A 57,165-nucleotide genomic window follows, 5' to 3' on the forward strand; every position below is an offset into this window, starting at 1 on the left:
CCCTGGAGTTCGTCCTGTTCGACGGCGGCTTCGGCACCCAGTACGCCGAGGACGCCGTCGCGCAGTACAAGAAGGCGTTCCCCAAGGCCGAGGTGAAGTTCTCGGCCACCCAGAAGATCCAGAGCGTCCTCCAGCCCCGCTTCAACCAGGGCACCCCGCCGGACCTCATCGACAACTCCGGCGCCGAGCAGATGGACATGGGCGTCCTGTCCAGCAAGAACCAGCTCACGGACCTCACCCCGCTGCTCGACGCGCCGTCCTACGACGACCCGAAGAAGAAGGTCCGCGACACCCTGCGCCCCGGCATCGTCGAGATGGGGCAGCTCGACGGGGCACCGGTGTGGATCATGTACTACGCCTACACCGTCTACGGCGTCTGGTACTCCCAGAAGGCGCTGGACGCCCTCGACTCGGCGTACCCCGAGACCTGGGACCAGATGCTCGCGGTCTGCGAGAAGGCCAAGAAGAAGGGCATCGCGGGCTGGACGTACGCGGGCAAGTACCCGTACTACCTGCCCTTCTCGCTCTACCCGATGATCGGCAAGGTCGGCGGCCGGGAGGTCCTCGACGCGATCGACAACCTGGAGCCGAACGCCTGGAAGCACCCCGCGGTCAAGGCGTGTTTCGAGGCGTACTACGAGCTCTACAAGAAGGGCTACGTCCTCAAGGGCACCCCTGGTCTGGACCACATCCAGTCGCAGACCGCGTGGGCCCAGGGCAAGGCGCTGTTCATCCCGAACGGCTCCTGGGTCGAGAACGAGTCGGCCAACGTCATCCCGGCCGACTTCAACCTCGCGGTCTCGGCGCCGACCGGCATCGACTCCTCCGACAAGATGCCGTTCGGCACGATCTGGGCCTCCGGCGGCGAGCCGTTCATCGTCCCCTCGAAGGCGGCCAACGCCCTCGGCGGCATGGAGCAGCTGCGGATCATGCTGAGCGAGGCGTCGTCGCGGAACTTCACCGCGAAGGTCAAGTCGCTGAGCGCCTTCAACGGCGGCACCGACGGCATCACCCTCACCCCCGGGCTCAAGTCGGGCGTCGCCGCGCTGGAGAAGGCCGGCGCGAACGTCCTGAACCCGCGGCTCCAGGACTGGTACGTCAAGCTCCAGAAGGAGCAGATCGGGGTCTCCGGGCTCGGCGAGATGATGGCGGGCCGGCTCACCCCGGTCGAGGCGATCAACAAGATCCAGGGATACGCCGACGCCGCCGCGAAGGACACGTCCATCAAGCACTACAAGCACCATTGAGTCCTCCCTTTCCCTAAAGGGAGGGGATTCCTGGCTCACGTTGGCTTCGGACCGGCGGTCCGGCAGCTCTTGCACGATCAGCACCAGCCGGGTCGAGACCAGCCCGGACGAGCATCACGCGGGCGGAGTTCTTGTCTCTGGGAGAGACGGCTCCGCACGCGGTGCAGGCGTAGGTTCGTTCTGAGAGAGGGAGTGCGTGCTTGGTTCTCGCTCCGCACTGTGCGCAGTCCATCGTGGTGTGCGCGGGGTGTACGAGGTGCAGCTCGCGGCCGTGTTTGCGGGCCATGTGGATGAGGGCCTGCTTGGTCGCGCCGATCGCGGCGTCCGCGGCCTTGCGGGCCATGGTGGACTGGGCGAGGAACTTCGGGCGGAAGTCTTCTACGGCGAGACGGTCGTGGTCGGTCACGACTTTCTTCGCCCACTTGCGGCCGGTGTCCTCACGCTGCCGGGCGACCTTCTTGTGGAGCTTCGCGGTCTGCCGCTTCGCTTCGAGGTAGCCCTTCGATCCTGGCTGTCCGCGACTGGGCTTGCGGCGGCTCATCCTCCGCTGGTGGTCGGCGAGGCGTTGTGCGGCATTCTTACCGTGCTGCGCGTGGGGCAGGTCATGGGCGTCGGACGTGGTGGTCGCGGTCTCCTTGACGCCCCAGTCGATGCCGATGTCCCGCCCGGTGGCGGGCAGCGCCTGGGTGGTGGCCGCCACGACGAACGAGGCATACCAGTGGCCGAGGCTGTCCCTGTGTATCCGCACAGAAGACGGCGGCTCGGGCAGGTCCCGCGACCACACCACGCTCAGCACGATCCCACCCGCGAGGTGCAGGCGGCCGTCCTTGAGGCGGAACCCGCACCGTGTGTAGTTCAGACTCGGGTCGGCGGCATGCTTCTTCTTGTACTTGGGCATCCCCGCCCGCTGCCGCTGTGGAAGCCTGGCTTTGACGTCCTTCAGGGCTTTCGCGCGGGACTTGGCGAAGTCGCGAATGATCTGTTGCTGCGGTACCGAACTGCCCTCGCGCAGCCACGCGTTCATGGTGCGGGCCTCGGTCAGCATCTTGTCCAGCCGGGCCGGGCCGCACTTCTCTTCCTCGGCATGCGCCTTCTTCGAGCGGGCGCAGCACTCGTTCCAGATCCACCGGCACCGCGCCCACTCCGCGAGGAGTGCCGTGCGGGCGGTCGACGACACGCGCAGCCGGTAGGTGTACCGGAGGTATCCGGCTCCCTTTAGGGGCGTCATGCCACCACATTACCACTATCATAGGGTCATGGATGAAGAAAAAAAGATCACCCTCAGGCTCCCCGCGGACCTCCACCAGTGGCTCACCACTCAGGCCAGGTCCGCCCACAGGTCCCTCAACTCCGAGATCGTCCACCGGCTGGAGGGGGAGCGTGCCTCCGCTGAAGCGGACACCGAAGCGCCCTGACGGCGATTCGGCTTCGCCTGCCCGGGGCATCCTCGGAGGAGCCCAGGTGAAGGCAGCGGTGGAGCGATGAGGCACGGCCAGTACCGGTTCATCGCGGGGTTTCTCGCCCTGCCACTGGGGTTGTACGCCCTGTTCGTCCTGTGGCCGTTCGTCCAGTCGATCTACTACTCGTTCACCGACTGGACCGGCCTGAGCCCCGAATTCAAGATGGTCGGATTCGCCAATTACCGGCGGATGTTCCACGACGACGTCTTCTGGAAATCGTTGCAGCACAGCCTGCTCTTCGCGGTCGTGCTGCCGCTGGTGACCATCGGACTCGCCCTCTTCCTCTCTTTCATGATCAATGTGGGCGGGGGAAGAGGGAAGGGGAGAAAGGGCGGCCCCGTGATCAGGGGCGTCCGGGGATCGTCGTTCTACAAGATCGTCTATTTCTTTCCGCAGGTCCTGTCGATCGCCATCGTCGCGCTGCTGTTCGCCTTCGCCTACAACCCGGACAGCGGCGCGATCAACTCGATCCTGCGGGGGGTGGGCCTCGGTGACGTGCAGCCCCTGTGGCTGGGAGACCCGGATCTCGCGCTGTGGTGCGTGATGGCCGTGCTCGTCTGGTCCACCGTCGGGTTCTTCGTCGTGCTGTTCTCCGCCGGCATGGCGTCGATCCCGGCGGACCTGTACGAGGCGGCGCTGCTCGACGGCGCCGGCCGGGCCGCGACGTTCTTCCGCATCACCCTGCCGCTGCTGTGGGACACCGTGCAGTCCGGCTGGGTCTACATGGGCATCCTCGCCCTCGGCGCCGAGTCCTTCGCCGTCGTCCAGATCATGACCGTCGGCCCCGGCGGGCCCGACTACTCGACGACGGTCATGACGCTGTACGTGTACCAGACGGCGTTCCGGGACGGCCAGGCCGCCTACGCCACCACCATCGGGGTCGCCCTGCTCGTCGTCACGCTCGCGTTCGCCGCGGTCGTGATGCGGCTCGGGCGGCGGGAGCGGCTGGAGTACTGATGAAGACGACCGAGGCTCCCCCCGAGGTGAAGGCCGCGGGGCCGGCCGCTCCCGAGGCCCCGGAGAAGCGCGACCGGGGCGTGCTCAACGTGTTCTCGCACGGTGTGCTGATCGTGTGGGCGATCATGGTCGTGCTCCCGCTGGTCTGGGCGGTGATGACGTCGTTCAAGACCGACTCGGCGATCTTCAACTCGCCCTGGGCGCTGCCCGACGGACTCCACTTCGACAACTGGGGACGCGCCTGGACCCAGGCCCACATGGGCGACTACTTCTTCAACACCCTCGTGGTGGTGGGGGGTTCGCTCGTCGGGACGCTGGTCCTCGGCTCCATGGCGGCCTATGTGCTGGCCCGCTTCGAGTTCCCGGGCAACCGGTTCATCTACTACCTGTTCATCGGCGGCATGAGCTTCCCGGTGATCCTCGCCCTGGTCCCGCTGTTCTACGTCGTCAACAACATGGGCCTCCTCAACACCATCCACGGCCTGATCCTGGTCTACATCGCCTACTCGCTGCCGTTCACCGTCTTCTTCCTGACGGCGTTCTTCCGCTCCCTGCCGACGTCGGTCGCGGAGGCCGCGTTCGTCGACGGCGCCTCGCACAGCCGGACCTTCTTCCAGATCATGCTGCCGATGGCCCGGCCCGCCCTGGTCAGCGTCGGCATCTTCAACTTCCTCGGCCAGTGGAACCAGTACCTGCTGCCCACGGTCCTCAACACCGACCCCGACAAACGCGTCCTCACCCAGGGCCTCGTCCAGCTCGCCGTCAGCCAGGGCTACAAGGGTGACTGGTCCGGCCTCTTCGCGGGCCTGGTCATGGCGATGCTCCCGGTCCTCGCGGCGTACATCGTCTTCCAGCGCCAGGTCGTCGCCGGCCTCACCGCGGGCGCCCTGAAATGAGACAGGCGGGACGTTTCCGCGTCCCGCACCCTCACCGCCGTACACCTGATGAAAGCGGCAGAAAACGCTTCCACAACGGGGTGCCCCGCCCCACACCGTGCATCTCCCCGGAAACTGTTCAACCTCTTGACGGGAGGCGACCGGAACGGCTCAGCTTAGAGTTCACTAGTTGGACATAGTCGGGGCCTCGCAGACGCGGCCTCGCACGCGGGAGGTCGTCGTGGAGACTCCGGGGTCGCAGTCGTCACTGCACCGAGCCAACCTGGAGCGGGTCGTACGCGCCGTGCGGATGGCCGGATCGCTCACCCAGGCGGAGATCGCCCGTACGACCGGCCTGTCCGCCGCGACCGTCTCCAACATCGTCCGGGAGTTGAAGGAAGGCGGGACCGTCGAGGTCACGCCGACTTCGGCGGGTGGACGCAGGGCGCGCAGCGTCAGCCTCAGCGGGGACGCCGGCATCGTCATAGGGGTGGACTTCGGTCATACGCACCTGCGGGTCGCCGTCGGCAACCTCGCGCACCAGGTCCTCGCCGAGGAGGCCGAGCCGCTCGACGTCGATGCCTCCTCCGCGCAGGGCTTCGACCGGGCGGAACAGCTGGTCAGCCGTCTGATCGAGGCGACCGGCGTGGACCGCTCGAAGATCGCCGGGGTCGGCCTCGGCGTCCCCGGGCCGATCGACCTGGAGTCCGGGACGCTCGGCTCCTCCGCGATCCTGCCCGGCTGGATCGGCACCCGCCCCGCCGAGGAGCTGCGCGGCAGACTCGGCGTCCCGGTCCACGTCGACAACGACGCCAACCTCGGCGCGCTCGGCGAGATGGTCTGGGGGAGCGGCCGGGGCGTTCGTGATCTTGCTTACATCAAGGTCGCCAGCGGGGTCGGCGCGGGCCTCGTCATCAACGGGCGGATCTACCGGGGTCCGGGCGGCACGGCGGGCGAGATCGGGCACATCACGCTCGACGAGTCGGGGCCCGTCTGCCGGTGCGGGAACCGCGGCTGCCTGGAGACCTTCACCGCCGCGCGGTACGTCCTGCCACTCCTTCGGCCCAGTCACGGCCCGGAACTCACGATGGAGGGCGTCGTACGGCTCGCGAGGGACGGAGATCCCGGCTGCCGCAGGGTGATCGCCGATGTGGGGCGGCACATCGGCAGCGGTGTCGCCAACCTCTGCAACCTCCTCAACCCCAGCAGAGTGGTGCTCGGCGGGGATCTCGCGGAGGCCGGAGAACTGGTACTGGGGCCGATCCGGGAGTCCGTCGGGCGGTACGCCATCCCCAGCGCGGCCCGTCAACTGACTGTGCTCCCGGGGGCCTTGGGAGGCCGTGCGGAGGTCCTCGGGGCGCTCGCGCTGGCCCTCAGCGAGATGGGCGATTCGACCCTTTTGGACGGAACGCTGACCGCTGCGGCACCCGCGTTCACTTAGAGAACGCATAGCGCCGTTGCCATCTCGTTAAGTATTTACTTCTTGACGCCGAACGTACGGCCGAGTTGACTTCCAGCCACCTCGGCCGCAGCGTTGCGGCCCTGTCAGGGAGGCAACCCCAATGAACGCAACGATGCGTAGAGTCGCCATCGGCGCCACCGCCGTCACCATGGCGCTCGCCGTGGCCGCGTGCGGCAAGGCCGGCGACGACAAGGACAGCGGCAGCGACGCGTCCTCGGCCGGCACCACCACCGGTGGCGGCGGCAAGTCCATCGGACTGCTCCTTCCCGACACCGTCACCGCGCGGTACGAGAAGTTCGACAAGCCGTACTTCGAGGAGAAGGTCAAGGCGCTCTGTGCCGACTGCAAGGTCGAGTACGCGAACGCCGCGGCCAGCGCGACCACGCAGGCGCAGCAGGTCAGCACCATGATCACCAAGGGTGTCAAGGTGATCGTGATCTCCGCGCAGGACTCCGCCGCGATCAAGTCCTCGATCCAGGCCGCGGTCGACAAGGGCGTCAAGGTCGTCGCGTACGACCGCCTCGCCCAGGGTCCGGTCTCCGGCTACGTCTCCTTCGACAACGTCAAGGTCGGCGAGCTCCAGGGCCAGGCCCTGCTCTCCGCGCTCGGCGCGAAGGCCACCAAGGCGTCGAAGATCGTCATGATCAACGGTGACGACGCCGACCCGAACGCCGCCGAGTTCAAGAAGGGCGCGCACCAGGCCCTCGACGGCAAGGTCACCATCGCCTACGAGCAGTCGGGCCTGTGGAAGGACACCGTCGCCGCGGAGAAGGTGTCCGCCGCGATCACGCAGCTCGGCGCGAAGAACATCGCCGCCGTCTACGCCGCGAACGACGGCATGGCCGGCGGTATCGCCAACACCCTCAAGGGCGCGGGCATCAGCGGTATCCCGCTGACCGGCCAGGACGCGGAGCTCGCGGGTATCCAGCGCATCGTCGCCGGCACCCAGTCCTCCACCGTCTACAAGGCGTTCCGCCCCGAGGCCGACGCCGCCGCGATCATGGCGGTCGACCTGCTGAACGGCAAGGACATCGCCTCCCTCGCCACCACCACCCTGACCAGCGGTTCCGGCAACAAGGTCCCGTCCCAGCTGCTGACCCCGGTCTCCGTGACCAAGGCCAACATCAAGGACACGGTCATCAAGGACGGCCTCTACACCGCCGCCCAGATCTGCACGGGCGAGTTCGCGGCCCCCTGCAAGGCCGCCGGCCTCCAGTAGGGCGACGCGGTGACGGGCCCGGCACTCCGGGCCCACGGGTGACCCGAGGACGAGCGGGTTTCGGGGGAGCGGGCAGATCCGGCGGACCGGCACGACCGGCCACCGGACTCCTCGCTCCTCCGTGGCCTGCCCGGCACCGGAACCGGCCCCCGGCCGTACGGCGTGCGCACCCCGTACCCGTACGACCCGGGAGCCGGCCCACCCCGTCACCCCCGCCCCCCGAAACTCGTCCGGCGTCCGTCCCACCTCTACGTCCCGCTACCGGGACGGACGCCGGACGTACCGGGGCGCGCCGCCGTTGCCAAGAGCGACCCACGCGCGCATGTTCATCCTGTAAAGCCCGGTACGCGGGAGCCGTCACGACGACGGCCGCGTACGACCCTCCGCGCCTGCTGAAGCCAGCGCGGTACCCCGCCGGTCAGGCGGCGAAGGAGATGGTTCACGTGTCCGCTACGCCCGTGCTGGCGTTGCGCGGAGTCTCCAAGCGATTCGGTGCGGTCCAGGCCCTCACCGACGTCGATCTGGAGGTCCACGCCGGAGAAGTGGTCGCCCTGGTCGGCGACAACGGCGCAGGAAAGTCCACGCTGGTCAAGACGATCGCGGGGGTCCACCCGATCGACGAGGGCGTCATCGAGTGGGAGGGTCAGGCGGTCAGCATCAACAAGCCGCACGACGCCCAGGGCCTCGGTGTCGCGACCGTCTACCAGGACCTCGCGCTCTGCGACAACCTCGATGTCGTCGGCAACCTCTACCTCGGCCGTGAGCTGCTGCGCCGCGGCATCATCGACGAGGTCACGATGGAGAAGAACTCGCGCGAGCTGCTCTCGACGCTCTCCATCCGCATCCCGAGCGTCCGTATCCCGATCGCGAGTCTGTCCGGCGGCCAGCGCCAGGTCGTCGCGATCGCCCGCGCCCTCATCGGCGACCCCAAGGTCGTCATCCTCGACGAGCCCACCGCGGCCCTCGGCGTCGAGCAGACCGCGCAGGTCCTCGACCTCGTCGAGCGGCTGCGCGAGCGCGGCCTCGGCGTCATCCTCATCAGCCACAACATGGCGGACGTGAAGGCGGTCGCCGACACCGTCCACGTGCTGCGCCTGGGCAAGAACAACGGCTCCTTCCCGGTGAAGGACACCAGCCACGAAGAGATCATCGCCGCGATCACCGGAGCCACGGACAACGCCGTGACCCGTCGTGCGGGACGTCGCACCACGGAGGCTGCGAAGTGAGCGAGACCCCGAAGGCAGAGAAGGCGGAGCAGACCGCCAAGGCCGAGCAGAGCGCGGCCGAGAAGACCGCGAAGACCGAGGTCACCAAGGCCGCCACCGCCCAGGACACCGTGGCCCCCGCCGCCGACCCGACGGCCGCGCCGGTCGCCGTCGTCGACCCCCGCCTCCTGGTCCGCGAGGAGGGCTTCAAGGGCTACTGGACGGAGTTCGTCCGCAAGGTCAAGGGAGGCGAGCTGGGCTCCCTGCCCGTCGTCCTCGGCCTGATCGTCATCTGGACGATCTTCCAGGTGAAGAACGACCGCTTCCTGAGCGCCGACAACCTCTCCAACATCAGCTACTTCCTCTCGGCCACCGGCATGCTCGCCATCGGCCTGGTGTTCGTGCTGCTGCTCGGTGAGATCGACCTGTCCGTCGGCTCGGTCAGCGGCCTCGCCTCGACACTGTTCGCGGTGTTCGTGGTGAACCACACCATGAACCCCTGGTTCTCGCTGTTCCTGACGGTCCTCACGGGCGCCGCGATCGGCGCGCTGCACGGCTTCTTCTTCGCGAAGATCGGCGTGCCCGCGTTCGTCGTCACCCTGGCCGGCTTCCTCGGCTGGAACGGCCTGATGCTGTGGCTGCTCGGCTCCTCCGGCACCATCAACATCCCCTCGGACTCCGGCCCGGTGAAACTCCTCGGCCAGAGCTCGTTCTTCATGGACCAGCAGATCATCGGCGCCTACCTGCTGGCCGGCCTCGCGGTCGTCCTCTCGCTGGTCGGCAACTTCGGTGAGCAGCGCCGTCGCCGGGAGGCGGGCGTCCCGTTCCGTCCGACCGTCGAGATCCTGATCCGCGTCGGCCTGCTGGCCATCGCCGCGTTCGTCGCCGCGGCCGTCCTGAACAGCGCGAAGGGTGTCTCCAACGCGCTGGTGATCTTCCTCGCGTCCCTGGTGATCGTGGACTTCGTGCTGCGTCGTACGACGTACGGCCGCAAGATCTTCGCGGTCGGCGGCGGCATCGAGGCGGCCCGCCGTGCCGGTATCAGCGTGCCCATGATCCGCATCACCGTCTTCGCCATCTCCGGCGGTTTCGCGGCGGTCGGCGGCATGTTCTTCGCCGGCCAGACGGCCTCCGCGACGCTGAACGCGGGCGGCGGCAACACCCTGATGCTGGCGATCGCCGCGGCGGTCATCGGCGGTACGTCGCTCTTCGGCGGCCGGGGCACGGTCTGGTCCGCGCTCCTCGGCATGTTGGTCATCCAGTCCATCCAGACCGGCCTGTACCTGCTCAACATGGACACGTCGATCCAGTACATGATCACCGGCGGCGTGCTCCTGGGCGCCGTGGTCATCGACTCGGTGTCCCGCAAGAGCCAGAAGGCGTCCGGCCGCGGCTGACCTCGACCTGTCCGGCCCGACGGTGCCCGGCGCTCGAATACGAGTGCCGGGCACCGTCATGTCATAGGTTCAGCGGATGATGGGTACGGCCGAACGCGTGACGTACGACGCATGGGCCGGACTCCGGCCACCGGGACGGAACATTAGACTCGACAAGCCCGGCAACAGCTCGAACAGCTCTACTGCAAGGAGGCACGGGTGCCGCTGCTGACCCGCATCACGGGACCGCGCGATCTGGACCGGCTCAGCCTGGAGGAGCTCGACCAGTTGGCCGGGGAGATCCGGACCTTCCTCGTCGAGGCCGTCTCCAAGACCGGCGGTCACCTCGGACCGAACCTCGGCGTGGTCGAGCTGACCATCGCCCTGCACCGCGTGTTCGAGTCCCCCCGGGACAAGGTGCTGTGGGACACCGGCCACCAGTCCTACGTCCACAAGCTCCTCACGGGCCGCCAGGACTTCTCGAAACTCAAACAGAAGGGCGGCCTCTCCGGCTACCCCTCGCAGGGCGAGTCCGAGCACGACGTCATCGAGAACAGCCACGCCTCCACGGTCCTCGGCTGGGCCGACGGCATCGCCAAGGGCAACGAGATCCTGAACCGCGACAGCCACGTCGTCGCGGTCATCGGCGACGGCGCCCTCACCGGCGGCATGGCCTGGGAGGCGCTCAACAACATCGCCGACGCCAAGGACCGCCCGCTCGTCATCGTCGTCAACGACAACGAGCGCTCCTACGCGCCGACGATCGGCGGCCTCGCCAACCACCTCGCGACGCTGCGCACGACCGACGGCTACGAACGCTTCCTGGCCCGCGGCAAGGACCTCCTGGAGCGCACCCCGGTCGTCGGCAAGCCCCTCTTCGACACGCTGCACGGCGCGAAGAAGGGCCTCAAGGACTTCATCGCCCCCCAGGGCATGTTCGAGGACCTCGGCCTGAAGTACCTCGGCCCGATCGACGGCCACGACATCGAGGCCCTGGAGTCGGCCCTGTCGCGCGCCAAGCGCTTCGGCGGCCCGGTCATCGTCCACTGCATCACCGAGAAGGGCCGCGGCTACCAGCCCGCCCTCCAGGACGAGGCCGACCGCTTCCACGGCATCGGCCCCATCCACCCCGACACCGGCCTGCCGGTCAAGGCGTCCGGCGCCGACTGGACGTCCGTCTTCGGCGACGAGATGGCCGCGCTCGGCAAGGAGCGCGAGGACATCGTCGCGATCACCGCCGCGATGCTCCAGCCGGTCGGCCTGAAGCGGTTCGCGGAGGAGTTCCCCGACCGCATCTACGACGTCGGCATCGCCGAGCAGCACGGCGCCGTCTCCGCGGCCGGTCTCGCGCACGCGGGCGTGCACCCCGTCTTCGCCGTGTACGCGACGTTCCTGAACCGCGCCTTCGACCAGGTCCTCATGGACGTCGCCCTGCACAAGTGCGGGGTCACGTTCGTCCTGGACCGCGCGGGCGTCACCGGCACCGACGGCGCCTCCCACAACGGCATGTGGGACATGTCGATCCTCCAGGTCGTCCCGGGCCTGCGGCTGGCCGCCCCGCGCGACGCCGAGCAGGTCCGCGCGCAGCTCCGCGAGGCCGTCGAGGTCGACGACGCGCCGACCGTCGTCCGCTTCTCCAAGGGCGCCGTGGGGCCCGCCGTACCGGCCGTGGGGCGCGTCGGGGGCATGGACGTGCTGCGGGAGCCGGGGACGGACTCGCCGGACGTCCTGCTGGTCTCCGTGGGCGCGCTGGCGCCGATGTGCCTGGAGATCGCGAACCTCCTCGACAAGCAGGGCATCACCACCACCGTCGTCGACCCGCGCTGGGTCAAGCCGGTCGACGAGGCGATGGCCCCGCTCGCGGAGCGCCACCGCGTGGTCGTCACCGTCGAGGACAACTCGCGGGTCGGCGGCGTCGGCTCGGCCGTCGCGCAGGCCCTGCGGGACGCGGGCGTCGATGTGCCTCTGCGTGACTTCGGTATCCCGCCGCGCTTCCTCGACCACGCCTCCCGCGCGGAGGTCATGGCGGAGATCGGCCTGACCGCGCCGGACATCGCGCGCCAGGTCACCGGCCTGGTCGCCAAGATCGACGGTAAGTTCGGCAGCGCCGTGGAGGCCGTGGAGCCCGCCCGCGACTGACCCCGCGACACGCCTGGATGGGCCGGATTCTTCACTACTTAGGGTGACGAGTTCGGCCCATTCGCGTTAACGGAGTGACTCCCGGGCATACGACCTGTGCCCCCTCTTGATCAGGCGTGGGAGGTCACACCCGTGAGCAGCAGCGTCTTCCGTACGAAGCAGGTCGAACAGTCCATCCAGGACACCGAGGAGCCGGAGCACGCCCTCAAGAAGTCCCTGTCGGCCCTGGACCTGACGGTCTTCGGCGTCGGGGTCATCATCGGCACCGGCATCTTCGTCCTGACCGGCACGGTCGCGAAGAACAACGCGGGCCCGGCCACCGCCCTCGCCTTCGTCGTCGCCGGGGTCGTCTGCGCGCTCGCCGCGCTCTGCTACGCCGAGTTCGCGTCCACGGTCCCGGTCGCGGGCTCCGCGTACACGTTCAGCTACGCCTCGCTCGGTGAGCTGCCGGCCTGGATCATCGGCTGGGACCTGGTCCTGGAGTTCGCGCTCGGCACGGCGGTGGTGGCCGTCGGCTGGTCGGGGTACATCGCCTCGCTGCTGGACAACGCGGGCTGGCATCTGCCGGCCGCGCTGAGCGGCCGGGACGGGGCGGACGGCTTCGGTTTCGACATCCTCGCGGCGGCGCTGGTCCTGGTCCTCACGGGCATCCTCGTCCTCGGTACGAAGCTCTCCGCGCGCGTGACGTCCGTGGTCGTCGCGATCAAGGTGACCGTCGTCCTCGTCGTCATCATCGCGGGCGCCTTCTTCATCAAGGGCGACAACTACGACCCGTTCATCCCGAAGTCCCAGACCGTCGCGGCGGGCGGCGACCTCCAGTCCCCGCTGGTCCAGCTCATGTTCGGCTGGGCCCCCTCGAACTTCGGCGTCATGGGCATCTTCACGGCCGCCTCCGTCGTCTTCTTCGCCTTCATCGGCTTCGACGTCGTCGCGACGGCCGCCGAGGAGACGAAGAACCCCCAGCGCGACATGCCCCGCGGCATCCTCGGCTCACTCCTGATCTGTACGACGCTGTACGTCGCCGTCTCGATCGTGGTGACCGGCATGCAGCACTACACGGACCTCTCGGTCACCGCCCCCCTCGCGGACGCCTTCAAGGCGACCGGGCACCCCTGGTTCGCGGGCTTCATCAGCTTCGGCGCGGCGGTCGGCCTGACGACGGTCTGCATGATCCTCCTGCTGGGCCAGACCCGGGTCTTCTTCGCGATGAGCCGCGACGGCCTCCTGCCGACGTTCTTCTCGCACGTCCACCCCCGCTACCGCACCCCCCACCGCCCGACGATCCTCCTCGGCGTGGTCATCGCGATCGTCGCCGGCTTCACCCCGCTCAGCGAACTCGCCGAACTCGTCAACATCGGCACCCTGTTCGCGTTCGTGGTCGTCGCCATCGGCGTCGTCCTCCTGCGCCGCTCCCGCCCCGACCTGCCCCGCGCCTTCCGCACCCCGTGGGTCCCGGCCATCCCGATCCTCTCGGTCGCCGCCTCCCTGTGGCTGATGCTGAACCTCCCGGCGGAGACGTGGCTCAGGTTCGGGATCTGGATGGCGATCGGGTTCGCGGTGTACTTCCTGTACGGCAGGAAGAACAGCAAGCTGGGGCAGTCGGAGCTCCAGAAGTAGGAAGAGGGCCCCCGCGTCCCGCGGAGGCCCTCCCTACGTACTGGGTGTTGACTACGCCGGTACCGACGCCACCCCGGCCGCCAGGAACTTCTTCCCGTTGACCTTCTCGGAGACGCCCTCACGGTCCAGGTACGGCGTGACGCCGCCCAGGTGGAAGGGCCAGCCCGCGCCGGTGATGAGGCAGAGGTCGATGTCCTGGGCCTCGGCGACGACACCCTCGTCGAGCATGAGCCCGATCTCCTGCGCGACGGCCTCCAGGACCCGCGCCCGCACCTGCTCCTCGGTGAGGGCCTCGGAGCCCTGCTTGAGGAGCGCGGCCACCTCGGGGTCCAGCTCCGGCTTGAAGCCGTTCTCCGCGCGGTAGACGTAGAACCCGCGCTTACCGGCCTCGACGACCGCCTTGAGGTTGGGGGAGACGGTGAAGCGGTCCGGGAACGCCCGGTTCAGCGTCTCGGAGACGTGCAGACCGATGGCGGGGCCGACCAGTTCCAGCAGGACGAGCGGCGACATCGGCAGCCCGAGCGGCTCGACGGCCTTCTCGGCGACCTCGACGGACGTCCCCTCGTCGATGACGTTCTGCACCTCGCCCATGAAGCGGGTGAGGATGCGGTTGACGACGAACGCGGGCGCGTCCTTGACCAGGACGGCCGTCTTCTTCAGCTTCTTGGCGACACCGAACGCCGTGGCCAGCGCGGCGTCGTCCGTCTGCTCGCCGCGCACGATCTCCAGGAGCGGCAGCACGGCGACGGGGTTGAAGAAGTGGAAGCCGACGACCCGCTCGGGGTGCTTCAGCTTCGACGCCATCTCGGTGACCGACAGCGAGGAGGTGTTGGTCGCGAGGATCGCGTGCGCCGGGGCGACCGCCTCGACCTCGGCGAACACCTGCTGCTTGACGCCGATCTCCTCGAACACGGCCTCGATGACGAAGTCCGCGTCGGAGAAGCCCTCGGCCTTGTCCAGCACGCCGCTGACCAGGGCCTTGAGACGGTTCGCCTTGTCCTGGTTGACGCGGCCCTTGCCGAGCAGCTTGTCGATCTCGGCGTGGACGTAGCCCACACCCTTGTCGACGCGCTCCTGGTCGATGTCGGTCAGCACGACCGGCACCTCAAGACGGCGCAGGAACAGCAGCGCGAGCTGCGAGGCCATCAGACCGGCGCCGACGACACCGACCTTGGTGACCGGACGCGCGAGCGACTTGTCCGGCGCCCCGGCGGGCCGCTTGCCGCGCTTCTGCACGAGGTTGAACGCGTAGATCCCGGCGCGCAGCTCCCCGCCCATGATGAGGTCGGCGAGCGCCTTGTCCTCGGCGTCGAACCCGGCCTGGAGGTCGCCGTCCTTGGCGGCGGCGACGATGTCCAGCGCCCGGTAGGCGGCGGGGGCGGCGCCGTGCACCTTGGAGTCGGCGACGGCCCGGCCCTTGGCGACGGCCTGGTCCCACGCCTCGCCGCGGTCCACGGCGGGCCGCTCGACCTTGACGTCACCCTTGAGTACCTGAGCCGTCCAGATCAGCGACTGCTCCAGGAAGTCCGCGCCCTCGAAGAGCGCGTCGGCGATCCCGAGGTCGAAGACCTGCTGGCCCTTGAGCTGCTTGTTCTGGTTGAGGCTGTTCTCGATGATCACCGAGACGGCCTTCTCGGCGCCGATCAGGTTCGGCAGCAGCGTGCAGCCGCCCCAGCCGGGGACGAGGCCGAGGAAGACCTCGGGCAGCGAGAACGCGGGGATCGCCTTGGAGACCGTGCGGTACTCGCAGTGCAGGCCGACCTCGACGCCACCGCCCATCGCGGCGCCGTTGTAGTACGCGAACGTCGGGACGGCGAGGCCCGCGATCCGCTTGAAGACGTCGTGGCCGCCCTTGCCGATGGCGTGGGCGTGGTCCCACTCCTTCAGCAGCTCGACGCCCTTGAGGTCGGCGCCGACCGCGAAGATGAACGGCTTGCCGGTGACGCCGACGCCGACGATCCCGCCGGCCGCGGCCTCCGCCTCGACCTGGTCCAGCGCGGCGTCCAGCTTCGCGAGGGACGCCGGGCCGAAGGTGGTCGGCTTGGTGTGGTCCAGGCCGTTGTCCAGCGTGATCAGCGCGAAGCGGCCCGCGCCGAAGGGGAGGTCGAGGTGGCGGACGTGCGCCGACGTGACGACCTCGTCGGGGAACAGCTCGGCCGCGCCCTTCAACAGCTCGGTGGTGGTGCTCACTTGTCCCCCTCGAAGTGCGGGTTCTCCCAGATGACCGTCGCGCCCATGCCGAAGCCGACGCACATCGTGGTCAGGCCGTAGCGGACGTGCGGCTGGTCCTCGAACTGCCGGGCGAGCTGCGTCATCAGACGCACGCCGGAGGAGGCCAGCGGGTGACCGAAGGCGATCGCGCCGCCGTACTGGTTGACGCGCTCGTCGTCGTCCGCGATGCCGTAGTGGTCGAGGAAGGCGAGCACCTGGACGGCGAACGCCTCGTTGATCTCGAACAGGCCGATGTCCTCGATGGACAGGCCCGCCTGCGCGAGGGCCTTCTCGGTGGCCGGGATCGGGCCGTAGCCCATGACCTCCGGCTCGACACCCGCGAAGGAGTAGGCGACGAGGCGCATCTTGACCGGGAGGTTGTTCTCCCGGGCGAAGTCCTCGGAGGCGATGAGGGAGGCGGTCGCGCCGTCGTTCAGACCGGCCGCGTTGCCCGCGGTGACCCGGCCGTGCACACGGAACGGGGTCTTGAGGCCGGAGAGGTTCTCCAGCGTCGTCCCCGGGCGCATCGGCTCGTCGGCGGTGACCAGGCCCCAGCCCGTCTCGCCCGCCTCGGGGTTGGTACGGCGTACGGAGATCGGGACCAGGTCGGCCTGGATCTTGCCGTCGGCGTACGCCTTGGCGGCCTTCTCCTGGGAGCGCACCGCGTACTCGTCCGCGCGCAGCTTGGTGATCTGCGGGTAGCGGTCGTGGAGGTTCTCGGCGGTCATGCCCATGAACAGCGCGGACTCGTCGACGAGCTTCTCGCTGACGAACCGCGGGTTCGGGTCGACGCCCTCGCCCATGGGGTGGCGGCCCATGTGCTCGACGCCGCCGGCGACGGCGATGTCGTAGGCGCCGAACGCGACGGAGCCGGCGACCGTGGTGACGGCCGTCAGGGCGCCCGCGCACATGCGGTCGATGGAGTAGCCCGGCACGGACTGGGGGAGGCCCGCGAGGATGCCGGCCGTGCGGCCGATGGTCAGGCCCTGGTCGCCGATCTGCGTGGTCGCCGCGATCGCGACCTCGTCGATCTTCGCGGGGTCCAGACCGGGGTTGCGGCGCAGCAGCTCCCGGATCGCCTTGACGACCAGGTCGTCGGCCCGGGTCTCGTGGTAGATGCCCTTCGGGCCCGCCTTGCCGAACGGGGTACGGACGCCGTCGACGAAGACGACATCCCTGACGGTACGAGGCACGATGGCTCCTCCAGGGTGCGGGATGGCACAGCTGCGACGCGCCGCCCCACACAGTCGCTGAGCGGGCGCTCAGCCCCCATGCTACTTATCAGTAACGTGACTGCCCAGTCCCGGGGGGAGGAGCGGCGAAGGTCACACCGGTGGGGCGGGTCACCGAGGCGGCGCGGTGGAACCCCGAGGCGCCAGCACCGGAGTGGCGACCGGATGCGACTGCGCCCCTTCCCCGAGGATCACCCCGAACAGCGTCCGCGCCACCTCCGCCCCGAACCCGTGCACATCATGGCTCATCGCCGACAGCGTCGGATGCGTCAGCCGGCACAGCTGCGAGTCGTCCCAGGCCAGCAGCGACACGTCGTCCGGCACCCGCACGCCCATCTCCTGGGCCACCGACAGCCCGGCGACGGCCATGATGTCGTTGTCGTAGACGATCGCCGTCGGCCGGTCGGCGGCCGTCAGCATGGACCGCGTCGCCCGCGCCCCCGCCTCCCCGGAGTAGTCGGTGGCCACCTGCCACGCCCCGGCGAGCCCCAGCTCCCGCGCCGCCGCGTCGAACGCCTCCCCCCGCGTCGCCGTGTGCCCCAGCTCCGCCGCGCCCCCCACCCGCGCGATCCGCCGGTGCCCGAGCGCCGCCAGATACCGCACCGCCTCCCGCATCGCCGCCGCGTCGTCCGTCCACACGGCCGTCAGCGACCCGGCCAGCGAGGGATGCCCGACCGCCACCACCGGCAGCCCCAGCCGCTCGGCGACGGCGACCCGCGGATCGTCCGCCCGGAAGTCGACGAGGATCGACCCCCCGATCTGCCGTCCCCGCCACCACTCCGTCAGCAGCCCCGCCTCCTCCTGCGGCGACTTCACGAGCCGCAGCAGCAGCGAACAGGAGTGCTCGATCAGCACGCTCTCCACCCCGGACACGAACTCCATGTAGAACGGTTCGAGCCCCAGCATCCGCGCGGGCCGGCAGATCGCCAGCCCCACGACGTCCACCCGCGCCCCCGCCAGCGACCTCGCCGCCGGGCTCGGCGCCCACCCCAGCTCCCGCGCGGCGGCGAAGATCCGGTCCCGGGTCGCCTCGGACAGCCCCGGCTTGTGGTTGAACGCGAGCGACACCGCCCCCTTCGACACACCCGCGCGCGCGGCGACGTCCTTGATCGTGACGCGGGGACTGGTACTCGTCATCGAGCGGGCTCCTGGCAGTACAGCGCGGCACGCGCGGCGGCGGCGTCGGGACGCTCCCAGCCGCTCACCCCCATCGTCACCCGCTCCCCGGGCAACAGCGTCACCAGCCCCCGGTCCGTACGGACTTGAGGCCCCAGCCGGTCCGCCTGGAACAGCAGATCCCGGACCAGGGTCCGCGCGGTCACGGTCACCGAACCCGGCGCGACCTCCACCTCGAACTCCGGCCGGGGATAAGGGATTTCACGGTCGGCGGCCGGGAACCACAGCGCCCGCAGCCCGTCCAGGTCGGCGACCAGGAACTCCTTCGCCCCGTCCGGCACCAACTCCCGCTCCACCGCGACCTCTTCGACCGCCCGCCGCGCCACCTCGAACGGCACCTCCGCCTGCGCCACCACCACCCCGTCCACCGTCATCCGCCGCAGCGACACCACCCCGCCCCACTCCCCGGCCCCCTGGTTCACGCACGCCAGCACGAGCCTTCCACCCCGGAGTTGGAACGTCGGCAACCGGTCCGCGTACAGCCGCCGCAGCTCGTGGTAGAGCGGCTTCTCCCGCCCGTCCCCGTCCACCGCCGCCCAACTCGTCACCGGCCAGCAGTCGTTGAGCTGCCACACGATCGCCCCCGCGCACACCGGCCAGTGCGACCGCCAGTGCTCGACCCCGGTCGCCACCGCCCGCGCCTGGTTGACCTGCGTCAGATAGTGCCACCGGTCGAAGTCCCCGCCGGGCAGCGCGAAATGGTGCGCGAGCCCCCGCTCCAGCTTGCCGTTCCCGTCGTCCGCCTTCTGGTGGTGCAGCACCCCCGGCGAGTCCGGCGCCAGCTCCTCACCCGGCAGCGCCCGCCGCAGCGTCGCGTACGCGGGCGGCGCCTGCCAGCCGAACTCCGCGACGAAACGCGGGACTTCGGCGAGGTACGCGGAGTAGTCCAGCCGGTTCCACACCTCCCACGAGTGGTGCGTGCCGTGCGCCGGATCGTTCGGATGCCGCTCCCACGAACCCGACCAGGGGCTGCCCGCCGTGTAGGGCCGCGTCGGGTCCAGCTCCGCGACGACCCGCGGCAGCAGGCCCAGGTAGTACCCCTCGCCCCAGGAGTCCCCGCCGAGCGGCTCCTCCCAGCCCCAGTCCCGGAACCCCCACAGGTTTTCGTTGTTGCCGTTCCACAGCACCAGCGACGGGTGCGGCATCAGCCGGACGACGTTCTCCCGCGCCTCCGCCTCCACCTCTCCCCGCAGCGGCTGCTCCTCCGGATAGGCGGCGCACGCGAACGGGAAGTCCTGCCAGACCAGCAGCCCCAACTCGTCGCAGGTGTCGTAGAATTCGGCGCTCTCGTAGATCCCGCCGCCCCAGATCCTGACGAGGTCCACGCCCGCCCCGGCGGCCTGCGCGAGGCGTTCGCGGTACCGCTCCCGGGTCACCCGGGACGGGAACACGTCGTCCGGAATCCAGTTCACGCCGCGCACGAAGAGCCGTTCGCCGTTCACGGCCAGCGTGAACCCGGTGCCCCGGTCGTCCGGGGAGGTGTCCAGCTCGACGGTGCGGAAACCGACCCGGCGCCGCCACGCGTCCAGCGGCTCCGTGCCGTGCAGCAACGTCAACTCCACGTCGTGCAGCGGCTGTTCGCCGTAGCCGCGCGGCCACCACAGGGCCGCGTCCGGGACCCGCAGGCGGACCGTGCCGCTCGTGCCGTCGAGCGCGGCGCGCACCCGGACGCCGGCCACCTCCGCCTCGACGAAGAGGGCGGCCTCGACCCGGGCGCGCTCCACCTCGACGTGCAACTCGACGACGCCCGCGCCCTGTTCGACGCTCACCAGCGGCCGGACCCGGGAGATCCGGGCCGTCGCCCACCGCTCCAGCCGGACCGGGCGCCAGATCCCCGCGGTGACCAGCGTCGGCCCCCAGTCCCAGCCGAAGGAGCAGGCCATCTTGCGGATGTACTGGTACGGCTCGGCGTACGCGGCCGGCCGCTCGCCCACCTTCCCCCGCACGGCCGCCGCCTCCGCGTACGCGGACGCGAACCGGACGGTCAGCCGGCCGCTCAGCCCGGTCACGTCGAAACGGTACGAGCGGTGCATGTTCCGTACCCGGCCCAGGAGTTGGCCGTCCACCAGGATCTCGGCGGCCGTGTCGAGGCCCTCGAAGACGAGGTCGGTCTGCTCGTGCCCGTTCGGCTCCGCCACGAGGTCCCGCTCGTAGGTCCACTCCCGCCGCCCGACCCACGCGACCTCGGTCTCGTTCCGCCCGAGGAAGGGGTCCGGGATTACCCCGGCGGCCAGCAGATCGGTGTGCACGCACCCCGGCACGGCCGCCGGGAGCACCTCGCCGTCGTGCCGCAGGGTCCAGCCGTCGTGCAGCGGTGCGACCTGAAGCATGCGCTCTCCCTAAACCGGTCCACCTCAGGGGAGGACGACGAGTTTCACATCCTTGGCGGGAATGGGACTTTACCGGTTGAGGGGAGCGCTGCCAGAGTGCCGAATCAGCCAACCCGCACGTGCTCATCCGTCCCACCGAACGGAGTCGATGCACATGAACCGCCGTACCGTCCTGGCCGTCGCAGTGGGAGCCGCCCTCCTCGCCGCCGGCTGCACCTCCACCGGAGGCACCTCGAAAGGCGCCGACGCCGAGGCCCCCGCCGACCCGGCGAAGGTCTCCGGCACCATCACCGTCCTCACCCAGCGCACGGACCTGGTGCAGAACGGGAAGATGAAGGAGTACGCCGCGGCCTTCAACAAGACCTATCCGAAGGTGAAGGTCGAGTTCCAGGCGCTCACCAACTACGAGTCCGAAGTCAAGATCCGCATGAACACGGAGAACTACGGCGACGTCCTGATGATCCCCGCGGTCATCAAGAAGTCCGACTACCCGAAGTTCTTCGCCTCCCTCGGCACCGTCCAGGAGCGGGCCAAGAAGTTCCGCTTCACCGGCTTCACCGCCGTCGACGGCAAGGTCTACGGACAGACCCCCATCGGCGTGATGCCCGGCTTCGTCTACAACAAGCGGATCTGGCGCGAGGCCGGCGTCACCGACTGGCCCACCACCCCCGAGGCGTTCCTCACCGCCCTCAAGGCGATCAAGGACAAGACCGACGCGACGCCGTACTACACGAACTTCGCCGCCCAGTGGACCCTCACCTCCTGGACCTACGTCGACGGCGCCGTCCACTGCGACCCCAGGGCCACCGAGAAACTCGCCTCGGGCGACCCCTGGGCCGAGGGCTCCGACCTGCGCGTCGGCGACACCCTGCTCTACGACATCGTCAAGCAGGGCCTCGCCGAGAAGGACCCGACCACCACCAACTGGGAGCTGTCCAAACCCCAGTTGGCCAAGGGCCAGATCGCCACCCAGTGGCTCGGCACCTGGGCCATCGTCCAGTTCCAGGACGCCGCCAGGCAGGCGAAGGTGAACCCCGACGACATCGGCTTCATGCCCTTCCCGTCCCAGACCGGCGGAAAGTTCTGCTCCACCGTCAGCCCCGACTACAACCAGGCCGTCAACGTCCACTCCAAGAACAAGGAAGCCGCCCGCGCCTGGGTCGACTGGTTCACCGAGAAGTCCGGCTACGACAAGGACAACCTCGCGATCTCCCCGCTCCAGAACGCCCCCCTGCCCGCCGTCCTCAAGCCCTACGAGGACGCCGGCGTCAAACTCATCGAGCTCGACGACACCCAGGGCGCCAGGGTCAAACTCGTCGACAACGAGTCCGAGGTCGGCATCTACGCCCCCGACTACCGCCTCGACCTCGTCGACCTCGCGCGCGGCGCCCGCAAGGGCAGCCTGGACGACTTCCTCGGTGACCTGAGCAAGAAGTGGACCGCCGCCCAGAAGAACGTGGGGTCCTGATGGCGGACACCGCGCAACAGGAGGCGGCGCCGACCGGACGGGGGACGAGGACCGCGGCCCCCGTACCGGCGCCGCCCCCGCGCCGCGCCCGCCTCCTGCGCGGGCTCACCCCCTGGCTGTTCCTCCTCGCGCCGCTCGCCCTGCTGATCACCTTCACGTACGTCCCGATCGTCAACATGGTCGGCTACAGCTTCACCGACTGGGACGGCGTCAGCCCCGAACTGCACTACACGGGCACCGACAACTACCGCGAACTCGCCACCCGGCCCGACCTGTTCGAGGTGTTCTTCGTCAGCGGCTACTACCTCGCCGCGTCCGTCGTGCAGATCGTCGCCGCGCTCTACTTCGCGACCGTCCTCAGCTTCGACGTGCGGTTCCGGAACTTCTTCAAGGGCGTGCTCTTCTTCCCGTACCTCATCAACGGGGTCGCCATCGGGTTCGTCTTCCTGTACTTCTTCCAGGACGGCGGCACCCTCGACTCCGTCCTCGCCCTCCTCGGCGTCCACACCGACCACGCCTGGCTCGGTACGCCGGTCTCCGCGAACGTCTCCCTCGCGGGCGTCTCCGTCTGGCGCTACCTCGGGCTGAACTTCGTGCTGTTCCTCGGGGCGATCCAGTCGATCCCGGGCGAGCTGTACGAGGCGTCCGAGCTGGACGGCGCCAACCGCTGGCACCAGTTCCGGCACATCATCGCCCCCGGCATCAAGCCGGTGCTGACGCTGACGGTCATCCTCTCCGTCTCCGGGTCCCTCGCGGCGTTCGAGATCCCGTACATCATGACCGGCGGGGCGACGGGCACGGAGACGTTCGTCATCCAGACCGTCAAGCTGGCCTTCCAGTTCAACAAGACCGGCCTCGCCTCGGCCTGCGCGGTGGTCCTCCTGCTGATCGTCCTCGCCGTCACCTGGCTCCAGCGCAGGCTCGTCCCCGACGACAGGGTGGACCTCACATGACCCGCCGCGCGGTCGCCCGCACCCTCGTGTACGTCACCCTCGTCCTCGCGACGCTGGTGGTCCTGCTGCCGCTCGCCGTCGTCTTCCTCACGTCCCTGAAGACGGACGACGAACTGGCCCGCGGCGACCAGGCGCTCGCCCTCCCGGACGACTTCCTCAACTTCCACAACTACGTCACCGCGTTCCAGGACGGCCACATGCTGTCCGCCTTCGGCAACACGGCGGTCATCCTGCTCTTCTCCATCGCCGGGACCGTCCTGATCGGCTCGATGACGGCCTACGCGATCGACCGCTTCACCTTCCGGCTACGGAAACTGGTCGTGGCGCTCTTCCTGCTGGCCGCCCTCGTCCCCGGCGTCACCACCCAGGTCGCGACCTTCCAGATCGTCAACGGCTTCGGCATGTTCGACACCCTCTGGGCGCCGATCGCCCTCTACATGGGCACCGACATCGTCTCCATCTACATCTTCCTGCAATTCGTCCGCTCGATCCCCATCTCCCTGGACGAATCGGCCCGCCTCGACGGCGCCAACGCCTTCACGATCTACCGCCGCATCATCTTCCCCCTGCTGAAACCGGCGATAGCGACCGTCGTCATCGTCAAGGGCATCACCGTCTACAACGACTTCTACATCCCGTTCCTCTACATGCCGTCCCAGGACCTGGGCGTCATCTCGACCTCGTTGTTCCGCTTCAAGGGCCCGTTCAGCGCCCACTGGGAGACGATCTCGGCAGGCGCGATCCTGGTGATCCTGCCGACGCTGATCGTCTTCCTGGCGCTACAGAAGTTCATCTACAACGGCTTCACGAGGGGCGCGACAAGATGAGAGCGCCCCGAGGGGCGCTCTCTCACGGGCCGGACACCGGTGGCGGCTAGGCGGCTTCGACCCCCAGCGCCTCCACCAGTACCGGCGTCACCAGCTCCACCTGCCACGGCCGGGCCCCGAGCGCGACCAGCACCTCCGCGACCCCCTCCGCGTCGGCGGCGGCCGGCGGCTCCCAGCACACCCTGCGCACCGTGTCCGGGGTGATCAGGTTCTCCTGAGGCATGTTCACCTGCTCGGCCAGCGTGGAGATCCGCGCGCGGGCGGCGCTCAGCCGGGCCGCGGCGGCGGGGTCCTTGTCGGCCCACGCGCGCGGCGGGGGCGGCCCGGTGACGGGCTGCCCCGGCATCGGCAACTGCGCCTCGCCCAGCGCCCGCGCCCGGTCGACGGCGGCCTGCCACTGGTCGAGCTGGCGCCGCCCCATCCGGTGCCCGAACCCGTTCAGCGCGGCGAGGGCGTGCACGGTCACCGGAACGGCCAGCGCCGCCTCGACGATCGCGGCGTCCGCCAGCACCTTCCCGGGCGACACGTCGCGCCGCTGTGCGATCCGGTCGCGCGTCTGCCACAGCTCCCGCACGACCGCGAGCTGGCGGCGCCGGCGCACCTTGTGCATCCCGGACGTCCGCCGCCAGGGGTCCTTGCGGGGCTCGGCGGGCGGCGCCGCCGCGATCGCGGCGAACTCCTGCCGCGCCCACTCCAGCTTCCCCTGCCGGTCGAGCTCCTTCTCCAGCGAGTCCCGCAGATCGACGAGCAGCTCCACGTCGAGCGCGGCGTAGCGCAGCCACGGCTCGGGCAGCGGCCGGGTCGACCAGTCGACGGCGGAGTGCCCCTTCTCCAGGACGTACCCGAGGACGCTCTCGACCATCGCGCCGAGCCCGACCCGGGGGAACCCGGCGAGCCGGCCCGCCAGCTCGGTGTCGAACAGCCGGGTGGGCACCATGCCTATTTCGCGCAGGCACGGCAGGTCCTGGGTCGCGGCGTGCAGCACCCACTCGGTGTCGGCGAGCGCGTCCCCGAGCGCGGAGAGGTCGGGACAGGCGACGGGGTCGATGAGCGCGGTCCCGGCCCCGGCCCGGCGCAACTGGACGAGATAGGCCCGCTGTCCGTAGCGGTAACCGGAGGCCCGCTCCGCGTCGACGGCGACCGGCCCGCTGCCGGCGGCGAAGGCGGCGACCACCTCCGCGAGCGTCTCCTCGTCGGCTACCACGGGCGGAATTCCCTCGCGGGGTTCCAGCAGGGGCGTCGGCGCCCCCGGAGCAGTGGACTCGCCGTTGTCCGGAGGAGCGCCTCCGGTGGTTCGCAGTGAACTGGCTGCTGCGGTTTCTTGGGCGTCGGTCACCTGTCAAGGGTATCCGTGCAAGACAGCCGCCCGCCGACGGAACGTTCCGTCGACGGGCGGGGGAGGGGCGTAAACCGGTCACCCGTGCGACCCGTGCGGGGCGCGGTGACGACGACCGGCAGAAACGGTTCCTACGGTGGTGCGGACGGCCGTACGCACGGTGACCGCCGGGTTGGGACGGGCCGTGGACGGACGGTTGCGAGGGGGTGTCCGGAGGGTTTGCCTCCGCCTGAATTCTTTGTGTGAAACCAGCCGGAATCCCTTGTTCCGCATGGATCGCGGGGGGATCGGGCACGCTCGCGGGTGATCAGAGACGGTGGTCGGGGGTCAGTGGATGATTCCGGTCCGCAGCGCCACCGCGACCATTCCGGCGCGGTCGCCGGTGCCGAGCTTGCGGGCGATACGGGCGAGGTGGCTCTTGACGGTCAGGGCCGACAGGCCCATCGAGACGCCGATCGCCTTGTTCGACTGGCCTTCCGCGACCAGCCGCAGCACCTCCACCTCGCGGCCGGATAGCTCGCGGTAGCCGCCCGGGTGGCCCGGGGCCCCCGGAGGGCGGCGGTGCATGCGCGCGGCCGAGGCGCCGATGGGGGCGGCGCCGGGCCGGCCGGGCAGGCCGACGCCGGCCCGGGTGCCGGTGACGACGTACCCCTTGACGCCGCCGGCGAGAGCGTTGCGGACGGCGCCGATGTCGTCGGCGGCGGACAGGGCGAGCCCGTTGGGCCAGCCCGCGGCGCGGGTCTCGGAGAGCAGGGTGAGACCGGAACCGTCAGGGAGGTGGACGTCGGCGACGCAGATGTCGCGGGGGTTGCCGATGCGGGGACGAGCCTCCGCGATGGACGAGGCTTCGATCACGTCGCGGACACCGAGGGCCCAGAGGTGACGGGTGACGGTGGAGCGGACGCGCGGGTCGGCCACGACCACCATCGCGGTGGGCTTGTTCGGGCGGTAGGCGACCAGGCTTGCGGGTTGCTCAAGGAGAACGGACACCGGGCCTCCTGGGAGTGGCGGGGCCGGTCCGTCCGGGGCTCGTGGGGACGAAGCCGGGACGAACCGTGCTTTTCAAGGTCACAGTCGTCTTCGGCAGCGAACCCGGGGTCCTTTAGAAAATGATCACGATCTAGTGAGCAAGAATCCGTGCAATTCGGACACGCGATCGATCATCCGAAGATCGAGTCGGTTCACTCGCGTGCGCTTGGGTGATGGAAAGTGGCCGTATCGACAAAAGGATGACCAAGATGCGCCCGTTCGGGGGAGACGCGGCTGGATCAGCGTGACTCGGGTCCGCGACGCTGGGGCAGCGTGACGACGGAGGCGTCCCCGGGACCGGCCGGCGGGAGCCCCGCCACCTGTGCCAGGAGGTCGCACCAGGACGCCAGGTGCGCCGCCGCGTCCGGCACTCCGCCGAGGCCCGTGCGCGGCGTCCAGGAGGCCCGGATCTCGATCTGCGACGTCGCCGGCCGCTCCGACAGCCCCCCGAAGTAGTGCGACCCCGCGCGCGTGACGGTCCCGCTCGCCTCGCCGTACGTCAGCCCGCGCCCCTGGAGCGCACCCGTCAGCCACGACCAGCACACGTCCGGCAGCAGCGGATCGACCGCCATCTCCGGCTCCAGCTCCGCCCGCACCAGCGTCACCAGCCGGAACGCCCCGCGCCACGCGTCGTGCCCGTCCGGGTCGTGCAGCAGGACCAGCCGCCCGTCCGCCAGATCCTGGTCGCCGTCCACGACGGTCGCCTCCAGCGCGTACGCGTACGGCGCGAGCCGCTGCGGCGCCGGCGTCGGCTCCATCTCGATCTGCGGACGCACCCGGGCCGCCCGCAGTGCCTCCACGGCAGCCCTGAAGGCCGCCGGAGCCTCCCGCTCACCCCCGTTCGCGTCGTCCATCCCCGCGCCGTCCGACAGTCGTCCCTGAGCCGCAGCCATGCGGGGAAGAGTAAGGGGAACGGGCCCTTCGCGCAGGGCAAGACACCCGAGCGCCCGGCCACGCGCGCGTGCGCCCCCGGCGAACAGGCGGCGACGGGACCGTCACGGCGGCGTGCGAGACTTGCCGTCGTGAGTGCGAACGAGAGCCCCGCGGGCCGCCCGCCGACAGCGACGTACGACAGCCCCTTCCTGAAGGCGTGCAGGCGCGAACCCGTGCCGCACACCCCGGTGTGGTTCATGCGGCAGGCCGGCCGTTCGCTCCCCGAGTACCGCAAGGTGCGCCAGGGCATCCCCATGCTGGAGTCCTGCACCCGCCCCGAGCTGGTCACGGAGATCACCCTCCAGCCGGTCCGCCGGCACAATGTGGACGCGGCGATCTACTACAGCGACATCGTCGTCCCCCTCAAGGCCATCGGCGTCGACCTCGACATCAAGCCCGGCGTCGGCCCGGTCGTCGAGAACCCGATCCGCACCCGCGCCGACCTCGCCCAGCTCCGGGACCTCACCCCCGAGGACGTTCCGTACGTCACCGAGGCGATCGGCCTGCTCACCGCCGAACTCGGCGCGACCCCCCTGATCGGCTTCGCGGGCGCCCCCTTCACGCTCGCCAGCTACCTCGTCGAGGGCGGCCCCTCGCGCACGTACGAGAACGCCAAGGCGATGATGTACGGCGACCCCGAGCTCTGGGCCGACCTGCTGGACCGGCTCGCAGAGATCACCGCCGCGTTCCTGAAGGTGCAGATCGAGGCGGGCGCCTCCGCCGTGCAGCTCTTCGACTCCTGGGCCGGCGCGCTCTCCCCGGCCGACTACCGGCGCTCGGTCATGCCGGCCTCGGCGAAGGTCTTCGACGCGGTCGCCGGGTACGGCGTCCCGCGCATCCACTTCGGCGTCGGCACCGGCGAACTCCTCGGCCTCATGAGCGAGGCCGGGGCGGACGTGATGGGCGTCGACTGGCGCGTCCCGCTCGACGAGGCGGTCCGCCGCGTCGGCCCCGGCAAGGCCCTCCAGGGCAACTTCGACCCGACGGCCCTGTTCGCGGGCCCCGAGGTCGTCGAGGCCAAGGCGCGCGAGGTCCTCGACTCGGCGGCCGGCCTGGAGGGGCACGTCTTCAACCTGGGGCACGGCGTGATGCCGGCCACCGACCCGGAGGCGCTCACCCGGCTCGTGGAGTACGTCCACACGCAGACGGCGCGCTGAGAGGCCGTCAGGAGCTGTGCCGGGTCCGCGCGCGCCTGCCGAACAGCAGGCCGCGCGGCTCCGGGGGCGGGATCGTGTTCCGCTTCAGCGGCCAGGCCAGCAGCATGCCGGCCACGAACCCGACGACGTGCGCCTCGTAGGCGACCGTCCCCGCCGACGACACGCCCTCGCCGGCAGAGTAGAACGCCTGGAGCCCGAACCAGAAGCCCAGCACCAGCCAGGCCGGCAGGCGCAGCGGCAGGAACACCAGGAACGGCACCAGCACCCACACCCGGACCCTCGGGTACAGCACCAGATAGGCGCCCAGCACCCCCGCGATCGCCCCGGAGGCGCCGATCAGGGGGTCCGTGGACTCCGCGTTCAGGACGGCGAAGCCGTAGGACGCCGCGTACCCGCAGATCACGTAGAACAGCGCGAACCTGACGTGCCCCATGCGGTCCTCGATGTTGTTCCCGAAGATCAGCAGGAACAGCATGTTGCCCAGCAGGTGCAGCCACCCGCCGTGCAGGAACATCGCCGTGAACACGCTCAGCACCGGCGACTTGGTGTAGTCCGGCGGACCGGCCAGACAGGCGCCCGCGCGCACGTCGCCGGTCGCCACCAGCGTCGGCAGCTGCTGGTGGATCATCTCGCGCGGGACGGCCGCCCACTGTTCGAGGAAGGCGTGCAGATGGCACGTCTGCACCAGCGTGCTGTCGCCCTTCACCGAGCCGGCCAGACCCGGCATCCACAGGAAGACGAGCACGTTCGCGGCGATCAGCGCGTACGTCACCACAGGGGTGCGGCGCACCGGGTTCACGTCATGGACGGGGATGACCACGAGGAACTACTTCCCGCGATGAGCCCGGCGAACCGGTGAACGCCGCTCCGCACGCGCGCGTATGAACCGGCAACCGCCCGCGGCGCGGGGAAGGCGCTTCGCGGGGACGACGTGAGGAACAGACGATGAACGACCGAGTCACCCCGATGCACGCCCTGCCCGACGGCGAGGCCGAACTCTCTCTCGTGATCCGTCTCCCCTGGGAGGACGTGGCCCGGCTCGGCCAGGAGGCGGGCCGGCTGGCCGCGCAGACGGGCCGTCCGGTGACCCTCGACGAGGCGGTGGGCCACCGGCTGCGCACCCGTCAGGCGGTCCCCACCCACGCCAAGCCCGTGGTGGAGCAGGCGGCGGCGGTCTCCGCCCTCCCGAGGCTCACCGGCACGGCCTAACCACCCAGCTTCCGGGCCGCCTTGCGCGCCGCCACCAGCACCGGGTCCCACACCGGGCTGAACGGCGGCGCGTAGCCCAGGTCCAGGGTCGTCATCCGATGCACCGTCATGGCCGCTGTGAGCGCCACAGCGGCGATGTCGACCCGTTTGGCGGCTCCCTCCCCACCGACGATCTGAACGCCCAGCAGACGGCCGCTCAGGCGTTCCGCGAGCATCTTGACCGTCATGAGCGCCGCCCCCGGGTAGTAGCCCGCCCGGGACGTCGACTCGACCGTGACCGTCTCGTACGACAGCCCCGCGCGCGTGGCGTCCTTCTCGCGCAGCCCGGTCCGGGCGATCTCCAGCCCGCAGACCTTGCTGACGGCCGTCCCGACGACCCCCGGGAACACCGCGTCCCCACCGGTGACGTTCGTCCCGATGATCTGCCCGTGCTTGTTGGCGTGCGTGCCCAGCGGGACGTACCGCTCCCGCCCGGAGACCAGGTCCAGCACCTCCACGCAGTCCCCGCCCGCGTAGATGCCGTCGTGCCCGCGCACGCGCATCCGGTCGTCCGTCAGCAGCCCGCCGTGCCCGCCCAGCGGCAGCCCCGCCGCGCGCGCGAGGGACGTCTGCGGGCGCACCCCGATCCCCAGGACGACGACGTCCGCCGGGAACTCCCGCTCCCCGGCGACGACCGCGCTCACCCGGCCCTCGGCGTCCGTGCGCAGGGCGGTCACCTCGGCGTCGTCGGCCATCGTGATGCCGAGGCCCTCCATCGCCCGGTGCACCAGGCGCCCCATGTCCGGGTCGAGCGTCGACATCGGCTCGCTGCCCCGGTTCACGACCGTCACCTCGAAACCCCGGTTGACCAGCGCCTCCGCCATCTCCACGCCGATGTACCCGGCGCCGACGACCACCGCCCGGCGCCCCCGCGCGCGGGCCAGCGTGTCGATCAGGGCCTGGCCGTCGTCCAGGGTCTGCACGCCGTGCACCCCGCGCGCGCCGATCCCCGGGATGTCCGGCCGCACCGGGCGCGCGCCGGTCGCGATCACGAGCCGGTCGTACGGCGTCCAGGACTCGGCGCCGGAATCGACGTCCCGCGCGCGCACGCGCCTGCCGGGGACGTCGATCCCGGTGACCTCCGTGCGCAGCCGCAGATCGATGTCCCGGGCGCGGTGCTCCTCGGGGGTGCGGGCGATCAGGGAGTCGCGGTCCGGGACGTCGCCGCCGACCCAATAAGGGATGCCGCACGCCGAGTACGACGTGAACCGGCCGCGTTCGAAGGCGACGATCTCCAGTTCACCGGGGGACTTCGCCCGCCGGGCCTGGGACGCCGCGGACATGCCCGCGGCGTCCCCGCCGATCACGACCAGCCGTTCCCGCGCGCTGTTGCTCATGCCCCCAACGCTACGGCCGGGACTCCCCGTCGCTCTCCGGGTGCGCCGGCAGCGGCGCCGGACGGGCCGCCGGGGTGCTCGACGCCGCCGGCAGCAGCGGGCGCAGGACACGCCGCCACAGGGCCACCAGGAGGGCGCCCAGGGCCAGGAACGGCAGCGCCGCCGCGAGGACGACCACGATCCACCGCAGCACCGACACGAAGGCGTGCCAGCCCCCGGAGAGCGCGTCCAGGACACCCGGGTCGTCGTCCTCCGCGGGCGCCTTCGGGGGCGTCTGCGTCAGTGTCAGGGTGATCGTCGCGAGGCTCGTGCGGTCCTTCAGGGACGCCTGCTGGGCCAGCAGCGACTCCAGGTCGGCCTGACGGCGGCTCAGTTCGCCCTCCAGGCTGACGACGTCGCTCAGGGACGTCGCCCGGTCCATCAGCTCCCGCACCCGCGCCACGCTCGCCCGCTGCGACTGGACGCGGCTCGCGACGTCCACGACCTGGTCCGTGACGTCCTCGGCCTTCGAGGTGCGGTTCAGGAGCTTGCCGGCGCCCTGGAGCGCGCTCAGGACGTCGTCGTAGCGCTCCACGGGGACGCGCAGGACGACCTCCGTGTGCTCGGCGTCGTCCTCGTCGCGGGTGGTGGTCTCGTCGCCGACGTAGCCGCCCGCGTCCTCGGCGGCCGTCCGGGCGGCGGCCAGGGCCTTGGAGACGTCCTTGACCTGGACGCCGATGGCGGCGGTGCGGATGATGCTGCTGACGGCGGCCTTCGGCGGCGTGGACGCCCGTACGCCGGACGGGCCCGAACCGGTGCCCCCGCGCGCGGAGTCCTCCTTCGCGGCGGCCTTGTCCTGCCCGGCCGACCCCGAGTCGCCGCCGGCGCTGCACCCGGCGAGGGCGAGGGCGACGGCGGCGAGGAACGCGGCCAGGGCGTGTGCGGATCTGCGTGCGGGCATGTGGAGATCCCCCCGAGAGGTGTGAAGACGCGTCGCGTCGACGGACGTTCCTTCGACGCGCGGACCTGCTTCGACGTTGGCGGACGCGGGTTCCGAAGAGGTCACGTTCGGGACGCACCCCGGCCACACCGCGCACGCGGCGTTGTCGGTGGGGTCTGAGAGGCTGGTTCCATGAGCGCAGCACGTACGGGCGGTACAGGGCGGGTCGTCGTCATCGGGGCCGGGATCGCGGGGCTGGCCGCGGCCCACCGGCTGCTGGAGCGCGGGGCGCGGGTGACCGTGCTCGACGCGGCGGACAGAGTCGGCGGGAAGCTGCTGCCCGGCGAGATCGCGGGCGTCCGCACCGACCTCGGCGCCGAGTCCATGCTCGCCCGCCGCCCCGAGGGCGTCGCCCTCGCCCGCGAGGCCGGCCTCGGAGACCGCCTCCAGCCGCCCGCCACGGCCACCGCCTCGATCTGGACCCGGGGCGCCCTGCGCCCGATGCCCAAGGGGCACGTGATGGGCGTCCCCGGCGCCGCCGAGGCCCTCGCCGGAGTCCTCTCCGAGGAGGGCCTCGCCCGCATCGGGCGGGACGCCGACCTGCCGCGCACGGAGGTCGGGGACGACGTCGCGGTCGGCGAGTACGTCGCCGAGCGGCTCGGCCGCGAGGTCGTCGACCGGCTCGTCGAACCCATGCTCGGCGGGGTGTACGCGGGCGACGCGTACCGCATCTCGATGCGCGCGGCCGTCCCCCAGCTCTTCCAGATCGCCCGCGCGCACACCTCGCTCACCGAAGGCGTCCGCGAACTCCAGGCGAAGATGGCGGCCAGTCAGCAGACCGGGCCCGTGTTCACCGGCATCGAGGGCGGCATCGGGACCCTCCCGCTCGCCGTCGCCGACGCCGTCCGCGCGCGTGGCGGCGAGATCCTCACCGGCACGCCCGCGCGGGAGCTGCGCCGGGACACCGAGGGGTGGCGGGTCGTCGCCGGGGACCGTGAACTGCGCGCGGACGCCGTCGTCGTAGCCGTACCCGCCCCCGTGGCCGCCGGACTCCTAGCCGACGAATCCCCCGGGGCCGCCGCCGAACTGCGCGCCATCGAGTACGCGTCGATGGCCCTCGTCACCCTCGCCTACCGCCGCGCGGACGCCGGACTCCCGGCCGGCAGCGGCTTCCTCGTCCCCCCGGTCGACGGGCACTCCATCAAGGCGTCCACGTTCTCCTCCCAGAAATGGTCCTGGGTCGCCGACCAGGACCCGGACGTCCTGGTCCTGCGCACCTCGCTCGGCCGCCACGGCGAGACGGAGATCCTCCAGCGCGACGACACCGCGCTCACCGACCTCTCCCGCCACGACCTCCGCGAGGCCACCGGCCTCGACGCCACGCCCCTGGAGACCCGAGTCGTCCGCTGGACCGACGGCCTGCCCCAGTACCCCGTCGGCCACCACGCGCGCGTGGCCCGCATCCGCGACCACGTCGCCAAGCTCCCCGGCCTCGCCGTCTGCGGCGCCCAGTACGACGGCGTCGGCATCCCCGCCTGCATCGCGAGCGCCGACGCGGCCGTCGACCAGATCGACGGCGACCTCAGAGCCCTCCGGGAGCTGGCGGCGAACCCGGTGCAGAGCCTCCACGGCGGAGCGGGAGAATGACAGGCATGAGCGAGAACGCCCCCACCCCCGAAGCCGGCCGAATCCCCAACAAGGGCAAGCTGGCCAAGGACCTCAACGAGGTCATCCGCTACACCCTCTGGTCCGTCTTCAAGCTGAAGGACGTCCTCCCCGAGGACCGCGCGGGCTACGCCGACGAGGTCCAGGAGCTGTTCGACCAGCTCGCCGCCAAGGACGTCACCGTCCGCGGCACCTACGACGTCTCGGGCCTGCGCGCCGACGCCGACCTCATGATCTGGTGGCACGCGGAGACCAGCGACCAGCTCCAGGAGGCGTACAACCTCTTCCGGCGCACGAAGCTCGGCCGCGCCCTGGAGCCGGTCTGGTCGAACATGGCGCTGCACCGCCCCGCCGAGTTCAACCGCTCGCACATCCCCGCGTTCCTGGCCGACGAGACGGCCCGCGACTACGTCAGCGTGTACCCCTTCGTGCGCTCCTACGACTGGTACCTGCTGCCCGACGAGGACCGCCGCCGCATGCTCGCCGACCACGGCAAGATGGCCCGCGGCTACCCGGACGTCCGCGCCAACACGGTCGCCTCGTTCTCCCTCGGCGACTACGAGTGGATTCTCGCCTTCGAGGCCGACGAGCTGTACCGCATCGTCGACCTCATGCGTCACCTGCGCGCCTCCGAGGCGCGGATGCACGTCCGCGAGGAGGTCCCGTTCTACACGGGCCGCCGCAAGGAGATCAGCGAGCTGGTCGCGGGCCTCGCCTAAAAGCCTCGCCCGAGAGCCTCAGCGCAGCCGGCGGGCCGCCTCCCGTACGCGGTCCGTCGGCCTCGGCTCCGCGTGCGGCGCGCAGGACGCGCGGCGCCCCGGGAGCCGGCCCGCCAGCAGATACGCCTCCAGATACCGGTTGACGCACGCGTTCGACGCCCCGCCGATGCCATGGCTGCCCGCGTCCCGCTCGGTCACCAGCACCGCCCCGGCGAGTCGGCGCCGCAGCTCCAGCGCCCCCTCGTACGGCGTCGCCGCGTCCCGCTCGGCCGCCAGGATCAGCGTCGGCGGCAGCTCGCCCGGCGCGGTCCGCACGTCCAGCGGGCGCTGCCGGGGCGCCGTCCAGAACGCGCACGGCAGGTTCGACCAGGCGTTGTCCCACGTCTCGAACGGCGCGACCCGCGCGATCCGCGTGTTGTCCCGGTCCCAGACCCGCCAACTCGTCGGCCAGGGCGCGTCGTTGCACTCCACGGCCGTGTACACGGCGTGCGCGTTCTCCGCCTCCGCCGCGAACTCCCGCACCGGCCCCGCCTGCGCGATCAGCTGCTCAGGCTTCCCCTTCAGGTACTCCGACAGCGCCCGCGCGCGGTGCGGCCAGTAGTCGTCGTAGTACGCGGCCTGGAGGAACGTCCGCTGCAACTGCCCCGGGCCGACGATCCCGCCCGCCGGCTGCTCCGCGAGCTGCGCGCGGGCCCGCTCGTAGCTGCGCAGGACGGCCTCCGCGGTGGCGCCGAGGCCGTACACGTCGTCGTGCTTCGCGATCCACTCGCGGACGTCCGTCCAGCGGCTCTCGAACGCCAGGGACTGGGTGAGGTTGCTGCGGTACCAGATCTGGGCGGGGTCGGGGTTGACGACCGAGTCGAAGACCATGCGGCGGACGTGGCCGGGGAACATCGAGGCGTACAGGGCCCCGAAGTAGGTGCCGTACGAGGCCCCCATGAACGTCAGCTTCTTCTCGCCGAGGGCCGCGCGGATCACGTCCAGGTCGCGGGCGTTGTTCAGCGAGTGGTAGTGGCGCAGGGCGTCCCCGGAGCGGTCGGCGCACCCGCGCGCGTACGCGCGTGCCTGGGCGATCCGTTCGCGCTTGTACGACTCCGAGGGGTGCGTCGGGGAGATCGACGGGGCCTTGATGTGGTGCGCGGGGTCCTGGCAGGACAGGGGGGCGGACCGGCCCACCCCGCGCGGGTCGTAGCCGACGAGGTCGTAGGCGGCGGCGATCCGCTTCCACTCCGGGACCAGGCCGATCAGCGGGAAGTACAGGCCCGAGCCGCCGGGGCCGCCCGGGTTGTAGAGCAGGGCGCCCTGCCGGGGGACACGGCGCTTGCTGTTGCCGGGGTCGCGGTGGGTGGCCTCGACCCGGCTGACCGTCAGCGGGATCTGCGTGCCGTCGGGGCGGGCGTAGTCGAGCGGGACCTCGACGGTCGCGCACGTCATCGAGCCGGGGAAGTCGCCCGCGTCCGGGCAGGCGCCGAAGTCGAGGCCCTTCGCGGCGGCGCGGGCGGCGGCGAGGGTCGTGCCGCGCGCCTCGGGGACGGCGGGCGCGCTCTGTGTCGGGGAGGCGACGAGGGTGGTCAGGAGCAGGGCTCCTGCGGCCGAGTGGAGGGCGGCGGCTCTCATCGGGGTCCCTTCGGTGCAAGGCGGCTCGGTGCGCGTCCTGGACAAAAGGGATGTTTGGGTTCGGGTGCGGGGGAAGGCAAGCACCGCCGGGCGGGTGTCGGGGGCAATGCTCCGATGCGCCCCCCGCCGGGTCAGTCGCGCCGGGGGTACGGCGTGCGGGCGAACGCCGCTCTCAGGTTCGGTTCGTCCAGGGCGCGGATGCCGTGCACGGCGACCGAGGTGAGGTACGTGCGGTCCTGGGCCAGCGACTCCAGCAGCCGCAGGCCCGCCGGGGAGGCCCAGCGGGTGTACGGGGGGATCTCCACGCGGGCCATCGCCAGGCAGCTCAGGGTCAGCGCCAGGGGCAGCGCGAACCAGAGGGCGACCAGGGCGTGCGGGACGTTCGGGGCGGGCAGCAGGAGCGCCAGGGTGCCCAGCAGGAGGACGGCCGTCGCCGCGGTGCGCACCTCGCGGATGCCCGCCGCCACCGTCGTACGCGCCCCGTCGGGCATCGCGAGACCCGCGCTCACCAGCCGGTCGGCGAGGCCCCGGACCGCGTCGCCGGTCGCCGTGCTCGCCCGCACCGGGGCGATCGGGGACTGCCCCTCCGGGCCGATCGCGCCCAGCACCGAGCGCTCCATCTCGTCCCGGCCCCGCGGGTCGACGACGGTCGCCCAGCCGGTGTGCGCGAGGAGGAGGCGGTGGTCGCTCGCCATCGACACCAGGGTGAGGTCGGCGACCCGCGCGGGGCCGCCGGAGAGGAACGCCGCCTCGTACAGCGTCAGGCCGTGCGCCGGGCCCGTGTGCGCGGCGGTCTCGGCGGCGCGCGCCGCGTCCGACCCGACGGCCGCCGCGCGCACGGCGGCCAGGCACAGGCGCGAGCACGCGGCGACCGCGACACCCCAGGCCAGGACCAGCAGAAGCACCCAGAACATGCCGCGTTTCTATGCCAGAAACGCGTGGTACCGCCATGCTTTGTTCACGATCCGGACGGAGCGTTGTGGGTATGTGACGTTCCGCTTACGGTGCGTCGTGGAAGCCGGGGGCTACGGGGCGGTCGGCACCGTGAGGGGCGGGGGTGAATCGGTCGCGAGGTCCCGGGCCAGCGCGTCGAAGTCGACGTACCCGGTGGCCTCCAGGACCTGGATGTGGTCCAGGACCGTCGCGTTCGCGTCGTCCGCGAGGTCACGGACGAGGGAGTTGCGGGTGCTCGCGCGGGCCTGCGCGACGACCGTGAAGATCCTGCCGTGCGCCAGGCGCAGAATGTTCGCGAACTTCCAGTCGTAGCCGGTGCCCTGGGCCGCGTCCAGCTCGCGCAGCCAGCCCTGCTGCTGGGCCGTCGGCCGGTCCGGCAGCGGGAGGTTCAGCCGCGCCGCTACGGACCGCACCCGCTCGTCCAGGAACGTGTGCCCCTCGACCAGATGCCCGCCCGCCGTCCGTACGGCCGTCGTCGTGCCCTTCTGCTGGGCCTGCCGGCCCGCCGGGATCTCCCACAGGCCCGCGAGCCGCACCTTCTCGACGAACTCCCGGTCCAGCTCCGACAGCGGGCCGTACCGCGTCGTCACGGTCGTCCCGGCGTTGAGGAGGCTCGGGCCGCCGCTCGCGTCCGAGCGGTCCGCGTACGACCAGAGCGGGAACGCGATCGCCGCGATCGTCAGCGCGAGGCCGACGATGATGACGCCGGTTCCGCTGAGCAGGTTCCCCGCCCAGGTCTCCTGACGGCGCGCTCGCATGGGTGCCTCCCGGGTGTGGCACCGCACTTCGGTGGTTCGTGTGTGTCGGGTGCGGATTACGGAGTTTACCGGGGGCGTTGTGTGAACGGCCGTGCGGGGGTGAACGGCCGGGGGTCAACGGCCGGTCAGGGAACGGACCGTGCGGGCCAGCCGGGACCGCCTGCGCGGGGCCGGGCCCGAGCGGTCCAGCCACCAGCGGCGCAGCTCCCGGCGGGGGCGCGGCGCGAGCGCGGCCGGGTCGTCGAGGAGGTGGGCCGCGAACTCCAGGGCGTCCTGGCGGTAACCGCCGCGCAGGGGGCGGGTGGTGGCGTAGGCCAGGAACGCCGGGCGGTAGCGGGCGCCGAGTATCTCCGGCAGCTCCGGGGCGACCTTCGCGACGATCCCGGCCCGCTTCGCCGCCAACGCCCGCGCCTGGACGCCGAGCCGGACACGGTCGAAGCCCTCGGGGGCGGGGGTGCCGGCGACCAGGGCGGAGAGCAGGGAGGTCTGGGCCAGGGCGAGACGCTGACGGGGGAGGTCGGTGGGCCGGTGGGTGCGGGGCGCGGGTACGGGGGCGGCGGGGGGTATCTCCGTGAGGTGCACGGGAGCCGGGCGGACGGCCGCCAGCGTCTCCGTACGGGTCCGCGCCAGGGCGCCGAGCGACACCGCCTCCCTGATCGCCTCCAGCTCCCCGCGCAGCTCCGCCGGGTCGGGGAAGTTGTCGTCGCGCTCCAGGAGGACACCGGGCGGGGCGGTGCGGGAGGCGAGGTCCGTGAGGAGGCCGAGGACCTCGGCGGGGACGGGGTGGGCGTGGCTGTCGTGCCACACGCCGTCCCTCTCGTAGCCGCCCGCGACATGGACGTACGCCACGGCCTCCACCGGGAGTTCGGCGAGCGCGCGGACCGGGTCCTCGCCCCGGTTGACGTGGTTCGTGTGGAGGTTCGCGACGTCGATGAGGAGGCGGACGCCGGTGCGGTCGGCCAGGTCGTACAGGAACTGCCCCTCGGTCATCTCCTCGCCGGGCCAGGCGAACAGCGCCGCGATGTTCTCCACGGCCAGCGGGACGGGCAGGGCGGCCTGGGCGATCCGGACGTTCTCGCACAGCACGTCCAGCGCGTCCCGCGTCCTCGGCACCGGCAGCAGATGGCCCGCCTCAAGACCGGCCGTCGCCGTGAGCGCCCCGCCCGCCCGCACGAACGCGATGTGCTCGGTGACGAGCGGCGACCCCAGCGCCTCCGCCCGCTCCGCCAGCGCCCTCAGCCGCCCCTCGTCGGGCCGCTCCGCCCCGCCCAGCCCCAGCGCGACCCCGTGCGGGACGACCGTGACCCCCCGGGCCCGCAGCCGCAGCAGGGACTCCGGGAGATGACCGGTGCAGAGGTTCTCGGAGACCGCCTCCACCCAGTCGACACCGGGCATCCGCTCGACGGCCTCCGCGATCTCGGGACGCCAGCCGATACCGGTACCGAGCCGCAGGGGGCGAGCGGGGGCGGGGGCGAGCGGGGGAGCGGTGGCGGGGTGGGGCTCGGCGTGGGAGGGGACGGGCGCGAGCCGGGGTGCGGCGAGGGAGCCGGGCGCTCCAGTGGGGCCGCCGGCCGTGGGACGGCTCCCGACAGCGAGGCCCCCCGCGGCGGCGTCACCCGCGGTGCGCATCTCCGCGACGGCGCCCGCGAGGCCCTGACCAGGGCGTGGTGTCGTGCCCGGGCCCGCCCCGGACCCTGTGTGCGCGCCCGTCCCCGACGGCGTCCTCGTCTCCAGCCCTGTGCCCGTCCCTCGCTGTCCCATGCCCCCTCCTTCGACGTGCCGGCCCTTCGTGGGTGACGGAGATATGACCCCCGTCACGCCGGGCCGAACCTCCGGGAGGGGGGTTCAGAGCAATATTTGAGGTTCGGGGCCGGGCCCGTCCGGGGCCCGGGTCAGCGCTTGAGGGCCACGCCGCCGAAGCTGTCGACGTCGCGGCGGGAGGGGTCGTCGGCGGGGGTGCGCCACTCCGCGACCGGCACCAGACCGGGCTCCAGCAGGTCGAACCCTTCGAAGAAACGGGCCAGTTGATCGGGGGTGCGGTTGACGCGCGGGTTGTCGCCGGCCTCGTTCCAGCGCTCGACCATCGCGCGCATCTCGGCCGCGTGGAACACCTCGGTGCTGTCGCAGAAGACGAGGTGACTGCCGGGCGGCAGCGCCGACTTGAGCTCGCCGACGAGGTCGTAGGCGGAGTCGTCGGGGATGTGCGCGGCGATGCCGAGGAGCATCAGGGCGAGCGGCTGATCGAAGTCCAGGGTCGTGCGCGCGGCCCGCAGGATCGCGCCGGGGTCGCGCAGATCTGCCTCGATGTAGTCGGTCGCGCCCTCGGCGGTCCCGGCGAGGAGGGTGTGGGCGTGCTGGAGGACGACCGGGTCGTGGTCGACGTACACGATCCGCGCGTCCGGGGCGATGCCCTGCGCGACCTCGTGGGTGTTGTCGTGGGTCGGCAGGCCCGTGCCGACGTCGAGGAACTGCCGGATGCCCACCTCGCCCGCGAGGTAGGCCACCGCCCGCTTCAGGAACGCCCGCTGGGCGCGCGCGATGTCGACGATCTCGGGGTTCAACGACCGTATCTGGTCGCCCACCTGACGGTCGATCTGATAGCAGTCCTTGCCGCCGAGCCAGTAGTTCCAGATGCGCGCGGAGTGCGGCACCTCGCTGTTGATCGGCGGACGGTCAAGCGGCATGACGACTCCCCGGTGCGCGAACGGCCGTAGTGGATCTCACGGTAGCCGCCTGCGCAGCGCGGGATGATCCGAGACGACCGTACAACTCCCCGGCGCGATCTCGGTGAAGCCGGCATCACGGACCAACGGCAGCCCGCTCGCCGTCAGTTCGGACCAGCGGCCGGCGTCGGCCGTGCGGACGGCGAGCGCGAAGCCGGTGTCGCGCCAGGCGGCCCGCTCCTCGTCGGACAGTTCCCACCAGGCGAGCTGGGCGGCGTGACCGGTCTGCGCCATGGTCTTCCCGGCGGACATGCCGAGCTCGGGGTTGAGCCACAGCACCGGCACGCCCGGCTCGGCCTCGGCAGGCGGCTCGGGGTCGTCCAGGTCCGTGCCGGAGACCTGGAGGCGGGCGAGGTCCTTGGGCCAGCCGTCCAGCGGCACCGGCGGGAAGACCCGGACCTCGGCCGACTTGCCGGTCACGGTGACACCGTCCAGCGCCTGCGCGCGCCGCCACTCCGCGCCCCGGGCCCGGCGGACGACCTTGCGGATACGGGCGTCCTGCCAGTCCGTCATGGCCCGCGCCCACGCGCCGTCGCCGGTCGAGCGGGCGTCGTCGAGGATCAGCAGGACCGCGCGGGCGGCCGTCTCCAGCGCGTCCGTGCGGGCCGGCGGGGCGTCGCGTTCGATGCGGACGACCAGGGGCAGGACGAACTGCGGGGCCTCGTCGCGCGGGCTGGCCTCGGACTGAAACGGACTCTCGCTCACCCGAAGCAGGCTACGTGACCTCGTGGGCGGGAGAGGATGCGGCCATGGATCACGCACTCCGACTGGATCAGGTGGGCCGCCGCTACGGCCCGCGCGGTCCGTGGATCTTCCGGGGCGTCGGCCTCGGCCTGCCGGCCGGCACCCTCACGCGCGTCGAAGGGGCCAACGGGACCGGGAAATCGACCCTGTTGAGGCTGTTGGCGCGGCTCGACTCGCCCAGTGAGGGGCGGGTCCAGGGGCGGCCCCGGACCGCGTACGTGCCCGAGCGGTTCCCCTCCGCGCTGCCCTTCACGCCGGTCTCCTATCTGACTCACCTCGGGGCGATCCACGGGGTCGGGCGGGGGCGGGCGGGTGTGGTGGCGGGGGAGTGGCTGGAGCGGTTCGGGGCCGGGGGGTTCGCGCGGACGCCGATGGGGCGGCTGTCCAAGGGGAGCAGTCAGAAGGTCGCGGTGGCGCAGGCGTTCGTGGGGGAGCCGGAGCTGCTCGTGCTCGACGAGGCGTGGACGGGGCTGGACACCGAGGCGCGGGGGGAGCTGGAGCGGGCGGTCGCGGAACGGACGGCGGCCGGGGGTGCCGTGGTGTTCGTCGATCACGATCCCCGGCGGCTGACGGGGGTGGCGGACGCGGTGTACGAGGTGCGGGACGGGGGGCTTCATCGGCGTACGCAGGAGACGGCCGCTTCGGCCGAGGGGCCCTGTGCCGTCGTCGAGGTGCGGGGAGCGGCGGGGGGTTCGCTGCCGGAGGGGGTGCTGCTCAGGGCCGTTTCCGCGGTGGAGGCGGGCGGGGTGTGGCGGGTGACGGTTCCGGTGGCGTACTCCGATGTCGTCCTGCGGGAGCTGCTGGGGGACCGGCCGCCGTGGCATGTGGAGAGCGTGCGGAAGGAGGGGGCGTGATGGGGGCCGTCGTCCGCTACCAGGCGGCGCTGCTCGCCCGCTCCCAGCGCTGGCTGCCGCCGGTGCTGCTGTACGTCGTCTTCCTGGGCATCGGCGTGCAGGGCGGGCAGCCTCTGCTGGACTCCCTCGGGTACGCCGCCGCCGCGCTGCTGCCGACGGCCGCCTGGCTGGTGCGGATCTGCGTCGGCAACGAACCGTCCGCCGCGCGCAGCGTCGTCGCGGCGGCCGTCGGTCCCGGACGCGCGCACCTGGCAGCGGTGCTGGTGGGCGCCGGCACCGCGACGGGCCTCGGCCTCGTGGGCACACTCGTCGTCACCTGGATCAGCGATCCCGTCAGCTCCGACCACCAGCGCCGGGTCCCACTCCTCGACGCCGCCGTGGCCGGTCTGCTGGCCGCCCTGACCTGCGCACTCCTCGGCACGGCGATCGGCGTCATCAGCGCCTGGCCGGTCCTGCGCACGCCGGCCCGGGCTGTCCCCGCGCTGATGCTGGGCGCGCTCCTGACCCTCGTCGTGACCGGCTCGCCCGCACAGGCGGCGGTCAGCGGGCTGGTCACCGGCTCCCGTGACGCGGTCGTACCGACGCCGGTGCTCCCGCTCCTCGCGGCGGCCGTCGTGACGGCGGGGGTGGTGGCGGGGGCGTGCGCGCTGGTGTCGCGGCGGGCGGTGGAGTGAGTGCGGGGGGTGGTGGCGGTCGGCGAGCGGCTCCGGGCCTGGACGGCCCGCTACGGCTTGGAGCCGGCCGGAGTGTGTCGGTCGGGTGCGGGGTGTTGGCCGGACGGCTCAGGCTGGGTGGGTCGGCGTCGGCTCGCTGCCGGGCCGGTGCGGTGTGAGCCGGTCGGGGCGGATCGGCTGGGGCGCGGGGGCCGTATGGGCGGTCCGGCTGTCGGGCGGTGGCTGATGGGAGGCTCCGCGGCGGCCGGGGTGGAGCGGGCGCGGCCCGGCGGCGGTTCGGTCGGGCCGCCCGCGCCCGCGTGTCAGCCCGAGCACGCCGTTCGCTGGGCCTCCTGCCATTCGCACACCGGGCACAGGGTGATGCCCTTGTGGGTCTCCGGGTACTCCGTCGGTTCGCGGCACAGGACGCACTCCGCGTGCGGGGTGTCGGGGTCGGTCATGCTTCTCAGCCTACGGCTGCCCTGATCTGCTCGGAGACCTTCACGAAGCGGTACCCCTGGCGGCGGAGTTCGGGGACGATCGTGCGGAGGGCGCGTTCCGTGGTGGGTGCGGCGCTGCGGGTGCAGTGCATGACGACGACGGAGCCGGGCTTGACGCCGTCCAGGACCTGGCGGGCCACCGCGTCCGCGTCCGTCGCGAAGGCGTCGCCGCTGACCACGTCCCACTGGACGGCTGTGACGCCGGTGGCGCTCAGCGCGCGCAGCGCCGTCTTGTCGTAACAGCCGCCGGGGAAGCGGAAGTAGGGCATGGCGTGCGGGACGCCCGCCTTGCGGAACGCCGCGTACGCCTTCTCCACGTCCTCCTTCATCCCGGCCTCCGGGACCGTCGGCAGGCCGTAGCAGTCGGACGTGAACGCGTGATGGCTGTACGAATGGTTCGCGACCTCGAACAGGGGGTCGCGGCCGATCGAGCGGGCCTGGTCGGGGTACTCCTCGGCCCAGCGGCCCGTCATGAACACCGTCGCCGGGATCTTCAGCGAGCGGAGGGTGGAGATCAGCGCCGGGTTGTCGAAGTGCTCGCCGTTCGCCGCGCGCTCCCCCTGGTCCGAGGTCATGTCCGCGTCGAAGGTGAGGGCGACCGTGCGGTCCTTGCCGCGCGGGGCGTGCTCGAAGACGGGGGTGAGACCGGCGGGGCCCGCCGCGAGGGTCGGGGGTGGGGAGGGGGCCGGGGCTTTGGCGGGGGGTGCGGAGGACGCGGCGGGGGTGCGTTCGGGGGTCGGGGCCGAGGCGGAGGGGGTGGATTGGGTGGTGCCGCAGGCGGTGAGGGCGGCGGCCAGGGCGCAGGCGGTGGCGAGGGCGCGGGTGCGGGTGCGGTGGCGTGCGGGAGTGATCACCGGATGACGGTATGACAATCACACCGGGCGTCTGGTGTGGCGCTCCGGGGGGTTCACTCAGGTGGGCCGGGAAGGCGACGTCCGGCAAAGGGGGCCGAGGTCTCCCCGGCCCCCGCTCCCGCTAGCGCCAGGGTCCCGTCACCGCGAACGTCGTCCCGGGCGTGTAGCAGTTGACGTACATGGTCCGCCGGTCCGGCGAGAAGGTCACCCCGGCGAACTCGCCCCACTCGGGCTTGTCCGGCGTACCAAGGTTCTGCCGGCCGCGCGCCATGGCGTACACCTCGCCGCCCCGCGTCACCCCGTACACGTGCTGCGCCCCGTCCCCGTCCTCGCACACCATCAGCCCGCCGGACGGGGCCAGGCAGATGTTGTCGGGGGACTCGCCGGGGAGCTGGATGTCGGTGTCGGGGCCGAAGGCGATGACGAGGGTGAGGCGGCGGCGGTCGGGGTCGTACCGCCAGATCTGGCCGAAGTGGGTGGCCGCCGAACCCTCCGCCGCGCGGGCGAACGACGAGACGAAGTAGACGGAACGCCCGCCCCAGTAACAGCCCTCCAGCTTCTGGGCGTGCGTGATGCCCTTCGGGCCGTAGTCCTGGAGGCGGGTCGGTGTCGAGACGGCCTGCGGGTCGGGGACGTCGGCCCACTCGATCCGGTCGAACGTCGTCCCGGGCTCCTGGATCGAGGAGAGGTCGGGTACGCCGGGGACGCGCATCGCCTGGAGGCGTCCGCCCGCGCGCAGGGAGCCGGGGCCGCCGAGGGGTTTCGCCGGGAGGAAGCGGTAGAAGAGGCCGAAGGGGCGGTCGAACGCGTCCTCCGTCTCGTACACGGCGCCGGTGTACGGGTCGATCGCGACGGCCTCGTGCTGGAAGCGGCCGAGGGCGGTGAGGGGGTGGGCGCCGGTGCGGTGGGGGTCGGCGGGGTCGACCTCGAAGACGTAGCCGTGGTCCTTCGTGTAGCCGTTCGTGCCGGCCTTGTCCTCGGTCTCCTCGCAGGTGAGCCAGGTGTGCCAGGGGGTGGGGCCGCCCGCGCAGTTGACGGCGGTGCCGGCGATGGCGACGCGTTCCGTGAGGACGTCGCCGTGCGGGGAGAGGGTGAGGGTGGTGCAGCCGCCCTTGCCCTGGGGGTCGTAGGTCAGGCCGTCCACCGTGGGGACGGGGTGTCTGGCCGTGACCCTGTTCTCGTGGTTGCGGACGAGGTGGACTCGGCCGCCGCGGCCCGGGAGGGCGGTCATGCCGTCGTGGTTCGAGGGGACGATGCCCTCGCCCGAGCGGAGTTGGTCGCCCTCGCGGGAGAGGACGCGGTAGCGGAAGCCCTTGGGGAGGTCGAGGAGGCCGTTCGGGTCGGGGAGGAGGGGGCCGTAGCCGTGGTGGCCGATGGGGTCGGCGATGGCTGTACCGGCGAAGAGGTCGGTGAGGGTGCCGGTGAAGAGGATGCCTGCGGCGCTGGTGCGCAGCACTTGGCGGCGGGTCGTGGACATGCGGGGACCTTCCTGTTGGCGGACAGGGGCGGTACGACGCATGTGTCTACCAGGATGATCGCGTTGCGGGAACAAGGCGTGCGGGATGCTCCGCAGGGGGTGCCGGGTGTTCGCCGTGGGAGGGTGCGGGTTCGATGGGGCTGGTCGCGCAGTTCCCCGCGCCCCTGAAAGATGCGGAGTTCCCCGCGCCCCTGAAAGATTGCGCAGTTCCCCGCGCCCCTGAAGACGCGCAGTTCCCCGCGCCCCTATCGAACCCGCAGCTCCTCAAAGCGTGTTCAGCCTGCCGCCGTCACCTTCACCGGTTCCGTTCCCGCCTCGCTGTGCCTCTCCGCCCAGCTCTCCAGGGCTGTGCGGCAGGCGTGGTCGAGGTGGTGGAGGCCGGAGAGGTCGAGTTCTACGGGGCGGTTCTGGGGGAGGGACTCCAGGGAGTCCAGGATCTTCGGGAGGCGCAGGAATGTCGCGTTGCCCGACAGGTACGCCTGGACGGGGCCCGCGCCCTTGTCCACCACCTCCAGTTTGATGTGGGACGCCTCCCAGGCGGTCTTGGCGACCGCCAGGGCGAGGCCGATGAGGACGCCCTCGAACATGCTGACCGCGACGATGGAGACGGCGGTGGTCATCAGGATGAGGGCCTCGCCCCGGTGCTCACGCCAGAGAGAGGCGATCGCACGGACGGGCACCAGCTTCGAGCCCGCGTGGACGAGGATGCCGGCCAGCGCGGGGATCGGGATGTACGCGAGGAGGTCCGGGAACAGGGCGGCGAACAGCAGGAGCCAGACGCCGTGCAGGACACGGGACGCCTTCGTACGGGCGCCCGCCTGGACGTTGGCGGCGCTGCGGACGATGACCGCGGTCATGGGCAGCGCGCCGAGCGCCCCGCAGATCGCGTTGCCCGCGCCCTGCGCGACCAGCTCCTTGTCGTACTCGGTGCGCGGACCGTCGTGCAGCCGGTCCACGGCCGCCGCGCTGAACAGGGACTCGGCGGACGCGATCAGGGTGAACGCGACGACCGTGCCGAGCAGCCCGATCCCGGCCAGCTCCCCGAAGGCGCTGAGCGGGGGCGGCTGGACGGCGTCCAGCAGACCCTTCACCTCGACCGTGGCGACCGGCAGGTCGAGGACCAGCGCGGCGGCCGTCGCGAGCCCGACGGCGGCCAGCGGACCGGGCACCGTACGGATCTTGGCCGGCATCCGGCGCCACAGGACGAGGATCGCGACGGTTCCCGCGCCGAGTGCCAGCGAGGACAGCGCGGCGGTGGAGCCCGCCGCGTCCACGAACGCCTCGGGCAGCCCGGCGAGCTTGCCGAGCCCCGACTCGGGGGCCTTCGTACCGATGAGCGAATACAGCTGTCCGGCGATCAGGACCAGACCGATTCCGGCCAGCATGCCTTCGACGACGGACACCGAGATCGCCCGGAAGTAGCGGCCCAGTTTCAGGACGCCCATCGCGATCTGGAGGACCCCCGAGACGAGGACGATCACCCCGAGGGCGGGCAGGCCGAACTCCCGCACCGCCTCGAAGACGAGGACCGTCAGGCCCGCGGCGGGGCCGGACACCTGGAGGCTGGAGCCCCGCATGAGTCCGGTGACGATCCCGCCGACGATGCCGGTGACCAGGCCGAGTTCGGCCGGCACCCCGGAGGCCACGGCCACGCCCACGCAGAGCGGGAGCGCGACCAGGAAGACCACCAGGGAGGCCGCGAAGTCCGCCTTGAGGTGCGGGAAACGGGATATGCGTGTGTTCTGTGAGGTCGTCATCGGGCCGCTCACAGAGCCTGGAAGCGGTCGACCGCGACGTCGTGCTCCTGCACGGCGCCGGTGTGGACCTCGTAGTACCAGCCGCGCACCGTCAGCCGGCCGTCGGCCAGCCGCTTCTCGACGCACGGGTAGGACCGCAGCCGCAGGAGCTGCGCGAGGACGTGGTTCTGGACCGCGCGGGCGACGGTCGGGTCGGACGGCTCGGTCGCGTCGGGCTCGTCGGCGGCGTGCGCCAGCCAGTCGCGGACGGCCGGTACGGCGTCCAGGTCGTCACCGCGGACGAGGGCGCCGACCGCGCCGCAGTGCGAGTGACCGCACACGACGATGTCCCGCACGCCGAGGACCTCCACGGCGTACTCGATGGTCGCGGCCTCGCCCGAGGGGGCGCCGGTGCCGTACGGGGGGACGATGTTGCCCGCGGTGCGCAGCTCGAAGAGCTCGCCGGGGCGGGCGCCCGTGATCAGGGCGGGGACGACCCGCGAGTCGGAGCAGGTGATGAACAGAACCTGAGGGGACTGGCCTTCTGCGAGCTTGGCGAACTCCTCAGGGCGCTGTCCGAACGTACGGGCGTTGTCGATGAGGGGCTGCATGATCTGGTGACTCCTCCTGGCGCGCGTGGGGGCGCGTCGGACGTGCAGGACAGGGTGGGGGAACTGCTCTGTTCTGCCCAGCTCTCTCAGCAGCGGAAGACCTGGAGTGCCGCCGGAGAGTGGCTCGCCGAGGATCTCGACGGGCGGTGGCGGTCCGCACCGGGCGTTCCGGCCGGGTGCGTGGCCGCGGGATCGCGCGCCAGCAGGACGCGCTCGGGCTCCGAGGGAGCCGAGTCGGCGGTCAGGGTGGCGCGGTGTCGGTCGCGGGTGCGCAGCGGACCCGCAGGACCCCCGGACCGGTCGCAGTCGCGGGACGTGACCTTTATGTCGCGCAGCGCGATGCCCAGGGGATGAGATCCGGGCTGGGCTTTGGCCTGTGCCTGACGGGCCGTATGCGCGTGTGCGAACGGTGACGTGGTGGTGAAGAAGGGGAGGACGAGAAGGAAAGCGGCGATGAGCGCGATGCCCGTGCGTACCGTCCCACCTCGGAACATGCGCCCCCCTTCGAAGTTTCCACGCCTCTAGTCCGTACCAACGGCTGGTCAATGACTGGTCAAGAAACACGTTAACCCTGCAAAGAGCTTTGCAGGGTTAACTCAGCGTTTCGAGCGGGAGACCGCCTCAAAAGAGGGGTGTTGATGTCCTGAACCCACTCTTGACAGAGATGTGGTGACTGTGGATCAGCTCTCGGTGAGCCGCTGGGCGTCGCGGGCCAGCGCGGTGAGCCGCGAGATCGCGCGGAAGTACTTCTTGCGGTACCCGCCGTTCAGCATCTCCTCGCTGAACAGCCGGTCGAACGGCAGCCCCGAGGCCAGTACGGGCACCTCGCGGTCGTACAGCCGGTCCGCGAGGACGACCAGGCGCAGCGCCGTCGACTGGTCCGGCACCGGGCCGACGTCGGTGAGGCAGACCGCCCGCAGCCCGTCCGTCAGCGCGCCGTAGCGGCTCGGGTGGACCTTCGCGAGATGGTCGAGCAGCCCCGGGAAGTCGTCCAGGGACGCCCCCTCGGTGGCGTACGCCGCCTTCGTCACGACCTCGTCCCCGTACGGCGCCGGCGCGTCCGGCAGACCGCGGTGGCGGTAGTCCTCGCCGTCGATGCGCAGCGCCCGGAAGTGCGCCGACAGGCCCTGGATCTCGCGCAGGAAGTCGGCCGCCGCGAACCGGCCCTCGCCGAGCTTGCCGGGGAGCGTGTTGGAGGTGGCGGCGAGCGCCACGCCCGCCTCGACCAGCTTGCCGAGCAGGGTCGACACGAGGACGGTGTCGCCCGGGTCGTCCAGCTCGAACTCGTCGATGCACAGCAGGCGGTGGCCCGAGAGGGTCTTCACGGTCTGCTGGAAGCCGAGGGCGCCGACCAGGTTCGTCAGCTCGACGAACGTGCCGAACGCCTTCAGCGCGGGCTCGGCCGGGGTGGCGTGCCACAGGGAGGCGAGGAGGTGGGTCTTGCCGACGCCGTACCCGCCGTCCAGATAGACCCCGCGCGGGCCCGCGGGCGCCTTCGGCTTCCGGGCGCCGAACCCGAGGAACCCCCGCTTGGCGGTACCTGCGGCGTGCGCCCCGCCCAGGCCGCCCGCGAAGGACTCCAGAACCCCGACGGCCTCGGTCTGGCTCGGCTGGTTCGGGTCCGGGAGGTACGTCCCGAAGCGCACGGAGTCGAACCGCGGCGGCGGGACCATCTCGGCGACCAGACGGTCGGCCGGGACGTACGGCTCACGCGCGCACAGCGAGACGGGCGCGGCGTGGGCTATCGGTTCGATTCCAGGGGACCCGGGGGAGTTCGTGGACACGGTTACCCATGCTAAGGGTCGTGCAACACTGCCAGGCATGCGACGCCTGTTCCCTGTGACCGACCAGACAGCGACCGCTGAAGCGGCGGGGTGGAGCCTCGACGCGCTGGCGGACGCCTACGCGTACCCGTCCCCTCCGGACGGCGCCGGCTGGCTGCGCGCCAACATGGTCTCCACCCTCGACGGCGCCGGCCAGCACGACGGCCGCTCCCGGCCGATCTCCGGCGCCGCCGACATGCGGATCTTCGGCGTCCTGCGCGGCCTCGCGGACGCCGTGGTCGTCGGCGCCCAGACCGTACGGCAGGAGGGGTACGGCCCCGCCCGCGCCCACAAGGGGTTCGCCGCGCGCCGGGCCGCCGCCGGACAGGGGCCCGCCCCCGCCGTCGCCGTCGTCTCCGCGAGCCTCGACCTCGACTTCACGCAGCCCCTGTTCACCTCCCCGCTCGTGCCGACGCTCGTGCTGACCGGCGCGGGCGCCGACCCCGCGCGGATCGGCGAGGCACGCAAGGTCGGGGCGGAGGTGCTCTTCGCCGGGGACGGCACCGGGGTCGACCCGGCGCGGGTGCCCGCCGCGCTCGCCGGACACGGGTTCGCGCGGCTCCTCACCGAAGGGGGTCCCCGGCTCCTCGGCCAGTTCGTCGCCGCCGGGGTCCTCGACGAGCTGTGCCTCGCGCTCTCGCCGATGCTCACCGCCGGAGGGGCCCAGCGGATCGCCGGCGGGCCGTCCGTCGAGGTGCCGAGGCGCTTCGCACTGACGTCCCTTTTGGAGGAGGACGGATTCCTCTTCGGGCGGTATCAAAGGGGAGAGGAGGGTTCCGGAACGTGAGTCCGACACCCCGGGGCTGTCAAAAAGGCGGAATGTGTCGTTCCGTTTAGCTTCGGGTGGGCAGACTAGGACTCGGCAGAACCCGTGCGAGCACGGGGAAGGATGGTTTCCGCAGGGCCACGGGGGTCCTCGAAGGAGAAGCGGGGTACTGGTGTTCACAAGCGTTCTGATGATCGAGAAAGCTCTGACGTCCGCCGACGTGGAGTTCGTCACGACCCTGCACGGCGATGAGCCGGTTTCCTTCGTCGTGCTGCTCCAGCCTCGCGGTGACCAGGCGGACCGGCTGCTGCGGGCCATCGACGACGTCGCCCTCGGCGAGCTCGACGAGGCGGTCCACGAGCGGGACACCCCGGAAGGGGACGACGCGCGGAGCGTGGGAGCGCAGGCCCTGGAGGTCTCCCTCGCCGCGCTCCGGGCGGCGGGCAGCACGGCCGTGGGACAACTGGTCGAGGACCACCCGCTGGACCTGCTGAGGTCCGTCGTCGACGAGACCCACGCGGACGAGGTGATCGTGCTCACCGACCCCCACTACGTCGAGGAGTTCTTCCACCGAGACTGGGCCTCCCGCGCGCGTCACAAGGTGGGGGTGCCGGTGCTGAAGCTGTTCTCGCACAGCAAGGCGTAGGACCCGGCGGACGAGCCCCGGCTAGGGTTGGACCGACTGATCTGGTTCGACCCTCTGGAGCATCCGCCATGGCACCCGGCCTTCCCGCCTCCCTCGAACGTCCGCACTTCATCGGGATCGGCGGCGCCGGGATGTCCGGGATCGCCAAGATCCTCGCCCAGCGCGGTGCGAAGGTCGCCGGGAGCGACGCCAAGGAGTCGGAGACGGCGCAGGCCCTGCGGGCGATCGGCGCGACCGTGCACATCGGGCACGCCGCGGATCACCTCGCGGACGACGCCAGCGCCGTCGTCGTCTCCTCGGCGATCCGCGCGGACAACCCCGAGCTGGTGCGCGCCGCCGAGCTGGGCGTCCCGGTCGTGCACCGCTCGGACGCGCTCGCCGCGCTGATGGACGGCCTGCGGCCGATCGCCGTCGCCGGGACGCACGGCAAGACCACGACCACCTCCATGCTGGCCGTCTCCCTCTCCACCCTCGGCCGCGAGCCCTCCTACGCGATCGGCGGCGACCTCGACGCCCCCGGCTCCAACGCCCTGCACGGCGCCGGGGAGATCTTCGTCGCCGAGGCCGACGAGTCGGACCGCAGCTTCCACAAGTACGCGCCCGAGGTCGCGATCGTCCTGAACGTGGAGCTGGACCACCACGCCAACTACGCGTCCATGGAGGAGATCTACGACTCCTTCGTGACGTTCGCGGGGCGCATCGTGCCCGGCGGGACGCTGGTGATCTCGGCGGACCAGGAGGGCGCGCGGGAGCTGGCCCGCCGGGTCGCGGACGTCCGGGTCGTCACGTACGGCGAGGCCGCCGATGCCGATGTCCGGGTCCTGTCCGTCGTACCGCAGGGGCTGAAGAGCGAGGTCACCGTCCTGCTGGACGGGCGGGAGCTGACGTTCACGGTGTCCGTGCCGGGGCGGCACTACGCGCTGAACGCGGTCGCCGCGCTGACGGCGGGGACGGCGCTGGGGGTGCCCGCCGAGGAGCTGGCGCCCGCGCTGGCGTCGTACACCGGGGTCAAGCGGCGCCTCCAGCTCAAGGGCGAGGCGGGCGGCGTCCAGGTCATCGACTCGTACGCGCACCACCCGACCGAGATGACCGCCGACCTGGAGGCGATGCGGGCCGCCGCCGGGGACGCGCGGATTCTCGTCCTCTTCCAGCCGCACCTCTTCTCCCGCACGCAGGAGCTGGGCCGCGAGATGGGTGAGGCGCTCGCCCTCGCCGACGCCTCCGTCGTCCTCGACATCTACCCGGCCCGCGAGGACCCGGTCCCGGGCGTCACCAGCGACCTGATCATCGACGCGGCCCGCGCCGCCGGCGCCGACGTCACCGCCGTCCACGACAAGTCCGCCGCCCCCGCCGTCCTCGCGGGAATGGCCGGGCCTGGTGATCTCGTTCTCACCATGGGCGCGGGCGACGTCACCGACCTGGGCCCGCTGATCCTGGACCACCTGTCTCGATAGAAGGGGCCGACATGTCGTACGACGTCGAGAAGACCGACGAGGAATGGCGCGCGGAGCTGAACCCGGCGGAGTACGCGGTGCTGCGGCAGGCGGGCACCGAGCGGGCGTTCGTCGGCGAGTACACGGACACCAAGACGGCCGGGGTGTACTCCTGCCGGGCGTGCGGCGCCGAACTCTTCACCTCCGGCACCAAGTTCGAGTCCCACTGCGGCTGGCCGTCCTTCTACGACCCGAAGGACACCGACGCGGTCGAGCTGATCCAGGACCGCTCCCACGGGATGGTCCGCACGGAGGTGCGGTGCGCGCGGTGCGGGTCGCATCTGGGGCATGTGTTCGAGGGTGAGGGATATGCGACGCCGACCGATCAGCGGTACTGCATCAACAGCATCTCGCTGCGGCTGACTCCGCAGGAGGACTGAACTCACTCCTGGGCGGGGCGTCCGTCGACCCGGACGTCCCGGCCCATGATCACCGTCCCGTTGAACTCCCCGCCGGAGATGGTGTTGTACGTCCCCCCACCCTCCCGCACCCCCTCCTGAGCCCGCACCCGCCACTCCTCCAGCTCCCGCCGGAACTCGGCGTCGAGGGCAGCGCGGACGGCGAGGGCGGTGCTGAGGACATGCGCCCGCGTCTCGTCCCCGGGGCTCGCCGCCAGCGCGGTCAGCTCGGCCTCCCCGGTGCTCGCGTCCGCGTCCCCCCGCCGGAACGGCCTGCGCACCAGCGCGACGAGCCCCTGCCAGGCGTCCCGCCCGGCCTCCCCGCCGACACTTCCGGCGAGCGCGGCCAGCAGGGCGACGGAGATGGGCTCCATGGGGGCTCCTATACCGGTAGGGTGCGGTGACCGCTATTCGCTGTCACCGCACCTTGTCATCGCGACCGCCCGTTTAACAAGGCAGACAGATAGTGGCGATCACGATGAAAAGAGATATGAGCGACAACGTTGCTCCAGCGCAGGACGGGGCTCCTGAATAGCCCAGTGATCAAGCGGACAGGAGTTTTGTACCGCACCTGTGATCGAATCCACAACTCGACCGGCGATCTTCGAAGATTTTCCGCGATCTGCACGCCTGCCGGGCCGTTATCTGCTAGGAATTGACTGGCCCCTGCGCCTTGCGCAGCCCTGCGAGGTTTTGCCGCGCCTCCGCCGCCTCGTGTCCCGCTCCCGTCCGCTCGGCCAGCTCGATGGCCTCCGTGAGGTGCTCGATGGCTGCTTCTTCTTGGCCGAGTCGTTGTTCCGCGAGGGCTAGGGCGTGCAGTGCCTGGGCGGTCTCGTGTGCGGCGCCGACGCTGCGGGCGAGTTCCAGGGCGCGGCGGTGCCGGTCGGCGGCCTCAGTGAAACGTCCTGCCGAATGATAAGCAATCCCCATTGCGTGCAGGGTTTCCGAGGCATTCTTTCGATCACCGATCCGACGGAATATACTCAAGGAATCCTGGTACAGATCGAGCATTTCCACGAGATCTCGTGGTGATTCCATAGTATTCGCGAGATTGACTTGGGTGGCGGCTATTTCCGTGGGGATCTTCATTTCACCAAGTATTGTGAGGGCTTCGTTCAGGAACTCTCGGGCGGTGTGTGTTCTGCCGGTGCGGACATGGAGTTCCGAGAGGTTGATCAGTGTGCGTGCGTATCGGCGCAGGTCCCCTGACGCCCTGAACCCTGCCAGTGCCGCTTCGAAGTTCTCTTCCGACTCGGGGAAATGCCCCAGATAGAGATGCGTGATCCCCAGGTTGCTCCGGCAGCGGGCCAGTTGCCAGGGGTCGCCGGTTGTGGTGTGGAGGGCCAGGGTGCGGGACTGGTAGGAGAGGGCCTGGGGGAACTCGCCCAGTTGCCAGTAGAGGATGCCGAGCTGGTGGAGGGTTTCGGCGCTGGACTCGGTGTCGGTGGAGTCCTCGGCGCCGGCGAGGGCGCGGGTGTAGGCGGTGCGTGCGTCGTCGTAGCGACCGCAGCAGGTGAGGGCGTTGCCGAGGTCGACGAGGGCGTGGATCTCGCGGCGCCGGTCGGCTGTCGCGCGCCAGTGCTCGGCGGCTGCCGCGTGCATGCGCCAGGACTCGGTGGAGTGGCCGTCGTCGTCGAGGAAAGCGGCGAGCGCGCTCGCGAGCAGTGCGGCGAGGCGAGGGTGGCCGGTGCTGCGGCAGTGCCGTTCGGCGGCCATGAGGCCGATGCGCTCGGCGGCGAGCCAGTCGCGAGCCGCTGCCGTGTCGGTCCAGGGCGGGGTCCGGCGGTCCGTGAGGAGTGCGCGATCGGTGCGCAGCCGGCGGGGATAGGCCAGGCGGTCCGCGAAGTCGGCCGCCTGGAGGTTGAATTCGGCCAACCGGAGCAGCGCCTCTTCACGAGCCGCGTCCGACTCCTCGGACATGACCAACGCGCGTGCGTATTCACCCAGAAGGTCGTGGAGTGTGTAGCGCTCGGCGCTCGGCTCCTGAACCAGATGGGCTTCGAGCAGGGATTCGAGGATGTTTTCCGCGAAGTCGAGCGGGAGATCGGTGAGCGCCGCGACCGCGTAGGCGTCGACCGTCGGTCCGAAACGGAGTCCGAGAAACCGGAATACTTTCTGTTCCTCGGATTCGAGCGCGCGGAACGAGACATCGAACGCGGCGGCGATGCTCCCGCGGCTGCCGTCCCGGATCTCCCGCAGCCTCCCCTGCCCTTGGGTGAGTCTGCGCAGGAGATGAGAGGTCGTCCAGGTGGGGCGGGAGGCCAGTCGTCCCGCGAGGAGTTCCACACCCAAGGGGAGAAAGCCCGCGAGTCGTACGATGTCGGCCACCTCGTTGGTCTGCCGGGTCCGCTCATGACCGGCCACGGACCGGAAGAGGGCGAGGGCGTCGGCGGCGGGCAGTACGTCCAGTTCGACCGAGCGAAGTCCGGGCAGACCGGTGAGCCGGCGGCGGCTGGTGACGAGGACCAGGGACGGCGAGGGGCCGGGAAGCAGGGAGCGTAACTGTGCCGCGTCGCGTACGTCGTCGAGGATGACGACGGCCCGGCGCTGGTCCAGCAGGCCGCGCCACAGCGTCGTCAGCCCGTCCGGGTCGCCGGGCAGGGCGGACCCCGGTACACCGAAGGCGCGGATCAGCGACGCCAGCGCGGAGGCGACGGTCAGCGGCTGCTGGCCCGGGGCGTGGGTGCGCAGGTCCAGGTGTACGACCCCGTCCGGGTAGAGCGGGGCGAGCTGTTCGGCCGCGTGCAGGGCGATGATCGACTTCCCGACGCCCGCCATACCGGACACCGTCTGGAGGGCGATGATGTGCCGGGGCCCCGACGGATCGGCGGACACCTCGGCCGCGTGCCGCACGATCGCCGTCAACTCCGCTTCCCGCCCGACCAGTTCGGCGTGGCTCGGCAGGGTGCGGGGCGAGGGCACGGTGGGTTCGGGCCGGTTCAGCAGGGACTCGACGGGGACACCGTTGAGGATGAGGTGGTGCAGACGGGTGAGGGCCTCGCCGGGGTCGGCACCCAGCTCCTCGGCGAGTCGGTGGCGGATGGTGTCGTACACGCGCAGCGCGTCCGCCAGGCGCCCGCAGCCGTAGGCGGCCGTCATTAGCCGGGCGGCGATTGCCTCGTTCGTGCGGTGTTCCTCGGCGAGTGCGGTCAAGTCCGGCACGAGGTCGACGAAGTGGCCCTCGCGCAGCCTGATGTCGGCGTGCATCAGCTGCGCGGAAAGGTGGCGTTCGGCGAGGATGCCCCGGACACTCTCGGCCCACAGTCCCGGCAGACCGGCGAGTGGTTCGCCCCGCCAGAGTGTCTCTGCCTCGACCAGCAGCCTCCGTGCCTGCTGGTCCGCTCCCCGGTCGGACAGTGAGCGCGCCTGAGTGAGGAGCTGTTGGAAGCGGTGGCTGTCCACCCGGTCCGGGTCGATGTCCAGGAGGTAGCCGTGCGCCCGCTGGACCAGGCAGCTTTCGGCGTCCACGGACCGCAGTCTGCGACGGACCCGGGCGATGTAGGTGTAGAGGTTCGCCAGGGGCCGGGCGGGCGGTGTGTCGTCCCACAGCCGGTGGATGAGGCTGTCGGTGGAGACGGGGCGGCCGGCGTCGAGCGCCAGACAGCTGAGGGCGAGGCGCTCTTTCGTCGATCCGAGTGGGTCGATCTGTTGGTTCCCGTGCAGTTCCACCGACCCCAGCACGCGAATCCGTAAGTCCACCAGTGCCTCCGTTCGAAGGGCGGACCGCACTTCGGAAGAGACAAGAATTACATGCGATCATAAGTGATCACATATGAAAGTCAGTTGACATTATTTATGGCCAGTTCTTGTTCGTTTCTCTTTGGATGTGGGCGGCCCGGGTAGGAGCGGCATATGCCAGAACCGACGGAGCGAGAACTGAGGGCGGCTCTGACGAGGGCGGCCAGGGAACCCCGCGTGTTACGCACGCTGGAGCGACTCGTGGGCGAACTGCCCGAGCCTCCGCATGACGACCCCGCCCGGCGGCGCCTGGCCCGCGCGCTCGCCCTGCGCGCGGCCGAATCCCCCGACCTGGACCGCGCCCTGCGCCACTGGCTCGCCGCCCCGGACACCGACGGCGACCGCGCGTTCCGGGCCGGGAACGGCGTCGAGAACAGCATCGGCACCTCCGCCCGGCTCACCGGCCCCGTCGTCCAGGCCCGGGACATCTTCGGCGGCATCCACTTCCACACCCCGGCCGCCCCCGCCGTCCCCCGTCAACTGCTGCCCGCGCCCGGCCACTTCGTCAACCGCGCGGGCGAACTCGACCTGCTGGAAGGGCTGATGTCCCACGGCGGACCCGTGACCGTGGTCCTGAGCGGCCCCGCCGGCATGGGCAAGACGACCCTGGCACGGCGCTGGCTGCTCGGGCGGGCGGCGGAGTTCCCCGACGGACAGGTGTACGCCGATCTGCGCGGCCACGCGCCGGAAGGGCCCGCGAGCCCCGGCGAACTCCTCCTCGGA

At 71.3% G+C, this 57,165-nt stretch carries 50 protein-coding genes (2 of these 50 running past the window's edge); 24 read left to right on the forward strand and 26 right to left on the reverse strand.

From position 1 onward, the window contains the following. On the forward strand, positions 1–1,247 hold the 3' portion of the coding sequence (gene ngcE / locus ABZX85_RS05020) for an N-acetylglucosamine/diacetylchitobiose ABC transporter substrate-binding protein (RefSeq protein ID WP_355862574.1). It extends 202 nt beyond the left edge of the window; only the last 1,247 of its 1,449 coding nucleotides appear in the window; the start codon falls outside the window, past its left edge; it ends in the stop codon at positions 1,245–1,247. A gap of 13 nt (positions 1,248–1,260) precedes the next feature. On the opposite strand, the gene ABZX85_RS05025 is transcribed toward ngcE, so the two are convergent. Continuing rightward, the gene (locus tag ABZX85_RS05025) at positions 1,261–2,475 is read right to left on the reverse strand and encodes a transposase (RefSeq protein ID WP_355862575.1); all 1,215 of its coding nucleotides are present in this window, start codon (positions 2,473–2,475) and stop codon (positions 1,261–1,263) included. A 28-nt stretch (positions 2,476–2,503) separates the two neighbouring features. Here ABZX85_RS05025 and ABZX85_RS05030 point away from each other — a divergent pair, with 28 nt between their 5' ends. The 9 genes from ABZX85_RS05030 (at position 2,504) to ABZX85_RS05070 (ending at position 13,557) form a co-directional block, all read left to right on the forward strand. After that, complete coding sequence (locus tag ABZX85_RS05030) at positions 2,504–2,662, forward strand: Arc family DNA-binding protein (RefSeq protein WP_355862576.1); 159 nt, start codon at positions 2,504–2,506, stop codon at positions 2,660–2,662. 66 nt (positions 2,663–2,728) lie between these two features. Then, entirely contained in the window at positions 2,729–3,664 is a 936-nt protein-coding gene (locus tag ABZX85_RS05035) for a sugar ABC transporter permease (protein ID WP_355862577.1), read from the forward strand. Next, positions 3,664–4,560 (forward strand): carbohydrate ABC transporter permease, encoded by an 897-nt coding sequence (locus ABZX85_RS05040; protein WP_355862578.1) that lies wholly within the window; start codon positions 3,664–3,666, stop codon positions 4,558–4,560. The genes ABZX85_RS05035 and ABZX85_RS05040 overlap by 1 nt, the downstream gene beginning before the upstream one ends. Before the next feature lie 220 nt (positions 4,561–4,780). Then, complete coding sequence (locus ABZX85_RS05045) at positions 4,781–5,980, forward strand: ROK family transcriptional regulator (RefSeq protein WP_355862579.1); 1,200 nt, start codon at positions 4,781–4,783, stop codon at positions 5,978–5,980. 133 nt (positions 5,981–6,113) lie between these two features. Continuing rightward, positions 6,114–7,220, forward strand: a complete 1,107-nt coding sequence (locus tag ABZX85_RS05050; protein WP_355862580.1) for a substrate-binding domain-containing protein — start codon at positions 6,114–6,116, stop codon at positions 7,218–7,220. Positions 7,221–7,654: 434 nt separating this feature from the next. Beyond that, complete coding sequence (locus tag ABZX85_RS05055) at positions 7,655–8,446, forward strand: ATP-binding cassette domain-containing protein (protein WP_355862581.1); 792 nt, start codon at positions 7,655–7,657, stop codon at positions 8,444–8,446. Positions 8,447–8,556: 110 nt separating this feature from the next. Next, the gene (locus ABZX85_RS05060; RefSeq protein ID WP_355863094.1) at positions 8,557–9,822 is read left to right on the forward strand and encodes a sugar ABC transporter permease; all 1,266 of its coding nucleotides are present in this window, start codon (positions 8,557–8,559) and stop codon (positions 9,820–9,822) included. Between the two features lie 198 nt (positions 9,823–10,020). Further along, positions 10,021–11,940, forward strand: coding sequence for a 1-deoxy-D-xylulose-5-phosphate synthase (dxs, locus tag ABZX85_RS05065; protein ID WP_355862582.1), 1,920 nt, complete (start codon positions 10,021–10,023; stop codon positions 11,938–11,940). Between the two features lie 132 nt (positions 11,941–12,072). Then, positions 12,073–13,557, forward strand: coding sequence for an amino acid permease (locus tag ABZX85_RS05070; protein ID WP_355862583.1), 1,485 nt, complete (start codon positions 12,073–12,075; stop codon positions 13,555–13,557). Positions 13,558–13,608: 51 nt separating this feature from the next. On the opposite strand, the gene ABZX85_RS05075 is transcribed toward ABZX85_RS05070, so the two are convergent. The 4 genes from ABZX85_RS05075 to ABZX85_RS05090 form a co-directional block, all read right to left on the reverse strand. Further along, positions 13,609–15,747 (reverse strand): 3-hydroxyacyl-CoA dehydrogenase NAD-binding domain-containing protein, encoded by a 2,139-nt coding sequence (locus tag ABZX85_RS05075; protein WP_355862584.1) that lies wholly within the window; start codon positions 15,745–15,747, stop codon positions 13,609–13,611. Beyond that, entirely contained in the window at positions 15,744–16,961 is a 1,218-nt protein-coding gene (locus ABZX85_RS05080; RefSeq protein WP_355862585.1) for an acetyl-CoA C-acyltransferase, read from the reverse strand. Before ABZX85_RS05080 ends, ABZX85_RS05075 begins: the two co-directional genes overlap by 4 nt. Before the next feature lie 150 nt (positions 16,962–17,111). Next, the gene (locus ABZX85_RS05085) at positions 17,112–18,137 is read right to left on the reverse strand and encodes a LacI family DNA-binding transcriptional regulator (RefSeq protein WP_355862586.1); all 1,026 of its coding nucleotides are present in this window, start codon (positions 18,135–18,137) and stop codon (positions 17,112–17,114) included. Continuing rightward, on the reverse strand, positions 18,134–20,506 hold the full coding sequence (locus ABZX85_RS05090) for a glycoside hydrolase family 2 protein (protein WP_355862587.1): 2,373 nt from the start codon (positions 20,504–20,506) through the stop codon (positions 18,134–18,136). Before ABZX85_RS05090 ends, ABZX85_RS05085 begins: the two co-directional genes overlap by 4 nt. A gap of 154 nt (positions 20,507–20,660) precedes the next feature. On the opposite strand from ABZX85_RS05090, the gene ABZX85_RS05095 reads away from it, so the two are divergent. From ABZX85_RS05095 to ABZX85_RS05105, 3 genes are read left to right on the forward strand one after another with little or no spacing between them, the layout of a single operon-like run. Continuing rightward, entirely contained in the window at positions 20,661–21,974 is a 1,314-nt protein-coding gene (locus ABZX85_RS05095; RefSeq protein WP_355862588.1) for an ABC transporter substrate-binding protein, read from the forward strand. Continuing rightward, entirely contained in the window at positions 21,974–22,927 is a 954-nt protein-coding gene (locus ABZX85_RS05100; protein WP_355862589.1) for a sugar ABC transporter permease, read from the forward strand. Before ABZX85_RS05095 ends, ABZX85_RS05100 begins: the two co-directional genes overlap by 1 nt. Continuing rightward, entirely contained in the window at positions 22,924–23,754 is an 831-nt protein-coding gene (locus tag ABZX85_RS05105) for a carbohydrate ABC transporter permease (protein ID WP_355862590.1), read from the forward strand. Before ABZX85_RS05100 ends, ABZX85_RS05105 begins: the two co-directional genes overlap by 4 nt. A gap of 46 nt (positions 23,755–23,800) precedes the next feature. On the opposite strand, the gene ABZX85_RS05110 is transcribed toward ABZX85_RS05105, so the two are convergent. The 3 genes from ABZX85_RS05110 to ABZX85_RS05120 all read right to left on the reverse strand — a co-directional run bounded on the left by ABZX85_RS05110 (position 23,801) and on the right by ABZX85_RS05120 (position 27,012). Beyond that, positions 23,801–25,090, reverse strand: a complete 1,290-nt coding sequence (locus ABZX85_RS05110; protein WP_355862591.1) for a ribonuclease D — start codon at positions 25,088–25,090, stop codon at positions 23,801–23,803. 327 nt (positions 25,091–25,417) lie between these two features. Continuing rightward, positions 25,418–26,080 carry a response regulator transcription factor gene (locus tag ABZX85_RS05115; RefSeq protein ID WP_355862592.1) on the reverse strand — a complete coding sequence of 221 codons (663 nt, stop codon included), beginning with the start codon at positions 26,078–26,080 and terminating at the stop codon, positions 25,418–25,420. A gap of 278 nt (positions 26,081–26,358) precedes the next feature. Then, positions 26,359–27,012, reverse strand: coding sequence for a DUF3000 domain-containing protein (locus ABZX85_RS05120; protein WP_355862593.1), 654 nt, complete (start codon positions 27,010–27,012; stop codon positions 26,359–26,361). Between the two features lie 129 nt (positions 27,013–27,141). Between ABZX85_RS05120 and hemE the strand changes: the two genes are divergently transcribed. Next, positions 27,142–28,209 (forward strand): uroporphyrinogen decarboxylase, encoded by a 1,068-nt coding sequence (gene hemE, locus ABZX85_RS05125; RefSeq protein ID WP_355862594.1) that lies wholly within the window; start codon positions 27,142–27,144, stop codon positions 28,207–28,209. Between the two features lie 7 nt (positions 28,210–28,216). On the opposite strand, the gene ABZX85_RS05130 is transcribed toward hemE, so the two are convergent. Further along, positions 28,217–29,029 carry a rhomboid family intramembrane serine protease gene (locus ABZX85_RS05130; protein ID WP_355862595.1) on the reverse strand — a complete coding sequence of 271 codons (813 nt, stop codon included), beginning with the start codon at positions 29,027–29,029 and terminating at the stop codon, positions 28,217–28,219. Positions 29,030–29,154: 125 nt separating this feature from the next. On the opposite strand from ABZX85_RS05130, the gene ABZX85_RS05135 reads away from it, so the two are divergent. Then, complete coding sequence (locus ABZX85_RS05135) at positions 29,155–29,418, forward strand: hypothetical protein (RefSeq protein WP_355862596.1); 264 nt, start codon at positions 29,155–29,157, stop codon at positions 29,416–29,418. Here the strand turns inward: ABZX85_RS05135 and ABZX85_RS05140 are convergent. Both ABZX85_RS05140 and ABZX85_RS05145 read right to left on the reverse strand, forming a co-directional pair. Continuing rightward, entirely contained in the window at positions 29,415–30,794 is a 1,380-nt protein-coding gene (locus tag ABZX85_RS05140) for an FAD-dependent oxidoreductase (RefSeq protein WP_355862597.1), read from the reverse strand. The genes ABZX85_RS05135 and ABZX85_RS05140 overlap by 4 nt on opposite strands. A 10-nt stretch (positions 30,795–30,804) precedes the next feature. Beyond that, a complete protein-coding gene (locus tag ABZX85_RS05145; protein WP_355862598.1) occupies positions 30,805–31,734 on the reverse strand; it encodes a DUF4349 domain-containing protein in 930 nt (309 codons plus the stop codon). A 171-nt stretch (positions 31,735–31,905) separates the two neighbouring features. Between ABZX85_RS05145 and hemG the strand changes: the two genes are divergently transcribed. Both hemG and hemQ read left to right on the forward strand, forming a co-directional pair. Continuing rightward, entirely contained in the window at positions 31,906–33,360 is a 1,455-nt protein-coding gene (hemG, locus tag ABZX85_RS05150; protein ID WP_355862599.1) for a protoporphyrinogen oxidase, read from the forward strand. A gap of 5 nt (positions 33,361–33,365) precedes the next feature. Further along, complete coding sequence (gene hemQ, locus ABZX85_RS05155) at positions 33,366–34,097, forward strand: hydrogen peroxide-dependent heme synthase (RefSeq protein ID WP_355862600.1); 732 nt, start codon at positions 33,366–33,368, stop codon at positions 34,095–34,097. An 18-nt stretch (positions 34,098–34,115) separates the two neighbouring features. Here hemQ and ABZX85_RS05160 read toward each other — a convergent pair whose 3' ends face one another. From ABZX85_RS05160 to ABZX85_RS05185, 6 genes are all read right to left on the reverse strand, one after another. Further along, positions 34,116–35,714, reverse strand: a complete 1,599-nt coding sequence (locus ABZX85_RS05160; RefSeq protein WP_355862601.1) for an alpha/beta hydrolase — start codon at positions 35,712–35,714, stop codon at positions 34,116–34,118. Positions 35,715–35,845: 131 nt separating this feature from the next. Beyond that, the gene (locus ABZX85_RS05165; RefSeq protein ID WP_355862602.1) at positions 35,846–36,628 is read right to left on the reverse strand and encodes a TIGR04222 domain-containing membrane protein; all 783 of its coding nucleotides are present in this window, start codon (positions 36,626–36,628) and stop codon (positions 35,846–35,848) included. Positions 36,629–36,739: 111 nt separating this feature from the next. Next, positions 36,740–37,426: a DUF4142 domain-containing protein gene (locus ABZX85_RS05170; protein WP_355862603.1), complete on the reverse strand. Its 687-nt coding sequence runs from the start codon at positions 37,424–37,426 to the stop codon at positions 36,740–36,742. Between the two features lie 114 nt (positions 37,427–37,540). Then, positions 37,541–39,187, reverse strand: coding sequence for a DUF692 domain-containing protein (locus tag ABZX85_RS05175; RefSeq protein WP_355862604.1), 1,647 nt, complete (start codon positions 39,185–39,187; stop codon positions 37,541–37,543). A gap of 131 nt (positions 39,188–39,318) precedes the next feature. Further along, positions 39,319–40,110 carry an SAM-dependent methyltransferase gene (locus tag ABZX85_RS05180; protein ID WP_355862605.1) on the reverse strand — a complete coding sequence of 264 codons (792 nt, stop codon included), beginning with the start codon at positions 40,108–40,110 and terminating at the stop codon, positions 39,319–39,321. A 36-nt stretch (positions 40,111–40,146) separates the two neighbouring features. Then, the gene (locus ABZX85_RS05185; RefSeq protein WP_355862606.1) at positions 40,147–40,854 is read right to left on the reverse strand and encodes an aminoacyl-tRNA hydrolase; all 708 of its coding nucleotides are present in this window, start codon (positions 40,852–40,854) and stop codon (positions 40,147–40,149) included. A 44-nt stretch (positions 40,855–40,898) separates the two neighbouring features. Here ABZX85_RS05185 and ABZX85_RS05190 point away from each other — a divergent pair, with 44 nt between their 5' ends. Continuing rightward, positions 40,899–41,747, forward strand: a complete 849-nt coding sequence (locus ABZX85_RS05190) for an ATP-binding cassette domain-containing protein (protein WP_355862607.1) — start codon at positions 40,899–40,901, stop codon at positions 41,745–41,747. Beyond that, positions 41,747–42,421: an ABC transporter gene (locus ABZX85_RS05195; protein WP_355862608.1), complete on the forward strand. Its 675-nt coding sequence runs from the start codon at positions 41,747–41,749 to the stop codon at positions 42,419–42,421. The genes ABZX85_RS05190 and ABZX85_RS05195 overlap by 1 nt, the downstream gene beginning before the upstream one ends. A gap of 302 nt (positions 42,422–42,723) precedes the next feature. Here ABZX85_RS05195 and ABZX85_RS05200 read toward each other — a convergent pair whose 3' ends face one another. The 7 genes from ABZX85_RS05200 to zapE all read right to left on the reverse strand — a co-directional run bounded on the left by ABZX85_RS05200 (position 42,724) and on the right by zapE (position 49,401). After that, positions 42,724–42,861 (reverse strand): hypothetical protein, encoded by a 138-nt coding sequence (locus ABZX85_RS05200; RefSeq protein ID WP_355862609.1) that lies wholly within the window; start codon positions 42,859–42,861, stop codon positions 42,724–42,726. Between the two features lie 5 nt (positions 42,862–42,866). Beyond that, positions 42,867–43,754, reverse strand: a complete 888-nt coding sequence (locus ABZX85_RS05205; RefSeq protein WP_355862610.1) for a polysaccharide deacetylase family protein — start codon at positions 43,752–43,754, stop codon at positions 42,867–42,869. Positions 43,755–43,875: 121 nt separating this feature from the next. Next, positions 43,876–45,231, reverse strand: a complete 1,356-nt coding sequence (locus ABZX85_RS05210; RefSeq protein WP_355862611.1) for an alkaline phosphatase PhoX — start codon at positions 45,229–45,231, stop codon at positions 43,876–43,878. A 275-nt stretch (positions 45,232–45,506) separates the two neighbouring features. Then, positions 45,507–46,988, reverse strand: a complete 1,482-nt coding sequence (locus tag ABZX85_RS05215; RefSeq protein WP_355862612.1) for a SulP family inorganic anion transporter — start codon at positions 46,986–46,988, stop codon at positions 45,507–45,509. An 8-nt stretch (positions 46,989–46,996) separates the two neighbouring features. Then, on the reverse strand, positions 46,997–47,578 hold the full coding sequence (locus tag ABZX85_RS05220; RefSeq protein WP_355862613.1) for a carbonic anhydrase: 582 nt from the start codon (positions 47,576–47,578) through the stop codon (positions 46,997–46,999). Positions 47,579–47,664: 86 nt separating this feature from the next. Beyond that, the gene (locus ABZX85_RS05225) at positions 47,665–48,072 is read right to left on the reverse strand and encodes a hypothetical protein (protein WP_355862614.1); all 408 of its coding nucleotides are present in this window, start codon (positions 48,070–48,072) and stop codon (positions 47,665–47,667) included. 186 nt (positions 48,073–48,258) lie between these two features. Beyond that, positions 48,259–49,401 (reverse strand): cell division protein ZapE, encoded by a 1,143-nt coding sequence (zapE, locus tag ABZX85_RS05230; protein WP_355862615.1) that lies wholly within the window; start codon positions 49,399–49,401, stop codon positions 48,259–48,261. Between zapE and ABZX85_RS05235 the strand changes: the two genes are divergently transcribed. The 4 genes from ABZX85_RS05235 (at position 49,400) to msrB (ending at position 52,686) form a co-directional block, all read left to right on the forward strand. Then, positions 49,400–50,188: a pyrimidine reductase family protein gene (locus tag ABZX85_RS05235; RefSeq protein WP_355862616.1), complete on the forward strand. Its 789-nt coding sequence runs from the start codon at positions 49,400–49,402 to the stop codon at positions 50,186–50,188. The genes zapE and ABZX85_RS05235 overlap by 2 nt on opposite strands. A gap of 151 nt (positions 50,189–50,339) precedes the next feature. Further along, positions 50,340–50,813 (forward strand): indole-3-glycerol phosphate synthase, encoded by a 474-nt coding sequence (locus ABZX85_RS05240; RefSeq protein ID WP_355862617.1) that lies wholly within the window; start codon positions 50,340–50,342, stop codon positions 50,811–50,813. Positions 50,814–50,881: 68 nt separating this feature from the next. Then, complete coding sequence (murC, locus tag ABZX85_RS05245; RefSeq protein ID WP_355862618.1) at positions 50,882–52,267, forward strand: UDP-N-acetylmuramate--L-alanine ligase; 1,386 nt, start codon at positions 50,882–50,884, stop codon at positions 52,265–52,267. Between the two features lie 11 nt (positions 52,268–52,278). After that, positions 52,279–52,686, forward strand: coding sequence for a peptide-methionine (R)-S-oxide reductase MsrB (gene msrB / locus ABZX85_RS05250; RefSeq protein WP_355862619.1), 408 nt, complete (start codon positions 52,279–52,281; stop codon positions 52,684–52,686). A gap of 2 nt (positions 52,687–52,688) precedes the next feature. Here msrB and ABZX85_RS05255 read toward each other — a convergent pair whose 3' ends face one another. After that, positions 52,689–53,078, reverse strand: a complete 390-nt coding sequence (locus ABZX85_RS05255) for a hypothetical protein (protein ID WP_355862620.1) — start codon at positions 53,076–53,078, stop codon at positions 52,689–52,691. Between the two features lie 274 nt (positions 53,079–53,352). Further along, positions 53,353–56,403, reverse strand: a complete 3,051-nt coding sequence (locus ABZX85_RS05260; RefSeq protein ID WP_355862621.1) for a tetratricopeptide repeat protein — start codon at positions 56,401–56,403, stop codon at positions 53,353–53,355. A 216-nt stretch (positions 56,404–56,619) separates the two neighbouring features. Here ABZX85_RS05260 and ABZX85_RS05265 point away from each other — a divergent pair, with 216 nt between their 5' ends. After that, positions 56,620–57,165, forward strand: partial view of a tetratricopeptide repeat protein gene (locus tag ABZX85_RS05265; protein ID WP_355862622.1) — the 5' end (the start) only. The gene runs 1,758 nt beyond the window's last position; 546 of the gene's 2,304 nt are visible here — the first part of the coding sequence; the start codon lies at positions 56,620–56,622; the stop codon falls past the right edge of the window.

The sequence above is a fragment of the Streptomyces sp. NPDC004539 genome (assembly GCF_040610055.1).
Taxonomy (GTDB): Bacteria; Actinomycetota; Actinomycetes; order Streptomycetales; family Streptomycetaceae; genus Streptomyces.

Coding starts and splice junctions, on each gene's coding strand:
- ABZX85_RS05025 (WP_355862575.1), bottom strand. CDS start 2,475: ATGACGCCCCTAAAGGGAGCCGGATACCTCCGGTACACCTACCGGCTG.
- ABZX85_RS05030 (WP_355862576.1), top strand. CDS start 2,504: ATGGATGAAGAAAAAAAGATCACCCTCAGGCTCCCCGCGGACCTCCAC.
- ABZX85_RS05035 (WP_355862577.1), top strand. CDS start 2,729: ATGAGGCACGGCCAGTACCGGTTCATCGCGGGGTTTCTCGCCCTGCCA.
- ABZX85_RS05040 (WP_355862578.1), top strand. CDS start 3,664: ATGAAGACGACCGAGGCTCCCCCCGAGGTGAAGGCCGCGGGGCCGGCC.
- ABZX85_RS05050 (WP_355862580.1), top strand. CDS start 6,114: ATGCGTAGAGTCGCCATCGGCGCCACCGCCGTCACCATGGCGCTCGCC.
- ABZX85_RS05055 (WP_355862581.1), top strand. CDS start 7,655: ATGGTTCACGTGTCCGCTACGCCCGTGCTGGCGTTGCGCGGAGTCTCC.
- ABZX85_RS05085 (WP_355862586.1), bottom strand. CDS start 18,137: ATGACGAGTACCAGTCCCCGCGTCACGATCAAGGACGTCGCCGCGCGC.
- ABZX85_RS05090 (WP_355862587.1), bottom strand. CDS start 20,506: ATGCTTCAGGTCGCACCGCTGCACGACGGCTGGACCCTGCGGCACGAC.
- ABZX85_RS05095 (WP_355862588.1), top strand. CDS start 20,661: ATGAACCGCCGTACCGTCCTGGCCGTCGCAGTGGGAGCCGCCCTCCTC.
- ABZX85_RS05100 (WP_355862589.1), top strand. CDS start 21,974: ATGGCGGACACCGCGCAACAGGAGGCGGCGCCGACCGGACGGGGGACG.
- ABZX85_RS05105 (WP_355862590.1), top strand. CDS start 22,924: ATGACCCGCCGCGCGGTCGCCCGCACCCTCGTGTACGTCACCCTCGTC.
- ABZX85_RS05120 (WP_355862593.1), bottom strand. CDS start 27,012: ATGGCTGCGGCTCAGGGACGACTGTCGGACGGCGCGGGGATGGACGAC.
- ABZX85_RS05135 (WP_355862596.1), top strand. CDS start 29,155: ATGAACGACCGAGTCACCCCGATGCACGCCCTGCCCGACGGCGAGGCC.
- ABZX85_RS05140 (WP_355862597.1), bottom strand. CDS start 30,794: ATGAGCAACAGCGCGCGGGAACGGCTGGTCGTGATCGGCGGGGACGCC.
- ABZX85_RS05145 (WP_355862598.1), bottom strand. CDS start 31,734: ATGCCCGCACGCAGATCCGCACACGCCCTGGCCGCGTTCCTCGCCGCC.
- hemG (WP_355862599.1), top strand. CDS start 31,906: ATGAGCGCAGCACGTACGGGCGGTACAGGGCGGGTCGTCGTCATCGGG.
- hemQ (WP_355862600.1), top strand. CDS start 33,366: ATGAGCGAGAACGCCCCCACCCCCGAAGCCGGCCGAATCCCCAACAAG.
- ABZX85_RS05160 (WP_355862601.1), bottom strand. CDS start 35,714: ATGAGAGCCGCCGCCCTCCACTCGGCCGCAGGAGCCCTGCTCCTGACC.
- ABZX85_RS05165 (WP_355862602.1), bottom strand. CDS start 36,628: ATGTTCTGGGTGCTTCTGCTGGTCCTGGCCTGGGGTGTCGCGGTCGCC.
- ABZX85_RS05170 (WP_355862603.1), bottom strand. CDS start 37,426: ATGCGAGCGCGCCGTCAGGAGACCTGGGCGGGGAACCTGCTCAGCGGA.
- ABZX85_RS05175 (WP_355862604.1), bottom strand. CDS start 39,187: ATGGGACAGCGAGGGACGGGCACAGGGCTGGAGACGAGGACGCCGTCG.
- ABZX85_RS05180 (WP_355862605.1), bottom strand. CDS start 40,110: ATGCCGCTTGACCGTCCGCCGATCAACAGCGAGGTGCCGCACTCCGCG.
- ABZX85_RS05190 (WP_355862607.1), top strand. CDS start 40,899: ATGGATCACGCACTCCGACTGGATCAGGTGGGCCGCCGCTACGGCCCG.
- ABZX85_RS05195 (WP_355862608.1), top strand. CDS start 41,747: ATGGGGGCCGTCGTCCGCTACCAGGCGGCGCTGCTCGCCCGCTCCCAG.
- ABZX85_RS05200 (WP_355862609.1), bottom strand. CDS start 42,861: ATGACCGACCCCGACACCCCGCACGCGGAGTGCGTCCTGTGCCGCGAA.
- ABZX85_RS05210 (WP_355862611.1), bottom strand. CDS start 45,231: ATGTCCACGACCCGCCGCCAAGTGCTGCGCACCAGCGCCGCAGGCATC.
- ABZX85_RS05215 (WP_355862612.1), bottom strand. CDS start 46,988: ATGACGACCTCACAGAACACACGCATATCCCGTTTCCCGCACCTCAAG.
- ABZX85_RS05220 (WP_355862613.1), bottom strand. CDS start 47,578: ATGCAGCCCCTCATCGACAACGCCCGTACGTTCGGACAGCGCCCTGAG.
- ABZX85_RS05225 (WP_355862614.1), bottom strand. CDS start 48,072: ATGTTCCGAGGTGGGACGGTACGCACGGGCATCGCGCTCATCGCCGCT.
- ABZX85_RS05235 (WP_355862616.1), top strand. CDS start 49,400: ATGCGACGCCTGTTCCCTGTGACCGACCAGACAGCGACCGCTGAAGCG.
- zapE (WP_355862615.1), bottom strand. CDS start 49,401: ATGCCTGGCAGTGTTGCACGACCCTTAGCATGGGTAACCGTGTCCACG.
- murC (WP_355862618.1), top strand. CDS start 50,882: ATGGCACCCGGCCTTCCCGCCTCCCTCGAACGTCCGCACTTCATCGGG.
- msrB (WP_355862619.1), top strand. CDS start 52,279: ATGTCGTACGACGTCGAGAAGACCGACGAGGAATGGCGCGCGGAGCTG.
- ABZX85_RS05255 (WP_355862620.1), bottom strand. CDS start 53,078: ATGGAGCCCATCTCCGTCGCCCTGCTGGCCGCGCTCGCCGGAAGTGTC.